The sequence below is a fragment of the Amycolatopsis regifaucium genome (genome assembly GCF_001613935.1).
GTDB classification, from domain to species: Bacteria; Actinomycetota; Actinomycetes; order Mycobacteriales; family Pseudonocardiaceae; genus Amycolatopsis; species Amycolatopsis regifaucium.
On record NZ_LQCI01000052.1, the window covers coordinates 1 to 57671 of the forward strand.

Here is a 57671-nt window from a genome sequence, read left to right on the forward strand (position 1 = left end):
ATCTTGGTCCATCCGTGGCTTACACGGTTGTCATGACACGGCCGTCATGGCCCCGACGAAGTCCAGGCACGCTGTCCCGATCCCGGACTTGAGTTCTTCGAGTCCGATGGTGACGTGTACCAGGGTCCGATACCCGAAGGTGCCGGGTTGGTCCGGGCACGCGATCGCCAGATCCAGCACCTCCGCGAACGCGTCACCCTGCCGTTCGGCCCTGCTGCGCGGATCCGCCTGACCGAACTCATCGACCGGGCGTGGCTTCGCGTAGGCGTCGAGCACCGCGGCGGTCCGGGCACCCAGCTCATCATCGAGGAGACCGGTCAGTTTCCAGAACCCGTCCTTGCGACGCTCCAGGGTGACTTCCCTCGACGGTGGGGCCGGTTCAGGATCCTTCGGCTCNNATACTCCCGATCCTCCGGCGACACCTCCGCCGGGATCTTCCCCAGAAACTCCAGAATCCGATCGATCCGATGATCCCCGATCGCCCCCTCAGCAGCCGCCGCGGCGGCCGCGGGAGCCACCGGAGGAACCTCCGTGCCATCCAACGCGCGAGTCGGGTTCAACGCGATCGCGCGCCGCACGACCGGACCCGCCTCACGAGACGACAACCCCGCCACATCAGCAAACCACGCCGCCGTCGAACCATAACCGTACAAGTCCTTGACACCACGAGACTCGACCTCCGCCAAAAACTGCCCCAACCCAGCGGACGCCATCCGCATCACCCGCAGAAACTGCCGCACGCCATAAGCAAGCTCCAGCTTGCCAGCACGCCACAACTCCTGCGGCAACTCAGGAAGAAACGTCTCAGACACCCCTCGATAATACCAAAAACTGGTCGAACCTGTGTTCGTAATTAAGCGACAATGAACCGGCCACCTTGACCACTAAAGGGTGATAACACGCGGTCAGCCGACCACTTTCCGAGACCGCATTTAGTTGACTAAATGCGGGCATTGCGCGGCGACCGGTGCACTCAAAAGCACCGCGCGAGACCCACCGCAATTAGTCGACTAAATGCGAAAGGCGCCTTTTGTCGCCCTCAGCCAGGGATGACCAACCAGTCGAGGGCACAGCCGACACGTGACCGGCACCACCTGGACTTTTCGTCCAATGCTTATACAGTCAGTCTGGTGAGCAACGAGCATCCGTATCCCCCGGCCTTCCGCAGCGGCGACCTGGTTTCCGTGTCCGGACGGCTCGGCGTGACCGAGACGGGCGAGCTGGCGCCGGGCGGTTTCGCCGCCGAATGCCCGCAGGCCTTCGCCAACCTCGACGCGGCGCTGCGCTCGGTGGGCGCGAGGCGGGCCGACGTGGTGAAGGTCGTCGTCTACCTGACCGACATCGCCGACCGGGACGGCCTCAACCGCGTCTACGAAGACTTCTTCGCCGAACCCCGGCCCGCGCGCACCTGTGTCGGCGTGGCCTCGTTGCCCTACGGCGGCGTCGTCGAAGTCGAGGCGCTCGCCCGGGTACGCAATGTCTGAACAGGACGCGATCCTCGACGCGCTCGCCCCGGTCGCCGACGGCATCGCGGCGACGCTCGGCTCGTTCTGCGAGGTCGTCGTGCACGACTTCCGCCGTCCGGAGAAGTCGGTGGTGGCGATCGCGGGATCGGTCACCGATCGCAGTGTCGGCGGGTCGATGAGCGAGATCGGCATGGGCTTGCTCGCGCGCGGTGACGAGGCCGAGGACCAGCTGAACTACGTCACCCGCACCGCGTCCGGCAAGCTCGTGAAGTCCTCGACGATGCTGCTGCGCGACAGCGGTGGCTCGGTGTTCGGCGCGCTGTGCGTCAATCTCGACGTCACCGCGCTCGGCCAGCTGCGGACCCTCGTCGGCGAACTCGCCGACGTCGGCACCACCGCCGAGACGCCGACCACCACCTTCGGCGACGACGTCGACGCGGTGGTGGACGCGATCGTCGACGAACACCAGCTGCGGCTGAACAAACCGTGGGCCGCGCTCAGCCGGGAAGAGCGGCTCGACCTGTTCCGCAGTCTGCACGCGCGCGGCGTCTTCGCCGTTCGGCGGGCGGTGCCGCAGGTCGCGGCCCGGATCGGGATCTCCCGCGCCTCCGCTTACAACTACCTGTCCGAAATCCGTGATCAAGGAGCATCATGACCGCCCCCGTGACCATCGACGACATCCGCGACGCCGCCGCCCGCCTGGCCGGTGTGGCACACCGGACCCCGGTCGTGCGCTCCCGCACCCTCGACGACCTGGTCGGCGCCGAGGTCCTCATCAAATGCGAGAACCTCCAGCGCGTCGGCGCCTTCAAGTTCCGTGGCGCGTACAACGCCGCGTCCCGGCTTTCGCCGGAGCAGCTGGCCAAGGGCATCGCCGCCTACTCCTCGGGCAATCACGCCCAGGCCGTCGCGCTCGCGGCGCGGGAACTGGGGAGCAGCGCGGTCATCCTGATCCCCGAGGACACGCCGCAGTCCAAAAAGGACGCCACCGCGGGTTATGGCGCCGAGATCGTCACCTACGACCGGTACACCGGCGACCGCGTCGCGATCGGTGAGGCCCTGGCCGCCGAGCGAGGCCTCGCGCTCATCCCGCCGTATGAACACCCGCACGTGATCGCGGGGCAGGGCACCGCGGCACTGGAACTGCTGGAGGACACCGGTTCCCTCGACACGCTGATCGTCCCGGTCGGCGGCGGTGGTCTCATCGCGGGCAGCTCGACCGCCGCGAAAGCGGTGCAGCCCGGGATCCGCGTCGTCGGCGTGGAGCCCGCCGCGGGCGACGACACCAAGCGCTCACTGGAGGCGGGCGAACGCGTCTCGATCCCGGTCCCCCGGACGATCGCCGACGGACAGGCCGCTTCCGTGCCCGGCGAACTGACCTTCTCGATCAACCGGAAGCTCGTCGACGACATCGCGCTGGTCACCGACGATGCCGTCCGGGACGCGATGCGGTTCGCGTTCGAACGCCTCAAGCTCGTCATCGAGCCGAGCGGGGCGACCGGTCTGGCCGCGCTGCTCAGCGGTGCGGTCCCCGCCTCCGGCCGGGTCGGCGTGATCATCAGCGGCGGAAACGTGAGCCCGGAACGCTTCGCGGAACTCATCACCACCCGCGTTTAGTCCTCTGAATGCGGAACGCTCGGCGCCCACACCCCGCGTTTGGTCCTCTAAATGCCGAGTGCGCCGGCCAGTACCGGCCACGAGTTCCGCAAAGCTCGCTGCCAGTAGGGCCAGCTGTGCGTGCCGGGACCGTAGTAGTCGACGGTCACCGGGATTCCCTTGAGCTTCAACCGATCCGTGAAGCTCACCGAGGTACCCAGTGCCGAAGGTTCGAAGATGTCGGACTGACCGGGCGGATCGAGTGGACCGGTCTGGCCGTTGCCACAGGAGATGTAGAGCGCGGTACCGCGAAGGTCGTCGATGTGGTCGTAAGGGTTGTTCGCCGACCACAGCGGCCGCATCCCCCAGCTGTCCCCCCAGAGTTCGAGGTAGTTGAAGACCCCCGCGCGGGCCAGGATCCCTTGGATGAACAGCGGTGTCCCCTGGTAGAGCGTGTTGGGAACACCGCTGTAGGACGCCGCCGCGCCGAACATCCCCTTGTGCTTGTACGCGTAGGCGAGCGCGCCGTACCCGCCGATCGACAGCCCGGCGATCGCCCGGCGGGTCCCGGCGCGGTATCCGCGTTCGACGATCTGCCGCACCTCCAGGGTGTGGAAGGTGTCCCAGTCCGGAGTGCTCTTGAGCCCGAAGTTCCACCACTTCGTGTACATCCCGGCCGGTCCACCGGTCGGCATCACGATGAGCGCGTCCTTGTCCGCGGTGAACGCCTTGACGTCGGTGAACTGGTCCCACGAGCGGTAGTCGACCGGTTCACAGCAGCCGTGCAGCAGGTACAACGTCGGCCAGGTCCGCGCCGGTTGCGCGGCCCAGCCGGCCGGGACCAGCAGGCGGACCATGCCGGTGGTGCCGAGGGCAGGCGAGTTGATCTTGAGGTCGACCGTGCGCGCGTCCAGCCAGGTCTCCTCGACGACCTTCGCGCCGTTGTCGGCGGTGGCCGGTGTGGGAGCGGCGCTCGCCGGGATCGACGTCCCGAGCAAGGCGACCAATGACAACACCAGCAGACCCCACCACCGCGTTCGGTTCATCACTTCTCCTTGGTCACAACGGGATGTTTCCGTGCTTCTTGGCCGGGAGGGTCTGTCGTTTGGTCCGCAGCGCGTGCAACGCCCTCGCCACCTGAAGGCGGGTCTGAGACGGCGCGATGACCTGGTCGACGTAACCGCGTTCCGCGGCGAGATAAGGGTTCGAATGCCGTTCGCGGTACGCCTCGGTGAGCCGTTCCCGTTCGGCGGATCGCTGCTCCGGCGGCATCGCGGCCAGTTCACGCCGGTGCAGGACCCGCACCGCGCCCTCGGCGCCCATCACCGCGATCTCCGCGGTGGGCCACGCCAGGTTGACGTCCGCGCCGAGATGCTTCGACCCCATCACCGCGTAGCCGCCGCCGTAAGCCTTGCGGAGCACGACGGTCACCTTCGGCACGGTCGCCTCGGCGTAGGCGTAGATCAGTTTCGCGCCGCGCCGGATGATCCCGTTCCGCTCCTGCTCCGCACCGGGAAGGTAACCGGGGACATCGGCGAGAGTGAGCAACGGAATACTGAAGGCGTCGCAGAAGCGCACGAACCGCGCGGCCTTCTCCGAGGCGTCGATGTCGATCACGCCCGCCTGATGCCGCGGCTGGTTGGCCACGACCCCGACCGTGCGGCCCCGTACCCGGCCGAACGCGCAGAGCATGTTGGGCGCGAAGCCGCTGTGCACCTCGGTGAACTCGCCGTCGTCGACGAGGCGGACGATCACCTCGGTCATGTCGTAGGCCTGGTTCAGCGAATCGGGCACCAGCCGGTCGAGTTCGAGATCGGCGGCCGTCAACTCGGGCTCCGTCTCGTCGGCGTACTCCGGGCCGGGGTCGAGGTTGTTGGACGGCAGGTAGCCGAGCAGGGTCTGCACCCAGTCGATCGCGTCCTGTTCGTCGACGGCCCGGTAGTGGGCGTTCCCGGAGACCTCGCTGTTCACCATGGCGCCGCCCAGTTCCTGCGCGGTGACGCGTTCGCCGCTGACGGCGTTGACGACGTCCGGCCCGGTGACGAACATATGCGCGGTCTCGTCGACCATCACGGTGAAATCGGTGATCGCCGGCGAGTAGACCGCGCCTCCCGCACACGGCCCCATGATGAGCGAGAGCTGCGGGATGACCCCGGACGCCAGGGCGTTACGCCTGCCGAGTTCGGCGTAGTACGCCAGCGAGACGACACCTTCCTGGATCCGCGCGCCGCCGGAGTCGTTGATCCCGACGATGGGGCAGCCCAGTGTCATCGCCAGGTCCATCACCTTGAGGACCTTCTCGCCGAAGACCTCACCCATGCTGCCGCCGAAGACGGTGAAGTCCTGCGAAAACACGCAGATCCGCCTGCCGTCGACGGTGCCGTGCCCAGTCACCACACCGTCGCCGTAGGGCCGGTTGGCGTCCATCCCGAATTCGGTGCACCGGTGCCGGGCGAACTGGTCGAGTTCGACGAAGGAACCGGGGTCCAGCAACAGATCGACGCGTTCGCGCGCGGTCAGCTTGCCCTTGGCGTGCTGCCGGTCGACGGCCCGCTTCTCCGCGATCCGGACGGCTTCGTCCTGACGGGCGGCCAGATCGGCGATCCGGAACGCCGTCGTCGGAGTCAGGGGGACGTCGGTCATGGCCGCGCCGCCCTCGGTGCCGCGAGCCGGTTCGCGAGCGCCGCGGCGACCACCTCGACGTGCGGCGGGTCGATCATCGACAGGTGATCGCCCGGGATCCGGACGACCTCGAGGTCGGCGCAGAAGGCGTCCCAGCCGAGGGTGTCGTCGGTGCGCAGGTAGCGCGGGTCGAGGGTGGTGGTCAGCGGATGCGGATCCTGCGCGCGCAGGAGCAGCACCGGTCCGGCATACGGCTCCGGGGAGTACCGTTCGGCCACCCGGGCGTCCACATAGGACTCGTACTGATGCCGCAGCACCCCTTGTCCCATGCCAGGCACCTGTGCGGCCAGTTTGCCGATCACCAGCCGGATCTGGTCCTCCTCGCCGAGCTGGACGAGTTCCGCACGCGGGAAGTCCAGCGGGACGCCGTAGGTCCGTTCGACGTGCTCGGCGAACCGGTCGAACCGGTCCAGCAGGATTTCGTGCGCCGGTTTCCCCGGGGCGGGCAACGGCAGGATGCTGTCGATCATGAACACGAGGTCGACCCGCTCCCCCGCCGCGGTCAGCCGCCGGGCCGTCTCGTAGGCGAGGCAGCCGCCGAACGACCAGCCACCCAGCCGGTACGGTCCCCGTGGCTGGATTTCCCGGATCAGCTCGGAATAACAGCCGGCCTTTCCCTCGACGGTGTTCTCGTCGTCGATCCGTTCGAGCCCGTAAACGGCCCTGTCTCCCGGCAGAAGTCGCACGAGTCCTTCGTAGACACTTGTGGGACCGCCCGCCGGGTGGAACAGGAACACCGGCTCCCCGCGACCCTCGCGCAGCGGCCGGACCGGGCAGTCCCCGCGGCCCTCGATTCCGGCGCGCAGCAGATCGGCCATCGCGGCGATCGTCGGAGTGGCGAAGAGCCGGTCGACGTCGGGGACCGCGCCGAGCTGACCGGCGATCGCCGAGCGCATCCGTTCCGCGCCTTCCGCGTTTCCGCCGGCGGCGAAGAAGTCGTCGTGGACTCCGGGTTCCGCGTCACCCAGCTCCGCTTGCCAGTGCCGGGCGACCCAGCGTTCGGCGGGATCGCGTGGCCCGACCTTGACGGCCGGTGCGGCGGACCGCGGACCGCTCGTGCCGAAGCCGGCCTGTTCGGCGAGGTGGTCGGCGAGTTCGCCGAGGCTCGCGCCGCGCAACAGCAGCGGAATCGGCAGTGGCAGACCGAAATCGCGTTCCACGACTCCTCGGGCGCGCATGGCGGTGAGCGAGTCCAGTCCGAGCCGGGTGAGCGAAGCGTGCCTGTCGATTTCGTCCGCCGCGAGGCCGAGCATCCCGGCGACGAGCCCGGCCAGGTAGTCGGCCAGCATCTCGCGCGCGGCTTCCGGCAGGACCGCGCGCAGTGCGTCCAATCCATCCCAAGTGGACGGTGCTACCCCGGGTTCGTCCCGCGGTACCAGCATTCCGAAGAACGGTCGTTCGACCAGCCGGGGGAACAGGGCCAGTACGGTTCCGGCGTCGACACGGGCGATCCCGGTCGCGACGCGGTCACGCGTCAGCACGGCGTCCAACGCCGTCAGCGCCTCCTCCGTGCCGAGCGGTTCGAGCACCGGGTTGCGGCTGCCGACGGCCGCGCCCGCCTCGCCCCAGGCTCCCCAGCCGATGGTCGCCGACGGCAGGCCACCGGCCCGGCGCCACGCGACGAGCGCGTCCACCCAGGCGTTCGCGGTGGCGTAGGCGGCCTGACCGGGTGAGCCGAACAACGCGGCCGCCGACGAGTAGGCCAGCCACCAGTCGAGGTCGTGTCCGGCGGTCGCCTCGTGCAACCGCCACGATCCCAGCGCCTTCGCCCGCCAGACCGCCTCGACCGCTTCGGTGCCGACAGCACTGGCAGCGCCGTCGGCCAGCACGCCGGCCGCGTGCAGCACCCCGCGCAACGGCACACCGCCTTCCGTGGCCGCCGCGACCAGTGCCTCGGCCGTCCCCGGCTCGGCGATGTCACCTGTCACCACGAGAACTTCGACGCCGAGGTCGCGCAGTGCCGTCAGCGCGGGTTCGGTGTCCGGGCCCGCGCCGTGACGGCCGGAGAGGACGAGCCTGGTCGCGCCGCGTCCGGCGAGCCAGTCCGCCGCGACCAGACCGAGGCCCCCGAGTCCGCCCGTGATCACGTACGCGCCTTCGCGCACAACGGTTTCGCGGACGGGTTCACCGAGCGTCGGACGACCCAGCACGCGGGTGTACCGGATGCCTTCGCGCCACGAGACCTCGTCGTCCGGCGCGTCCGCCCGGATCTCCGCCACCAGCCTGCCGACCCACAGCAGGGCGGGATCCGGTTCGGCGTCGAAGTCGACCTGGCTCGCGCGCAGTCCGGGATGTTCGAAGGCGAGGACCCGGATCAGCCCACGCAGGCAGGACTGGCCGGGGTCGCCGCGCTCGCCGGGTTCGACGGCCGACGCGCCCGCGCTGACCAGCCACAACCGTGGGGACGAGGCGGTTTCGGCCAGTTCGGCGACGACGGCGGAGAGGGTGGCGATCGTCTGCCCGGCCCGCATCGGGTCGGGGTCGCCCGTCGTGGCGACACACGCGAGTACGCCTGTCACCTCGCGGGATCGCAGCACTGCCGCCAGCGCGGCCCGGTCGCCGAGCTGGACCATCGCCAGCTCGTCCCCGGTCTCGGTGAGCCGGTCGCGTAACGCCGTCAGCCACGGGGCGCCTTGGTGTCCGGCGTCGTGCAACACGACCCAGTTGCGTTCCACCGCCTCGGTCGCGGGCAGCTCAGCCTGCCGCCAGACGGTTTCGAACAGCAGGTCCGTCATCGGGACCGGCAGGGCCGAACGCTGGAACCGGCGGCAGTAGACCTCGCGGAACTCGACCAGGACGACGTCGTCGGCGTCGACCAGCTGGACGCCGCCGACCAGGCCGTCACCGGCCGGATCGAGCGAATCGAGCAGGGCGTCGACCCGGACACCGCGGCGGGGATCGCCTGCCAGGACGACCTCGCCCACGGTCAGCGGCAGGAAGACGCCGTCGGCTTCCCGCAGCGCGTCCCCGCCCGCCGCGGCCAGCGCGTGCAGGCAGGCGTCGGCGATCACCGGGTGCAGGACGTACGCCGGATGGTCGGCGGGCTGGGTGATCGACGCCGAGGCACGGCCGGGCACGGCCAGGACTCCGTGCAGCGCACGGAAAGCCGGGCCGTAGCTCTGCCCCACCTTGGCCAGCGCCTGGTAGAGGTCGATCGGCCGGGCCTCCCCGCCGACAGCGCCGAACGGCACCACCGTGGTATCCCCGTCGCGGACTCGCGCGGTGGCGTGCCGGATCCAACCGCCGTGCGCCGCCCGGGCGTAGATGTCCACTTCGGACGGCCCGGAACCGGTGCCGAGGCTGGTCGTGACCTCGGTGTGCGCGGCGAGCGGGAGCACCCGGTGCAGTTCGAGATCGCCGACGCGCAGTTGCCTGCCGGGGCGAAGAACGGCCTTGGCCGCCGCGAGCGCCAGTTCCAGGAAACCGGCGGCGGGGAACAGCGCGACACCCATCGCCGCGTGGTCGGCCAGCCACGGCAGTACCGCGGTCCCGACGTCTCCGCGCCACAGATGGCCACCGCCGGTCGGCTGTTCGATGTGGACACCCAGCAACGGATGCGCGCCACCGGATCCGGGCACCGCGGCCGGGCGCCGCGGCCAGAACCGCTCGTGCCGCCAGCGCGGGCCGGGCAAGGCGACCGGCACCGGACGGGGACCGCGCGCGTCGAGCACGCCGGGCAGGCCGAGGGTGTGGAGCCGGGCGAGCGTGGTGAGGAACGCCGTCCGCTCGTCGATCTTGCGGCTCGCCGACGGCAGCGCGAGCGCGCCGGTACTCTGCTCGATCGCGGCCAGCGCCACCGGATGCGGAGAGATCTCGATGAACACGCCGTGTCCGTCGGCGGTCGCCGCCGCCAGCGCCTGGCTGAACCGTACCGGACGGCGCAGGTTCGCCGCCCAGTACTCGACGTCGAACGCCGGTGTCCACCGTGGATCGGTGAGAACACTGCTGTAGCAGGTGATTTCAGCCGGCTTCGGGGTGAGACCGCCGAGGTCGGCACGGAACCGGCCGAGCACGGAGTCGACGGCTTCCGAATGACCGGCTCCCCCGACGGGCAGCCTTCTGGCCAGCCTCCCGAGGCGCTCGACATGCGAGACCAGCGCCTCGACCTGGTCCGCGGCCCCGCTGACGGTGCACTGTACCGGCGACGCGTACACCGCGACGGTGATGCCGGGGAACTCCGCTTCCAGGTCGGCCAGTTCGGCCGGCGACAGTTCGACCACGGCCATCGCGCCGTCTCCCGTCGCGTCGACCTCGGCGAGCAGCCGCGCCCGCGTGGCCATCACGCGCAGCCCGTCCGCGACGTCCAGCGCCCCCGCGACGACGGCGGCCGCGACCTCGCCCATCGAATGCCCCAGCACCGCCGCCGGGACGACACCGTGCGCGCGCCAGAGTCCGGCCAGTGCGAGCTGCATACCGAACAACGCGAGCTGCGTCGCGCCGAGATCCGGCAGGTCGTGCTCGCCGGAAAGTACCTCACGCAGGGAGAACCCGGCTCCGGCCACGAACGCCGGATCGAGTGCCTCGACCTCCGCGCGGAACGCGGGTTCGGTGCGCAGCAGGTGGCGGCCCATCCCGGGCCACTGGGAGCCGTAGCCGGAGAAGACGAACACGACACGGGGCACGCGCCCGGCCTCACCGGTGACGACGCCGCCGCCCTCGCGTCCGGCCGCCATTTCCCGCAGGGAGGCAGCGATCCGGTCGCGCTTCTCGGCGATCACCGCGCCCCGGACCGGAAGGTGATCCCGGCCCCGCGCCAGGGTCGCGGCGACGGCGTCCGGTGGCACGGCGCGCTGGGCGGGGTCGTCGAGCCAGTCCGCCAGGTCGGCGGCCCGCGCCCGGAGTACTTCAGTCGATCTGGCCGACAGTGCGAACACCTGCGGGCCTTCGGTTTCCTTCCCCCGAGCGGGGAACGACGCCGCGGGCCACTCTTCGAGTACGACGTGGGCGTTGGTCCCGCCGAAGCCGAACGCGGAGATCCCGGCCCGCGCGACGCCGGAGTAGCGCGGCCAGTCCGTCGCGGTGCCGACCACACGCAGGCCGAGACCGGGGAAGTCGATGTGGGGGCTGGGCTCGTGGTGATGCGGGGTCGGCGGGAGCCGCCGATGGACCATCGCGAGGACGACCTTGATCAGCCCGGCGATTCCCGCCGCGCCTTCGAGATGGCCCAGGTTTCCCTTCACCGAACCGATCAGCAGCGGGCGGGCGGGTTCGCGGCCGGCGCCGAGCACCGCGCCGAGCGCGCCCGCCTCGATCGGATCCCCCAGCGCGGTGCCGGTCCCGTGTGCTTCCACGTAGTCCACGGAGGACGGTTCGACGCCCGCCGCCGCGTACGCGGCACGCAGCAGGGCGGCCTGCGCGTCCGGGTTGGGGGCCACGAGGCCGTTGGACCGGCCGTCGGAGTTCACCGCGCTGCCGCGAATCACGGCCAGTACCCGGTCCCCCGCGCGGCGCGCGGCCTTGAGCGGTTTGAGCACGACCACGCCGCACCCCTCGCCGCGGGCGATGCCGTCGGCTGCGGCGTCGAACGGTTTGCAGTGACCATCGGCAGCGAGCACCCCGGCGCGGTGGAAGGTCGCGGTGACGGCGGGTGAAAGCAGCAGGTTCACCCCGGCGGCCAGCGCCGTCCCGCATTCGCCGTGACGCAGGCTCTGCACCGCTTGGTGCACCGCCACCAGCGAAGACGAGCAGGCGGTGTCGAGGGTGAGGCTGGGGCCGCGCAGGTCGAACAGGTACGAGAGCCGGTTGGCGGCGATACTGGTCGCCGCCCCGGTGGCGGACCACACGTCGACGGCGGCGGGGTCGGACATGGTCAGGTGCCCGTACTCGCCCGCCGAAAGCCCGACGAACACGCCGGTCCGGCTTCCCCGCAGGGTGGACGGCGGGATCCCGGCGTCTTCCAGCGCGGCCCAAGCGACTTCGAGCAGCATCCGCTGCTGGGGGTCCATCGTTTCGGCCTCGTCCGGCGTGATGCCGAAGAACCCGGCGTCGAAACCGGCGACGTCGCCGAGGAACCCGCCGCGGCCGGGCAGCCAGCCGAGGTCGGCGCCGAACGCCTCCCAGCGATCCTCCGGGACATCGCGGATACCGTCGCTTCCGGCGTCCAACAGGCGCCAGTACCGGTCCGCGGACTCGGCCCCGCCCGGCAGACGGCAACCGACCCCGACGATCGCGATCGGTTCCCCTTCACGGCCTTCCACGGCCGCGACGTCCTCATGCTCCACTGTGGACAAATGAGCGGCGAGGGCGTTGATCGTCGGGCACTGCCACACCAGGGTCGGCGCCAGCGGACGGCCGAGGTACCGGCCAAGATCCGCGGCCAGCGCCGTCGACTCCCGCGACGAAAGCCCGCTTTCGTACAGCGGGCGGTCCGGATCGACCTGGTCCGCGGGAAGCCCGGTCCGTTCCGCCACCCGCGCGATCAGCCAGTCCCGGATCCCCGCGGTCATCCGAGCCGCCGTGCGGTCAGCGCACGATCCACATAGGACTTCCGGCACAGGACCCTGCTGATCTTGCCGCTGGAGGTACGCGGAACCGCGCCCGGTTCGAGCACGACGACGTCGTACGGCCGCAGACCGTGCGCGGCCGAGACCGCTCTCCGGATCTCCGCGGTCACCACGGCGACGTCGGCCTCGACCCCTTTGGCCCGTTCCAGCACCACGACCGCCGCCTCGCCGTCTTCGTGCTCGATCGCGAAGGCCGCGGCGGAATGCGGCCGGACCGCGGGATGCGTCTCCACCGTCTGCTCGATGTCCTGCGGGTAGTGGTTGCGGCCGTCGACGACGACGAGGTCCTTCACCCTGCCGGTCACGAACAGCTCGCCGTCGTAGCGCACGCCGAGGTCCCCGGTCGTCAGCCAGCCGGTGCCGGTGTCCGGATCGACCGGCGGCAGGCCGAACACGGCGGCCGAGGCGCCGGGCCGCCCCCAGTAGCCCACGCCGACGTTCGGGCCCTTCACCTGGATTTCGCCGACCTCGCCCGCCTCCGCCGAAGCCCCCGTCACGGGGTCGACGATGCGGATCCGCTGACCGGCGGGAAGTCCGCAAGAGACGAGCGTGGTGGATGCCGCGCCGGGTCCGGCGGGCAGCGCGAACCCGGCGGCGAGCCGATCGCGGTCGAAGGTGACCTGCCGCGGCGCCTTGCCCGCATCGGTGACGGAGACGAGCACGGTGGCTTCGGCCAGGCCGTAGGACGAGCGGTGCACCTCGGGCCGCAGCCCGCAGTCCACGAAGGCGTCGTGGAATTTCGCGATGGTCGAAGGCAGGACGGGCTCGCTTCCGTTGATCAGCGAGACGACCCGGCTCAGTTCGAGGTAGCTCTTCTCCGCTTCGGTCACCCGGGAAGCGGCGTAGGCGTAGGCGAAGTTGGGTGCCGCGCTGATCGCGCCGGGGCTGGCCGTGAGCGCGCGCAACCATCGCGACGGGCGTTCGAGGAACGCGAGCGGATCCATCAGGACCGACGCCGCGCCCGCCGCCATCGGGGCGCCGATGCCGAGGATCAGCCCCATGTCGTGGAAGAGCGGCAGCCAGCTGACAGTGGACGTCGTGCCGGTTTCGACCCCGTAGGAGTCGCAGGCCTGGCGGGCGTTGGTGAGCGCGTTGCGGTGGGTCAGCATCACTCCCGCCGGGCTCCGGGTGGAACCGGACGTGTACTGCAGGTACGCCAGTCCGTCCGGTTCCGGTCGCGGCCAGGAACGCTCACCGGCCGCGACCGGAGTAGGGGTGTCGACGGCGAGCACGGCGGGCCGTGCGATCTCCGTCGAGGTGAGGAAACCGGAGACGCCGTCGATCGCGTCGGCGGTCGTGAGCACGACCCGCGGCGCGCAGTCGGCGAGCACGGCCGCCAGCCTGCCCGCGTGCCCCGGCAGGTCCGGGGCGAACAGCGGGACGGCGACCAGCCCCGCCCGGATCGCGCCGAGGAAGGCGACGACGTAATCGGCGGACTGCCTGGCCAGGATCGCCGCCCGCTCCCCCGGCACGGCGAAGTCGGCCAGCCGCGTGGCGAGGACGCCGACCCGGTCGTCGAGCTCGCGCCAGGACAGGGTGACGGCCCTGCCGTCCGCGCCGGAACGATGGTCGAGGTAGGTCACGGCGACCTCGTCACCGAGTCGGCGGGCCCAGTACTCCAGCAGGGTCGCGAACGACTCCCCGGCGAGCGCGTCGTCCTGCCCGTGGGCGACGACGACCGTTTCCGAAATGGTTTCCATGGCCCCTCGTTTGACGACGTGAGCGGGAGCGGGTGAATTCGGAACGGCACCGTTGCCGAAAGCGGATTCCATTCCGGAGACCGTTCTTTATCTGTGCCGAACTGTATGGATCAGGCGGGAAGAGTGTCAATGAGAGGACCGCGAAACGCTGACGGCGATGCGGTCATGCTCACGGGGAAGTGAGAAACGGGTCACCACGCTTGTCACTCGGGGACGGGTTTCGGCCCGCACGCTCCTTCAGCAGCTTGAACGCGAGGACAGCGCCGACGAGTTCCAGTGCGGCCGCGGTCAGCAGGCCCGCCGTGTAGCCGCCGGCCAAGGCCGGTGCGGCACCTTCGCCGAGCCGCGCCGTGCGCACCACCGCCAATACCGTCCCGATCAGCGCGACCCCCAGCGCGCTCGACAGCTCGCGGGACGCGGTGAGCAGGCCGGAGGCGGTACCCGAGTGCCGTTCCGCCACGATCTCCAGCGCGTACGAGGTCAGCGGTGTGGTCAAAGCCGATCCGGCACCGATCAGCACCAGCGAGGGAATCCTCGGCAGGACCTCCGGGACATGGTTGACCGCGGCGAGCGCCAGCAGCCCGGCGGCGACCGTGGCCAACCCCGTCGCCACCGTCCGATGTGGACCGAAGCGCGGCACCGCCCACGGCACCAGCGGCGTCGCGGCGACGACCGCGACCGCCACCACGACCAGCGGCAGCCCGGCGAGCACCGGCCCGAGACCCAGAAACTCCTGATGCAGCAACGGCGTGAAGAAGAAAATCCCGGAGACCCCCAGTCCCCACAGCATTTGCACGCCGAGCGCGCCGGTGAAGACCCGCTGCCTGGTCAGCTCCGGGGGAACCAGCCGCTCACGCGCGCGTTTTTCCCGCAGCACGAACCAGCTCGCGAAGGCGGTTCCCGCGGCACCGAGCGCCACGGGCGCCAGCACGTCACCCTCGCCCAGTCGCACCACGGCGGCGGTGATCAGGACCATGCCGGTGGTCATCACCAGCATCGATCCCGCGGCGGGCCGCCTCGCCGCGGGATCGCGGCCGGCCGTGGCGACCTTGCGGCGCAACGCCAGCATCGCCGCCACGAAGGGAAGATTGACGAAGAAGATCCAGCCCCAGCCCAGGTACTCGCTCAGGACGCCGCCGAGTGGCGGACCGAGTGCCAGCGCGACCGCGAGGCAGGCCGTCCACACCGTCGCGCCGACCGCGCGGCCTCGCGCGTCGAGATTGGTGCGGAGCAGACTCAGCAGGGTCGGGACCAGGAACGCCGCGGCCGCGCCCTGCAGCACCCGCGCGGCGATGACGAGCCACGCCGTCATGGCCACTCCGCCCACGGCCGCTCCGGCGCCGAACGCGAGCAGCCCGGCCCGTAGGGTCGCGGCCTGCCCCCAGCGGTCCACCAGCGTGCCCGCCACCGGCAGCAGCCCGGCGAACGGGAGCATGTAGCCGATGCTCACCCATTGCAGGGTGGGCAGGTCGAGGCCGAGGTCACGCGCGATCGAGGGCGCGCCCGCCGCGACGATCGTGTTGTCGAGAGTGGTGACGAACGCCCCGAGCGCGATCATGACCAGCGTCGGAATCATCGGTCACCTCGTACCTGGTAATGACGGTCAGAATCCTCATTACCCCTCACGAGTCAGGAAAAGGCGAATACCTCGCGCGAAACCCGCTTTGGAATGACAAGCTTCCCGCGACTGACTCGGGTTGTCGTGCGTGTTTTGAGTCGTTGGGGCAAACCCTGGCGTGAAGTACATGATGGCCCCCTTCCTTGCGCTAGACGCAAGGAAGGGGGCCATCATGTACTGGGCCCGCTCATTCGACGGAACACGGGATCAGTTGCTGACGGGCATCCCCTGCTCGTCAGCCGCCGCGGTGACGGCGCCTCCGAGGAGTTCGCGCACGATCTCGTTCGCCTTGCGCACCTCGTCGGTGATCATCTTGATCTTGACCTTGCCGTCGTGCCCCAGATGACCCCCGACCTCGACCGTCTTGTCCTCACCCGGCAGTGGCAGCCCCTGGCAGCCGGTGAACTTGTCTTTTGGCGTCAAGCCGGTCTGGAAGTAGGCCACGATCGGGTCGTCGACGCAGTCGGTGTTGTACGGGAAGATCCCGTGGCTTCCCTCGTTGTCGACGCTGACCATCTTGGCTCCCGGCAGGTTGTTCGCGGTGGCGAGCCCACCCTCGTACGGCGTGGCCGCGTCCAGCTCGGTCTGCACGATCAGCAGCTTCGGGAAGGTCTTCTGGTCCGGCGCGGGCTTGGCGTTGGCGGTCGGCCAGAACGCGCACAGCGGCGCGCCCGAGAGAGCCATGATCGGTGCGATGAACGGCGCCTTGACGGTCAGGTCGGCCAGCCAGCGGTTCCAGTAGTGGAGATTCTGGTTCCACTGCCCGTCCTGGCAGCGGATCGCCTCGAACGCGGCGCTCCAGGTCTCGACCTCGGCGCCGCCCTGGTAAGCGGCCTTGCGTTCGACCGAATCCTTCTTCGCGATGGCCTTCAGCGCGTTGCTCTTCGCCTTGGTCAGGAACGCCTTGTTCGCGTCGGTCAGGCCGGGAGTGCTCAGCGCCTTGGCGACGACCTGGTCGAGCTTCTCCGCGACGGTCCCGGTGGGCGCCGGTCCCTTGGCGACCGTGGCCACCATCGAGGCCGCCGACGGGTATTGCGCGGTGTCGTACATCGCCGGGATGATGAACCAGGCGGCGTAGACCATGCCCGTGTATTCCCGGGTGCCCCCCGCCTCCTCCCACTTGCGGCGGATCTCGAGCGGGTCGGTGCCCGTCCGGTACTTGGCGTCGTTGCGCGCCATGTAGGGCAGCAGCGCTTCCTGGAACTGGCGGTCACGGCTGCGCGGCTGCAGGTCCCACGTCTTCTCCAGGGTCGAGCGGCTCGCGTCGGTCGAGGAGTCCAGCAGGAACCGGTGCGCCTTGCTCGGGAACATGGTGGCGTACCAGGTGCCGAGCCACGTGCCGTAGGAGTAACCGATGTAGCTGGTCTTCTTCTCGCCGAGGATGACCCGGATGAAGTCCATGTCGTACGCGGTCTGCTCGGTGGTGATGAACTTCGTCAGCGGGTTCTTCAGGCACCCGTCGACCTTGGCCCGGTTGATCACGTTCTGGTCGGTGCTGTCCGGGACGGGGTAGCTGCAGGTCAGCGGCGTGCTCATGCCGACGCCACGGGGGTCGAAGCCGACGAAGTCGTACTGCCCGGCCAGCACCGGGCTGCGCTTCGCCATCGCGGGGCCCCACGGAAGCCCTGCGCCGCCGGGCCCGCCCGGGTTGACCAGCGCGATGCCCTGCCTGCCGGTACCGGGGTAGGCGGTCGCGGTCTTGGAGACGCGGATGCCGATGGTGTTGCCGTCCCGCGGGTTGTGCCAGTCACGCGGCACCTGGATGGTCGCGCAGGCCAGGCCCTTGACCTTCTTCAGTTCGGCTTCCGCCGCCGGCGCGACCGAGGGGAACGAGCACTCGCCCCAGGCCACGGCCTGCTTGGTCAGCGCACCGGCGAGCGCCGCGGTGTCCGGCTCCGCGTTGTCCGCAGGTGCCGCACCCGTCGCCGGGGGCAGCATCAGGCCCGACGCCAGGAAAGCACCGGCGACCACGGCCAAGGTGCCTTTCCGCGTTTTTCCCGCACTACTGATCACCATGATCCCTTTCGACAGGAGCCGCCGACGTCCGTACGAGAAGTGAAGGCGGGTGATCAGTTTACCCACTCGGCTCGGAGTTGGCGGGTATCCGACATGCCGGAAATTTCGACACCATGGACGCGGTTACGGGTGCAGACCGGGGCCGTGGTCGGGATCCGGCGACGACGCGATCGGTGTCGGGCTGAGCGACGCTTCGTCCTCGCCCTCCTCCAGGAGGGTCGCCGCGGCGCCGACCACCTTCAGGTCCGGCTCGCCGACGACGTCCTCGTCCTTGTCCGCGTAGTCCACCCGAGCGAGCACACTGCGCATCGCCTCGACCCGTGCCCGTTTCTTGTCGTTGCTCTTGACCACCGTCCACGGCGCGATCTCCGTGTCGGTGGCGCGGAACATCTTCACCTTCGCCTCGGTGTAGGCGTCCCAGCGGTCGAGTGACTTGACGTCGTTGGCGCTCAGCTTCCACTGGCGCACCGGATCGACCTGCCGGATCAGGAACCGGGTCCGCTGCTCGGATTTCGACACGGAGAACCACAGTTTGACGAGGACGATCCCGTCGTCGACGAGCATCCGCTCGAACAGCGGGGCCTGTCGCATGAAGCGTTCGTATTGTTCGTCGGTGCAGTACCCCATCACCGGTTCGACACCCGCGCGGTTGTACCAGGACCGGTCGAACAGCACGATCTCGCCCTCGGTGGGGAGGTGGTTGACGTAGCGCTGGAAATACCACTCGCCCCGTTCGCGTTCGGTGGGCTTGCCCAGCGCCACCGCCCTCGCGCCGCGCGGGTCGAGATGTTCGGTGAACCGCTTGATGGTGCCGCCCTTGCCCGCCGCGTCGCGGCCTTCGAACAGGATCACCACGCGGCCACCGGTGTCCTTGATCCAGTACTGCAGTTTCAGCAGTTCGATCTGCAGCGACCGCTTCACCACTTCGTACTCCTCGCGCGGCATGCGCGTCGAGTACGGATAGTTCTCCCGCCAGGTGTCGATGGGGGAACCGTCCGGACGAAGCAGAACCGGGTCGTCGGCGTCTTCGTAGTCGACGACGAGACGCTGGTCCTGCAATTCGGGGAAGTGCGCGGCGAGATCAGGCGATGGGTCGAGCACGGGCAGGGGGTACCCGTGATCATCCTTCCGCAAACCCTGGGGAGAGCCCTTCAGCCGGCGCGCAGATGATCGCGCAGCGCCCGCGCCACGCGGGCCATCAGCACTTCGGCCTCCGGCTGGTTCGCCGCGGGGACCCGGGATTCGGTGAACGCGGCGATCGCGAACACGCCGCCGTCGGCGTGTTCGACGACGCCGACCTCGTGCCGCAGGTTGAGCAGTGTCCCTGTTTTCGACGACCACTTCGTGGCATCGGAGACGAAGTCGGGACTCAGCCGCTGGCGCAACAAGTTGAGTCCCATCAGCTCGCGCACCCTCGCCGCCACGGACTCGTCTACTTTGGACGGTGTCCACAACGCCTCCAGCAGGCGGCTGAAAGCTCGCGCCGAACCGGAGCTGGCGCGGGTGATGTCGAGCTGGGGTACGGGATGTCCTTGTCCGGTGGTGCCCGCGTTGATCGCGAGCGCGTGCGCGAGGTGGACGTCCTCGGGGCCGAAGCGTTCCGCGGGCGTGTCGCTCAGATCCGCCGCCGGATGCCGTGCGGAAATCCCGGGCACCCCCCATTCCCGGGTCATCCTGGTGACTTCGGCAGGCGAGGTCAGCGAGAAGAGCGCGTCGGCCGCGGTCTCGTCGCTGATGGCCATGGTGAGGTAGAGGAGGTCTTCGATCGCCACCCTGGCCGGATGCCGGAACCGGGTCAGCCCGGTCGGGCCCGGGGCGGTGGCCCGGCCGGGCTGGACCTCGATCGGCGCCGCGCCGTCGAGTTCGCCTCGGCGGATCCGCTCCAGGGTCGCCGCGGCCAGTGGGATCTTCACCAATGAGGCGCACGGGAACTCGAGGTCGGGATCGATGCCGATCTCGTATCCGGTCCGCAGGTCCCGTACCAGGAAAGAACCGCGCAGCCCGCCGTCGGCCAGTTCCGCGCGCAGCCGCGCGAGCAGCGATTCGGTGTTCATGTGGTCTCCTCCGCGCCGAGACACCGGGCGATGTCCGGCCACAAGCGTGCCCGGAGCCGCTGCGCGTCCTCGCCCAGCCCCGCCGTGATCTCGTAGCCGCGCACGAGCCGGATCTCGCCGATGGGCCGCCAGGCCAAGCCGAGTTCGGTGGCCTGCGCCGTCGAACACAGCAGCAGATCGGCCGAACCGAACACGGCCGCCGCGGCCGCGGTGAGCGAATCGGCGACGGTGACCTGCGTCGGCCGCAAGCCCACCGAGTCGCGGACCCGGAACAGGCGGTCGCGAAGATGGGGGACGTCGTCCTCGGGCTGGATCCAGACCCGCCGGGGCACCCGGCCGGACCGGCCCACCCGCAACGTTTCCAGGTGCAGCGACCCCGCTCGCGACGCGTCCGTACCGGCCAGGCCCAGCGTGACCTTCCAGGTGCCTTCTTCCCCGGGGACGGTCGTGAGAGCCGCGCGGACCTCTTGAGTGCGCACGAGTTCGGCTCGTTTCCGTGGCGGGGCCTGCCGGAACTCCAGGAAGACGTCCAGTGCTCGTGCCGCCGCGTCGAGTTCGGCGAGTTCGCGGGTGGTGCAGATCTCCGGCATCGCGAGCCACGTCGGCCGCAGCCTGGCGCGCTGCGCGTCGTGCTCCATGGCGTCGGCCAGGGTCACCAGGCGTTTCGCCGAAGGCAGCATGTCCCGGCCGAACGGGGTGAGTCGCGCGCGGCGGGTGCTGCGGTCGAACAGCCGCTCGCCGAAGTGCCGTTCCAGGGCGGCGATCCGACGGCTCGCCACCGGTTGGGGAATGCGGGCGAGCGCGGCTCCCGCGGTGAAGCTCCCGGCCTCACTCACGCTCACGAACGCCCGGCAGCCGCCGATCAGGTCCACGACCACATACTATGCCGGATTCGCATGAAACTGCTCGTTTGTGTCTTGGACAGCATGACCGGCGCTCACCAGACTGCGGACATCGAACGATCTCGAAAGGAATCACCGTGTCCGTTTCTTCTCGCCACTGGACCGGCCGGGCGGCCCTCCTGGCGCTTTCGGTCGTGTCCCTCGCCGCGTGTTCCACACCCGCCCCCGCGCAGGCACCGGCCACCCCGTCCGCCGCCATCGCGTTCGCGACGGACGGCCGTGCCGACTTCGAGCAGCTCGAACGCACCTTCGGCGCCCGGCTCGGGGTGTACGCGGTGGACACCGCGACCGGCCGCGAGGTCGCCTTCCGCGCCGACGAGAGGTTCGCCTACGCCTCGACGCACAAGGTGTTCACCGCCGGCGGTGTCCTGCAGCGGACACCGATCGCCGAATTGGACCAGACCGTGACCTACAGCCGGCAGGACGTGGTCACCGGGTCGCCGGTCACGGAGAAACACGCCGGTACCGGCATGTCGCTCCGCGCGGTCATGGACGCCACCCTTCGCTACAGCGACAACACCGGCGGCAACCTGCTCTTCCGCGAACTCGGTGGTCCCGCGGGCCTCACCTCGGTGCTGCGCGGGATCGGCGACACCACGACCCACGTCGACCGGATCGAAACCGAACTCAACGACACCGCTCCGGGCGACATCCGGGACACCAGCACGCCTCGCGCCCTCGCCGTGAGCTTGCGGGCCTTCGCCCTCGGCGACGTGCTCCCCGAGGACAAGCGAAAGATCCTTGTCGACATCATGCGCGGCAACACCACGGGTGACGCGAACATTCGCGCGGGGGTCCCCGGCTGGCCCGTCGCCGACAAGACCGGGACGGCGAGCTACGGCACGCGCAACGACATCGCCGTCGTCTGGCCGCCGAACCGGGCGCCGATCGTCCTCGCCGTACTGACCGATAGGTCCACAAAGGACGCCAAGATCGACAACGCGCTGCTCGCGCGAGCCACCGCGGCCACCGTCAAGCTGCTCCCCTGACTCACCGCACGCTGGAGAGGCCGGGCGGACGGGAGACATCCCGTCCGCCCGGCCGATTCATCCGCCTCAGCGACGGCAGGGGTTGCCGGCCGGGTGCGCGGCGGTGCCGTGCACGTCGGCCTGGGACTCCGCGAGCACGATCGTCGCGAGCGCGGTGTCCAGCGCGACCGCCTGCTGCTTCACGACGCCGTTCGACACGCTCTGGCCGTTGAGCTTCAGCGAGCCGATGACCAGCGGGATGGTCAGCGGCGCCGAACCCACCGTGACCGCCGAACCGTTGATCTTCAGCGACGCGACATGCGAACTGCCTGCCAGTACCGGGGCGAGACCGCCCGGCGTCGGCTGACAGGTCGCCGTGGCCTGCGACTGGATCACGCCGAGTTCGATGGTCAGCCCGACCGTGCTGATCACCGTCTTGTCGATCCTGGCCGTGGCCAGCGCGCGATCACCCGCGGCCGGGGCCGCCGACTGGTCGTCCGGCGTGAGGTCGGTCGACGCGGACAGCACCTGGGTGTCCACTTTGATCAGCCCGGCGTTGAGCGTCGCGGCGGCCACGGTGCTCGCGTCGTCGGCGCACGGCAGATTCGCCGGGTTGGCCCGTGCCGCGGTCACCCCGAGAACGTTCGCCGCGGTACCCGTGCAGGAGAAGACGCCGTCACGGTCGTCGTCGAGGATCGTGCCGACACCGACCGGATCGACGAGCCCGGCGCCCGAGGGGGCCGAGAGGTTCACCGTGAAGGTCTCGTTCGGTTCGTCGACGGTGTCCGGGTTGACCAGGACGGTCACCGGTTTGGCCGTCTCACCGGGCGCGAACGTCACGGTGCCGCTCGCGGGCGCGTAGTCGGCGGGCGCGGTCGCGGTGCCGTTGGCGGTCGCGTACTGGACGGTCACCGGGTTCGGGGCCGGACCACCGAGCAGCGACACCGTGAAGGTCGCCGGGACCGGCGCGCCGCCGGAACCTTCGCCGACCGTCACGTCGTCGACGCTCAAGCCGAGCACGCGCACGGTCGTGGTCTCGAGATACCCCAGAGAGACACCGTCGACCTGATAATCGACCACACAGTGGTAGGTGCCGGGAGCCGCCCCGGCCGACGCCGTGATCGTCTCGGTGAACTGGGCGACGCCGCCACTGGCCACCTTGACGCTGCCCGGGTCGTTGGTGACGGTGAGCTGCGGGTCGCAGCTGGTCACCTTCGGGGTCACCGTGACCTCGATGGCCCTGATGCCGTCCAGAATGGCTTGGGAGACCTGGCCGGCGGGGACGTTGTTCAGCAACACGCCACCGGTGGCCGAGGTGATGGCGCTGGCCTGGCCGGTGGCGTCGAGAGCCCCGACGTTCACGGCGACGACGCGGATTTTCGCCGCCTGCAGCGCCGCGATCGTCTGCGCCAGGGTGTGCCCGCCGCTCGGATCGTGCGACGGCGCGTCACCGAACCACGCGACGATGCGGGTGCCGTCCGGTCGGAAGGACACGGCTCCGGTGGCCAGCTGATAGAGGGCGTTCAGGTTCGCTTCCGGCGTATCCCCGCCGCCTGAGGCCACCCACTGGTTGATTCCCGCCTGGACCGCGGTGGTGTCGCCGGTGATGCCCTGGTTGACCTTGAACGGCACCGAGTCGGTGAAGTCCTTGTACTCGGCGACGCCGAACTGCGCGGTGGGCTGCGCGGCGAGCACGTCACCGGTGATGGCATTGGCGTTGGACCGCACGTTGCCGATCGGCCCGCCCATACTGCCGGTCGTGTCCGCGAGCAGGACGAGATCGGGGTTCGGCGGCACCGTGGAGGTCGTCACGTTCTTGAGCACGGTCGTGCTCTGCCCAGCGGCGAGGGTGAGGTCGACCGTGGCCGGGTCGACACCCGGCGGCGCCGCGGCGGCGACCGCGGTGGACACGAGCATCGCCGTGACAGCGGTCAGGACGACGAGCAGTGGTCTTCGCGACATGGATTTCCCTTTCGAGACCCGGCCACAGCCGGAATTCCGTGGGTTGCCTGAGGAAGACGGAAAATTCCGTCTTTCGTTAACGCGAGCGCCGGACATCACCCGGAGCGCCCTGCGGGGATGCTCTCAACGGGTTGTTACCGCGAATCCGGGCTACTCGGACCATGTCCGCGTTAGGCCGTTCAACCGCAGGACCTTCGACACCTCTCACTCTTCAGCGTGAGAAGTGTCGAAGGTTCCGGCGTTCTCCGTGATCACCTCGGCCGGTGAAACCCGGCTGGCGCCGATGTTCGTCAGTGAATCCTCACCGAATGGCGCAGTGTCGGCCGATGCCGCGACGAGACATCAGGCCTGTCGGGATACCCGCTCAGCACGGCCGAGTCCTTCGGTACGCCGGAGATCCGGGTCACCGCGATGGCGAGTGTGAACGCCGCCCTCCTTGGGTATCCCGGTGGGGAACCGCTAAGGAGACGCGTGTGGGAACAACAAACGCCTACGAATTCCTCGGCGGCGGCACCCCTCCGCTGGGGAAGATCAGAGCATGGCTACGAGATCAGCTCGCCGGCCTCGGACTCACCACCGTGTCGGACACCGAGCTGCTGACCACGGAACTGGTCACCAACGCGCACGAACACGCGGACGGCGCCGCCGAACTGAGGGTGTCCGTCCCCGCCGGCCGCGACGTGGTCCGCGTCGAAGTCGACGACCATCGCCCCCAGCTGAAACCGCGCCGCGTGGCGAAGAAGGATCCGACGAGCGCGCATGGACGAGGACTTGCGCTGGTCGAGGCGATCAGCGCCAACTGGGGTGTGGACACCGGCGCCGGGGTCAAAACGGTGTGGGTGGAGATCCCGGTCCCCTGACGACCAAAAGTTACTTGGCTTCGACCCGCCCGAGCGGGTCGACTCCACTGGTCAATTCCTCGCACGCCCGTCGCCAAGCCGGATCTCCCGGAGAGAACTCGCTGCGCAGATAGGCCGAGGTGAGCCGGGTCACCGCGGCGACTCGCTCCGGGTTCTCGTCCGTGGTCTCGGCGACGTCGAACCCGGAGATCCCGCCGAGCCCGTGCTCCGCGCCGAACAGGGTGAGCAGAGTCTTGCGCCCCGGCGAAAGAAAGTACGGATCGGCGTGCCACTCCGGACCGCGGACCGTCAGGTGGGTGGAGGCGTCCTTGTCACCGGCGACCACGAGCGCGGGGGTCGTCATCGCGGAGAAGTCCGTACTGAGGAAGAAGGAATAATTCTCCGCCACGAACTCGGTGACGGCATCGCCACCCCGGCCGGGCGCGGCGAGCAGTACTCCGGCGGAAATACGAGGCTCGGCGAGGTTCACTTCCGTGCAGGTATGGGGATCGGTGTACCGCGCGCCCAGCAGCAGGCTCGCGGTGTGCCCGCCCATCGAGTGCCCGGCCACGGCGACCTTGCCCCGGTCCAGGCGTCCACGGAGCTGCGGGACGGCGGCTTCGACCTCGTCGAGCCGGTCGAGGATACGGATCATGTCCTCGGCGCGGGACCGGTAGTACATCGGTGCTTCGGGGTCGTCGGAGCCCAGGTTCAGCGTCCTGGAACTCAGATGCGTCGGCTGGAGGACGGCGAACCCTTGCGCCGCCCAGAAATTCACGAGTGGGGCGTAGCCGTTCAGTGAGGAGAGGTGGTTCGAGTACCCCTGGCCGTGTGACAACAGGACGATCGGCAGCTCGTCTCCGGTCATCGGCGCGGACACCCGGACCTGCAGGTCCACGGCGCGGTCCGGGGTGGGCAGCACAACCGGGCTGACCGAGAGGACCGGGGCCGGCGCGAGGGTCGAAATGCTCATGAGATGTCTTTCCCTTGGATCGGCGAACTAAGCGGAGCACTGTTCCACAAACATACGGAGCAGTGTTCCGCTTTGTCAAACGCCGAGGGAAACGGTCTGGGGCCGCGGTGTGTCCGCCACCCGGCCCCAGACCGCGTCCGGTTACCTCGTGCCGCGACGGCTTGTCGACACCACCGCGGGTACCGGTCCCCCGTCGATCACGAACTGCGAACCCGGCTCGCGGACGATGTCACCCGTGAACGAGTTCGTGATCGTCACATTCGTCAGCGTCGCGCTGCCTCGGGCGCCGCTCATCGCGAGGACGCCGGCTCCGTTGTTCGACTTGTCGATCTTGACGCCTCCGACGGCCGCGGTCACGACACCGCCGCCGGTCTTGAACTGGACACCGTCGTAGGTCGAGTCATGGATCTCGGTGTCCCGCAGCGTGACTCCGGGAATGTCCTTGCCCTGCGCGAAGAACGTGATCGCACCGAACTTCTGCTGCTCGCCCCAGAACACTCCGCCGCAGCGGTACAGGGCGTTGTTCGCGATGAGCGTCTGCCCGGAGAACGGCAGCGGATCGTGGTCGGTCGCCAGCATGATGCCCGGGTAGTTCATCGTGTCGTGGACGACGTTGTTCTCGATCTTGTTGCCGTATCCACCGTAGATCGCGATCCCGTTGGCACGCCAGGGAAGCTGGATCGTGTTGTTGGTGAACGCGTTGTCGTGCGCGATGTCCTGTGCCGGATCCTTCACGTACTGGTTCGCCCACACCGCCAGCGAGTCGTCACCGGTGGTGCGGAACGACGAGTTGAACACCTTCGAGTTCCGCGTGCCGTTGGTGAAGTTGATGCCGTCGGCATAGGTGTCGCGGATCCGCATGCCGCTGAATTCCAGACCGTCACCCGGCCCCCACAGCGCCGGGATGTTGCCATAGTCCCGGCCGACCCACACCGCCACGTTCGCGTGCTCGATCCACACGTTCGAGATCTTCGTACCGGTGCCGAACCGGCCGTTGAGACCGACGCCGCCTTCGGCGCCGCCGTCCCCGCCCCGGATGCGGCCGGAACCGAAGATGGCGATGTCGGAGATCTGGGTGTTCTTGTCGATGTCGAACCCGAAGTTGCCTTCGTGCGGATGGTTGATACCGCCCGCGTTCTGCGGCTCGATCTGCGAGTACAGCTGCGAATGCCACATACCGGCACCACGGATCGTCACGTTGGAGATGCCGATCTGGTTGTACTGGCCGCCGCCGTTGGGCACGTTCGGATCGTCGGTCAGGATCTTCTTCTCCTGCCGCCACTGGCCCGCCGGGATCCAGACGCAGCCGATGACGCCGTTCTGATCGTCGGTGACCGCGCGCTGGATCGCCGCCGAGTCGTCGTTGCCGTCGTTCGGCACCGCGCCGTACTCCGTGATCGACACGCAGTTCGCGGGCTTCTCCGAGGCCGGGGCGACCTGCTCCAGATCGACGAAGTCGACGATGTAGAACGCGGCGTTGTCCCCGTTGTCGCGCTGCAGCTTGAACTTCGTCCCCGGTGGATACGACTGGGACAGCAGTGCGTGCGACTCGTCGAACAACCGTCGCGCGTCGGCCTGCGGCGTATTCGTCAGCCCCTCGGGGTCATCGGTGCTGCCGTAGAGCCAGCTGTGCTTCGAGGACAACGTCAACTTTTGCGCGAAGGTGCCGTTGACATACAGGCTGAGTGTCGCGTCCTGTCCCCCGCCGCCCGGGGCGTCGGGGATGGAGTTGCGGACCACGATCGAGTTGGCCTGGTTCGCCGACGTGAACTCCACGTACTGGCCCTGGCTCGCCAGGCGCACGGACTTGCGGCCGGAGGACTCGGTCGCGAAGTTCGTGTGCCCGAACGTCCGCAGCCGGTCGGCCTCCAGCAATTCTCCCTGGTACCGCGCGGATTCCGCTTCGTACTCGACGTAGGGCACCGCCGCGCCGCGGCCGACCACGATCCCCCGCGAGAGCCCGTTGTTGGCCTCGTTGGTCTCCGTGACCGTGCCGGTCGCGTCGGCCGTCGCGGTCAGGGTCGCACCGCCGTTGGCCGCGGTCCACGTGCCCGAGATCGCGACGTTCGCCGTGGCTCCCGGCGCGATCGCGCCGGTGGCACCGGTCAGCGTGGTTTCTCCGGCGACCAGCCGGGTCACCGAGGAGCCCGCTTCACTCGTGCCGCGGTTGTGTACCGCCACGGTGAACGAGACCGCCGCGCCCGCCGCCGGGTTCGGCGGGTTCGACGTGATGCCGGTGACTTCGAGGTCCGGACCGGGCGACTGCGCGATCACCAGCGGAGCCGGCGAGGTGAAGGTGTTGTTGGTGTCGTTCTGCTCGGCCACCTTGTCGGCGGGATCGACGGTGGCGGCCACGGTGTAGGTCCCCTGCGGCCGCGTTCCCGCGTGCACGGTCACCGTGGTGGACCCACCGGGGGCGAGTGCCCCGACCGCCGCGTCACCGACGACGGCGCCGCTGAGGCTGACGTTCACGGTCGTCGCGCCCGCGTTCGCGGTGCCGTTGTTCTTCACCATCGCCGAAACCGCCAGCCTGCTGGTCTCCGTCGGGTTCTCCGGCGTCCAGGTCGTCCCGGTGACGACGAGGTCCGGGTTCGGCGCCGGGGTGCCGATCACCTGGAACTCCGCGACCTGTCCGCCGGGCGCGCCGGAGTTGGCGAAGAACCGCAGGCGTACGTCCGACGCGCGGCCGCTGACCGGGATGGTGATCGTGTTCTGGTTCGTCGCCGGGTCGAAGCGGCGCTCCGCCCGCGCCGACAGGATGGTGAACGCGGTGGCGCCCTGTGCACGGCCCAGGATCTCGAAGTCCTGCGTCCGCGCTGCCCAGATCAGGTCCGGGTTGAGTTTCACCACGACCGAATCGACGTCCGCGTCGATTCCGAGCTTCACCGTCAACGAGTTCGGATAGCCCGCGGCGGATTCCCAGTACGTGGCGGTGTTGTTGTCGTTGGCATTGGCGGCGACGAACGAGTGGACCGTCGACGTGGCCTCGATCGGCTTGCCCGCGGCCAGATTCGCGCCCGCGGTGGTTCCGGAGCGCACGACGTGGTTGCTGTCTACGGATTCGTTGCCCGCCGCGTCCTTGGCCCGCACGAAATATTCGACTCGCGTCCCCGTGGGCCTGGCCTCGGTGAACACGGTGCCGGTGAGTGTGCCGACCGGGGTGCCGTCTCGGTAGACGGTGTAGCCGATGACGCCGACATTGTCGGCCGAGGCGGTCCAGGTCAGCCGGATCTGGCCGACGGCGGGTTCGGTGAGCGCGAGGTTCGCCGGCGCGCTGGGTGCCTGCGTGTCACCGGTGTCCGGTCCGTACAACTCGAACTCCGAGAGCTGCGCGGCGGGCCAGCGCGTGTTCGCGGTGACCTGCAGCCGCACATACCGGGCCGACACGGTCATCGGGATGGTGACGGTGTTGGCGCCGAGGGTGAACGCGTAGCCGGCGGCACTCCTGAGGTCGGTGAACGCCGTGCCGTCGGTACTCCCGCGCACGGTCAGCGTCTGTGTCCGGGATTCCCAGGCCGACGGGAGCTTCAGCACGATCCGCGAGAGCGATTTGACGGCTCCGAGGTCGGCCTGAATCCACTGCGGGAACACGTTGTTGGCGGATTCCCAGTAGCTGTCTTGATTTCCGTCGACCGCGTTCGCGACGGGATAGCCGGGCAGCGCGCTGCTCGCCGACACCGTCCGGGTCAGCGGCACCTCCGCGAACGCGGCCGGTCCGGGTGGGGCGGCTGGATCCGGCGGTGGGCCGCTCGCCGCCGAAGCGAGGGAGAGTCCGGCGACGGAAAGCCCCGTGACCAGGAAACCGGTGATGAGCCGGGACAGGCGCATACGTGTCATGGCGTCTTCTCTTCTTTGAGACAGCGGGGAGGGAGCCAGAGCCGTACGAGCATGCAACAACCCGGAGACCAAACGCAAGAAGCTGACATGTTTCAGAAATTTTGCGACTGTCTACTCACCTGAGGGCCTGCCTCTCCCGACGCGCGGACGTCCGCTACTTGCCGCCCGCGCGAGGAACCGTCAGAGTGATCACAGCAACCATCTCCGCTTAATCGACTCAGGTCACAAATGTGCACTAGAAATTTTTCATACCTGAGCCACCCCAGGCAGATGGTGGTTTCCTATTCCGAATTACGGGAGTACAGGCGTACACTCAAGCGCAAGCAAGGCGCGTGGAGGTCGACCCTGATGGACGTGACGAAAGCCCTGAAGTCCGCACTCACCGGGTCGGCGGCCGAGTCGAGGTACGCGGTCCGCGAGTTACGGCGCGAAACCGAGGACCTGGTAGCCCGCCGGGCGGGCAGGACGGCGAACAGGCTGACCGAACTGGGCGGACAGCTCGCCGATCTGGTCCTGGTCTCCGGGAGCAGGCTCGCGGGTTTCGCGGATCGGCACAGCAAGCCCGTGGGCGAGGGTGTGCGCCGCGAAGCGGGCCGCATCGGCGATTCGGTGGAGCGCTTGTCCGCGACCCTGTCGGACCGCGCCATCCTCATCGCCGAGGAACTGATCGACCCCACGCCGACGACCCGGGCGCGAGTCGCGAAGCGGCTGCCCGGGAAAAGCCGCCGTCGATGACGGCTTAGGGACGATCAAGTCCTGACACAGACGTGCCATCGGCATATTCGTGCCGACAGGCCGAGTGCCTTGCCGTCCGGCGCGGCCTTCTCCCGTCTTTAGTCGCTATCTGCGGCCGCATCCGCTTGCCTAGCATGGGAAAACCGGCAGCGGATCCGGCCGGGCGCCCCTGGCTGTCCGCGCGGACAGACCCGCCGCGTTCCCCATCTTTTCTCCATTGTCCCCAGTGGAAGGCACCCATGCGCATCCGAGGACTCATCACCGCTTTGCTGTGCGCGGCCGGACTCACGGCGGCGGTGCCCGCCGCCGGTGCGGTCCCGATCATCGATGGCGAATACGCCCAGTCCGGATCGTGGGCGGCCATGATCGAGCAGAACGGCGAGCAGTGGTGCTCCGGCTCGATCATCGGCGCCCGTTGGGTACTCACCGCCGAACACTGCGTCGACGAACCCGGCGCCGGCTATTCGGTGCGCGTGGGTGACGTCGACAACCAGGCCGGAACCTACGCCGCGGTGACCGACGTCTACACGCCGTCCGGGGGCGCCGACATCGCGCTCCTTCGCCTCGACCGTTCGGTCAGCACGACCTACGCCTCACTCGGCACCTCGGTGTCCGCCGGCGACACCGAATACGTTTATGGCTGGGGTTACAACGAAGACGGTGTGCTGCAACGCTATCTCAAGGTCGCCCGGATGACGGTGACGAGTGTCGGGAGTGGACTGATCAAGGCGCGCAGGGGCGACGGGCTGACCAACGGCGGCGACTCGGGCGGACCGGTGTTCGTCGACGGCAAGCAGGTCGGCGTGCACATCGCCGGCAACAAAGTGGACAGTTCGACACACACCGGTATCGCGGCGAACCGCACCTGGATCCGCGACACCTCGGGCGTTTAGGTTCGGTGAACGAGTCGAGAGCGACGCCCCCGGACGGGCTCGGCGCGCAGCTCATCAAGCTGGGCCTCGGCGAGACCGCCGCCCGGGTCTACGGCCGGATGCTCGAAAGCGCGCCGGTGACCGTCCGGGAATTGGCGGCGGGACACGGCGACGCGGAGACCGTTCGTCAGGCACTGGAAGAGCTGGCGAACGCCGGGCTGGCGGTGTCGTCCGGAGTGGACGGAACCGAGTTCCTCCCCGCGAATCCCGGGGAGGCGCTCGCCGCGCTGACCACGCGACGGCAGGCCGAACTGCACGACGCCCGCCTCGCGGTCCAGACCGCGTACCGCGCCTTCAAGCGGGCGCATTCCGGGATGCCACACGTTCAGGACCTGCTCGAAGTGGTCACCGGCGACGCCATCGTCCCGCGGCTCCAACACCTGGCGACCATGGTGCGGCACCAGGTGCGCCGCCTCGACTCCCCGCCCTACTTCACCGGCGGCCACCGGAATCTCCTGGAGGAGGAACAACTGCGGCGCGGGATCAGCTACCGCTGTGTCTACAGTGGAGCATCCTTGGGCGACCCCGGCTACCTCGCCGAAAACATCTTGCCGTGCCTGCGGGCCGGCGAGCAGGCCCGGCTGCTGCCCGAGCTCCCGGTGAAATTGACGCTGTTCGACGACCGGGCGGCCACCATCGCGCTCACCATCCGAGAGGCCGACCGGAACCAGTCCATCGTCATCGTGCGCCCATGCAGCCTTTTCTCCGCGCTGGAAGGACTGTTCGAAACCTCCTGGGCCGCGGCACTCCCGCTCGATCAGCGGGGACAGGCGGCCGAGCAGCCGATCCGGCCGATCGAACGAGAATTGTTGCTCCTGCTCGCCGCCGGGCGCAAGGACGACGAGATCGCCGCCGAACTCGGCGTCAGCAGGCGCACCCTGTTCCGCTACCTCGAGACCCTGATGGACCGCGCCGGGGTCTCCAGCCGCTTCCAACTCGGGGTCTTCGCCGCACACAACGGCTGGCTCTGACACCCGGCAACGCATTCAGTCCTCTGAATGCGGTAGTTCGCGATCCACACGAACGCATTCAGAGGACTAAATGCGGCCCTCGCCCCGGGTCACTTTCACTCGGATGGGGTCACCCAGGGAGCCGGCCTCCGCTGCGGCGAACTCCCGGAAGGTGGAAGGTGATCTTGAAAGGAGGGCGGCACCATGGGAAATCACCGGCACCACAACGGCACCGCGTCACTCCGGATCGCCGCCGCGAGCCTGCGGGTGTGCGCGGTCGTCATCGCGGTCGCGGCCTGCGCCTGGCTCGCGTTGTGGCTCGCGTTCACCCTGTGAGACCGGACGATTTCGGCTCACGGTCCGGGCGGGGCCGCTCCCGGCTGAGGATCCGGCGGGCTTCCCGGTTCCGGCAGCGGACGGTCCGGTCCCGGCTCCGGGAGTCGCTCGGGCACACCCGGGTCGGGTAGCCGCTCGGGCTTCCCGGGGTCCGGCACCGGCTCGGGAATACCGGGCTCGGGCACTCCCGGATCCGGCGGCATCGGGTTCGGCGGCGCCGGAGGCGCGGTCATTCGATCACTCGTCATCGCACTACCTCCTGCTGACGCTGCTACCCGTTCGGTCACCAGGTGAAACGAACGCGTGACGGCCCCGCTAGGCCGTCTGGGTGGCGATCCAGTCCGCGATGACGTCGGCGCGGGAAGTCGTCTCGACCCCGGCGTGGGGACAGGCCGGGCCGGTGGCTTCGATCGAGACCAAGGTGCCGCCCTTGCCTTCCGGGACGAAATAGGGCGCGCCCGAGTCGTACGTGCAAGCGCTCGTCGTGATCGCCGGGGCCGCGCCGCGGACGCCGATGGTCGTCGGCGCCACTGTCGCCACCTGCACGGTGCCGTGCTGCATTCGCGTCGCCGGGGCGGGAGCCGTATTGCTCAGGCTGCCCCAACCGGCCAGGGTCAGCTGCTGACCGACCTTCGGGAGCATGCGGCTCACCTTCATCGGCGCCACCGTGCTCACCGGGGTGTCGAGCCGGAGGAGTGCGACGTCGTTTTCCTTCGCCTGGAGCACTTCGGTCGCCTTGCGGGCCACCCCCGACTCGATCGCCTCGTCGACAAGGCCCAGCGTCACCGTCGTCGGATACGGCATCTGGCCCGCCACCCGCTTGCGCTGCGCGTCGTGGAAGCAGTGCCCGGTGGTGACGACCCAGCCGGGTGCGACCAGCGCACCGGTGCAGTAACTGCTGTAGGTCGAGCCGTCCGGGCGGGGGATCTTCGTCATCGCGATCTTCGCGACGAACCCGAACTGCCCTGGTGGGACGTCGGAGCCGTGGGCGACGTCCGGCGCGGCGAGCGCGGCCGGAGCGGCGGTGATGGTCAGGACAGCAGCGGCCAGCAGGGCGCGCAGACGCAATTTCTTACCCTTCGTCGATGAGGTGATCCGAGGCTAGAACCGCCCGCCCGACAAGGGGAATTCCCCGACCAGGTGTCACCCGATGGCACACCGGACGGCGGCGGGTTCCCCGCGGCGCGTGAGCCAGTGGCGATAGGTGTGGCTGCTGTCGGTATCGGACCGGTAAGCCGCCTTGGCCGCGGCGAGCAAGGCGTCGCTGTTCCCGCCGAACGCGCCTTCGGTGTGCCAGGCGATCAGGTACCGCATCCACAATGGATCCCCCGTGAGTGCCCGGATCGCGATGCCGGGTGAGGCGGGAAACGTGACCTGGCACGGGGAAATCGCCCGGCCCGCCGCGATCAGGCGCTGCAGCGGCCGCAGCTCCGTGCTCCGGTGCGCCACCTGCGGCCGGAATCCCGCCCGCGCACAGGCTTCCTCGAAACATTCCGGCCAGCCGGCGCCGTCGGACGGCCCGAGCACCCAGCGTTCGGCGGCGAGGTCGGCCAACTCGACCTCAGTGCCTTGGGCGGCCGGATGATCCGCGGCGATCGCCACGAACACCGGTTGCGCCGCCAACGGCCGCAGCGCCACCCTCGGTGCGGCGGGCAGGACGTGCCCGGGATAGTCGGCGACGACGGCGGCGTCGAGCTGGCCGCCCGCCACGAGGTCCAGCAGCCGCAACGGCGAGAACTCCGTGGTCACCGAAACCGCTGGTGCCCGGCCGGAATCACCGAGCCGGTCCGCCAGCTCGACGACCATCGACCCGCCGATCCCACCCAGCGCGACCGGACGCTTTTGCTCCTCCGCCAGCCAGCGTGCCGCGTCGCGGTGCATGGTGTCCGCGGCGGCGAGAACGGTCCGCGCGTGTGCGAGCACGCGTTCGCCGAACGCCGTCGGGACGACTCCGCCTCTGCCCCGGACGAACAACGTTCCGCCGAACGCGCGCTCGATCCGTTGCACCGCCGCGGTCAGCGCGGGCTGGGTGCTGCCGATGCCGATCGCCGCGCGCGTGATGCTGCCCGCGTCGGCGACGGCGCACACCACTCGGAGGTGACGTAACTCGACATCCATCACGCGGACCTTATGGCCACTTGGGATGTGCCGGAAGCCGTCGAAAGTCGGGATCGTTTTTCGTACTCCTCTCCCCTTTCTCTCCCCTCCCCGCAAGGAGTACGCATGCGACGCGCATGTCTCACGTTCGCGCTGACCACCGTCCTCGTCTCCGGTCTCGTTCCCGCGACGGCGTCGGCGGCCCCGGCACCCCGGTTCACCACATCGATGGAAGCCTTCGAACCCGGCGGGACCATCAGGCGGGTGGAAGTCAGCCGCCCGGTTTCGGACAGAACCGCGTTACCGCAGCGGGTCGCGAGCGCCGCCGCGGTGACCCCGATCGAGATCAACGGCCCCAGCGAGACCACCTTCGACCTGGTCTTCGTCGGTGACGGCTACACCTCCGGCCAGCTTTCCACCTACTCGCAGCACGTCCGCTCCAGTATCGCGGCGTTGTTCGCCATCGAGCCGTACAAGACCTACCGCAAGCAGTTCAACCTCTGGCAGGTCGACGTCGTCTCCGCCCAATCCGGTGTCACGAACGACCCGACCCAAGGGGTGCGGCGCACCACCGCGCTGGGCATGTACTTCTGGTGCGGCGGAATCGAACGGCTGTTGTGCGTCAACGAGACCAAGGCGAACCAGTACGCCGCGGCCGCGCCGGACGTCGATCAGGTCATCGCGCTGGCGAACACCACCAAGTACGGCGGCGCCGGCGGCGGGGTCGCGACGTCTTCGGGCGCCAACGCCCAGGCCAGCCAGATCGTCGCCCACGAACTCGGGCATTCCATCGGCGGGCTCGCCGACGAATACGACTACGGCACTTGCGAAACCCGCGAACCCCGCGAGCCCAACGCGAGCGCGCTCACCGCCACGCAGATGAGGGACCGCCGCGCCAAGTGGTACGCCTGGCTCGGCAAGCCTTCTCCCGACGGCGGCACGGTCGGTGCCTTCGAAGGATCCCGCTACTGCAAGACCGGGATGTACCGCCCCAGCGTGAACTCGCTCATGCGCACGCTCGGGCAGCCCTTCAACCCGCCGAGCACGGAGGCGATGATCGCCGGCTTCCACCGTGAAACCGCCCAGCGGATCCACCAGCACCCGTAGGGGTCACCGGGCCGGGCCGCCGGCGTGGTCGGCGAGCCCGGTCGCCATGTCCCGCATGAAGCGACGCAGATACCACTGGAAGAACCACGCCATGCCCCGGCGGGCGCGATACGTCCCGTGCCAGCGGATCTGCGTCCCGCCGCCGGAGGTTTCGCGCAGTTCGACGGCCGCCCGGTAGTCGGCCATCGCCGGGTTCTCGACGCCCTCGTAGGCGAACCGGCGTTCGGGTTCGAGCGCGGTGATCCGCTCCTTGGTGACCGTCTTGCCGGTCCGGAAGGCGCGGGTCGCGCCGACGCCGTCGCGTCCGTCGGCGGAAAGTCCTTGCGACGCGGTGGTTTCCAGGGCGTCGACCCGCGACCAGACCGGCCAGCTCCGGGCGTTCAGCAACAGCGCCCACACCGCCGCCGGTGACGCCGGCGATTCGGCGGTGACGTCGTACGACTGCATTCGGGAACTACTCACATGGTCACCTTAGGAACGGCCGTACCCGGTCACCATGCGTGGGATTGCGGAGGACCGATCAGGAATTGCGATAGTCCGAAGGGCGCACACCGGTGTGCCGGAGGAACGCGGCCGACAACGCGCCGGGAGTGGCGAATCCGCATCTCCGTGCGATCCGGGCGACCGAGAGATCGGTGTCGCGCAACAGCCGTTGCGCCTCCTCCAGCCGGAGCCGGGCCAGGAACCGATGCGGTGTCTCGCCGGTCTTCTCCTTGAAGACACGGATGAAGTGGTAGACGCTCAGGTGCACTCCCCCGGCGATGTCGGCCAGGCTCAGTGGGTCGGCCAGCCGTTCGCGCATCATCGCCACGGCGGCGCGTACGCGGGCGTCTTCCCGGCCCGCCCTCGGCGGAGACGGCTTCAGCGCGTGGCGGGTGAGCAGGTGCACGGTGAGGAAGGCGGCCGCGGATTCGGCGTACAGGTCGTCTTCCTCGCTCGCGTTCCCGAGTGCCCGGACCAGCTCGCCGAGCAGCGGATCTCCTTCGGTCAGGGAGGCAGCCATCGCCTCGTGGTCGACCGCGCGGCCGCCCAGCCGCGTCGCGATCGACTCCACCGTGGTGCCCGGAATGTGCACCTGCAGGCTGCGCATCGACTCGTCGCCGCGGTACCGGTGCAGTACCCGCTTGCCGGGAACGGCCAGGGTGAGGCGTCCCGGCCGCCAGTCGGAGCGGTTCCAGCGGCCCTCACCGCGGGTCTCCATCACCGCCCGTCCCGAAGCCGGCAGGACCAGGTGCAGATCCGCGGTGGCGGGCATTTCCATGTCCTCGGCGACGGGGACATGGTCGAACCGCTGGACGAGCAGGGATTGCCAGCCGGAATCCTCCCAGCTGCAGTAGGTCCGCCGGACGTAGCGGGCCATGTCGAAACCGACATACGGCTGCAGATCGAAACGCTCGGAGCGGAACACCACGACTTCGAGGCTAGCGCGCTTCGAACCGCGAAGGTCAACTCCGCGCGAGCAGTTCCTTCACCCGCGGGATGACCTGCTCGCCGTAGAGCCGGATCGACTCGAGCCGCTGCTCGTGCGGAAGCGCGCCGGCGCCGTATTTGAGCTGGAAGCGCGACAGCCCGAGGGTCCGCACCGCCCACGCGATCTTCTGGGCGACGGTTTCGACGGAACCGACGAACAGTGCGCCACGCGGCCCGGCCATGGCGTCGTAGTCGGCGCGGGACATCGGGCCCCAGCCCCGTTCGGCGCCGATCCTGGCGAAGGCAGCCTGGTGCTGCGGGAAGTGCTGGGCCACCGCGAGTTCGTCGGTCGCGGCGACGTGCCCCGGGCTGTGCATGGAAATCGGCAGCTCTCCGTGCCCGGCTTCCGTCAAGGCACGCCGGTACAGGTCGGCCAGCGGGGTGAACCGCTCCGGCGATCCGCCGATCACCGCCATCACCAGCGGCAGGCCGTACGCGGCCGCACGGACCACCGACTGCGGGGTCCCGCCGACGCCCACCCAGGCGGGCACGCTGCCGGACTCGGTGAGCGGGAAGGCCTGCGCGCCGTCCAGCGCGGGACGGACGGTTCCGCTCCAGTCGACCGGCTTTTCCTTCTGCAGATGGGTGAACAGGTCGAGCTTTTCGGCGAACAGCACTTCGTAGTCGTCCAGCGAGTAGCCGAACAGCGGGAACGACTCGGTGAAGGAGCCGCGGCCGAGCGTGACCTCGGCGCGGCCACGGGAAACCGCGTCGAGTGTCGCGAACCGCTCGTACACCCGTACCGGGTCGTCCGAACTGAGGACCGTGACCGCGGTGCCCAGCCGGATCCGTTCGGTGCGGCCGGCGATCGCCGCGAGGACGACGTCCGGTGAGGACACCGCCATCTCCGTGCGGTGGTGCTCCCCGACGCCGAAGTAGTCCACGCCGGCCTGGTCGGCGAGCACACCTTCGGCGACGACCTGCCGGATGGCCTCGGCCTGGCTCACCGGCTGGCCGTCCGCACCGTTCTCCACGTCACCGAAAGTGTCCAGGCCGAAGGTCGGCTCCTGCCGTGTGCCCAGGATTTCGTACCCCATGTCCAACTCCTCAGAAGTAGTTGAACGCTCAAACGTCGCCTTCGTCGATCGTATTCCGCCGCCGAAGGCCGCTAACCACCGGCGATGTCACGCGCCAGCTGCCGAGCTTCGGGGAGGGTGTACTTGCCGCTGATCTGGGCTTGCCCGCCGATGATGGCGGACTGGATCATCGGCGCGGTCAGGACGCGGCTCCGCAGTACCACCGCGACCTGCTTGCCGACGTTTCCCGTGGTCCAGTCCGCCCACGCCCGCCCGCCCGCGGCGGTGAAGGTGAGGTCGATGATCGAGCCACCCTGCTGCGGATCGACATGGGCACGCGCCCGGCTGACCTCGGCTCCGGTGAGGAACGCCGGGCCGAGCACATATTTCGCGCCTTGGACGCGGTCGCAGCTGACCAGCGGGAGCGCCGGATCGTCCCGGCCGTCCAACGGGTCCTGCCCCGGCGAGCAGTCGAGCGCCGCGGCGGCGGCCTGCTGCTCGGCGGGATCCGTGCTCTGCCGGTTCGTCGCCGAGCCTGTCGCCGGTCCCGGTGGAAGCTCGGCCAGGACCGGCCGAAACCGCAGCCGGGAGCCGTCTTTGACCACGAAGCCGTCACCCTCGGGCTCGGGTTGACCCGAAACCTCGGCCTGACATCCGGTCACACCCAGCAGAACGAGGGCGGTCGCCACGACAAGTGTTCGCACAGACGTCATTCTGCCTTGCGCGGCAGCGAAATGTGCTCAAAGACGAGAGTGCCGCCCTCGGCGGTACAGGCGATCTCCGCCTCCGGGACGAACTCCGTGATGACGACCTCGACGTCGTACTTACCCGAGGGGCAAGCCGCCGGTTATTGACGGGTAAGGCCAACGTGGCGTGCGGGCATCGCTCGCCGGTCCGTTGGTCGCCGGGAAGTGTGGCGCCGAGGATCGCGGAGGTCGTCCCGGCCTTCGCGCGGGCCGTTCGGTGACCGCCGGTCAGCCCACCGCCACGGTGATGGCGGCCGTGTGGACCCGCCCGCCGTGGGAGAACTCCAGGAACAGCCGGTATTCCCCGCGTTCCGAGAACATCGAGTGGAAGGCCAGCTCACCGTTGACCAGCCGCGCGCCAAGGGGCTGCACCGGATGCAGATGCGTGGCCGACAGCAGCATCGTGTGGAACCCGGTCAGATGGCCGTTGGCACCCAGATGCGGGTCGACGGCCGTGACCAGTGCGCCGCCGGGATCGCGGACGGCGAACCGGAGCACCTGCGCCCGCATCAGCGGGACGCGGTCCGTTCCCTCCACCCGCGCGACCCGGTAACCGGTGGCCGTCACGGTCTCCCCGGCGGGAGCGGGCACCGGCACGAAGGTGGTGTCACCGGGCACGGTGAACGGCACGCCGAGCACCACCGGATGCCGGGGATCCTTGGTGTCGAGCGGGACGAACTCGGCGAACATCCGGTAGGCGCCGCCGTCGGTCAGCGCGAGAGCGGTGCGCCAGGTCTCCCCGTCGAGCGTCGGATGCACGTGCTGGAAGACGTTCATGTCGTCGCGCACGGCGAAGAAGTGCATCTGTTTGGTCTGGTTGTCCAGGAAACGGGTGACCGGCTTCCCGTCGGGGCCGAGGATCCGGAACGCGACCGGCACCGCCGGGCCCCGGACGGCGGGCGTGGTCACCCGCTCGAACCGGTATCCGCTCTCCGCCTCGGACAGACCGTCGCTGTGCGCGGCGGGCACCAGATCCGCCGTCACCACCGGCCGGTGTGCCGAGTGGCCGGGGCCGGGCGTCGGGCGGAGCGCCACGAACGCCGCGGCCACCCCGATCATCATGGCCAGGGCGAGGAACACCCAATCCGTGAGCCGGGGTCTGCGCACCTGTCACCGCCCGGCGGTGGCGAGGTTCGGCTTCACCACGACCAGGCCCTGTTCGATCCCGTTGACGATGACGATGCCGCTGGAGAAGTACGGGTAGGTGCTCCACGCGCCGTTGAAGTTCGCCGCGTTGCCCGCCGGGTAGATGTCGAAGTAGCCGACCTCGGACAGCTGTGCCGACGCGACACCGCTGACGTCCAGGATGCGCAGGCCCGCCTGGTAGTTCGCCTGGTACGAGTAGCGGCCCTTGATGTACTGGTTGTGGTCGATCGCGGTGGCGGGTGAACTGTAGACGCCGGTGTGCACGGGCGCGGAAAGCTTGGCCAGGTCCCAGACATAGGTCTTGGTGCGCTTGTCGGTGCCGCGCGACTCGTCGAGTTCGTCGTCCAGCAGGAAGTAGCGCTGGTCGTCGGTCAGCCAGCCCTGGTGCGAGTACTGCGCGCCGGAATAGCCCTTGCGCGAAAGCTGGACCGGCCGGGCCTTGTCGGTGACATCGACGATGGTCAGCGTGTCCTCGTTGGCGTTGAAGCAGATTTCCTTGCCGCGGTAGGCCGCGTCCGGTCCCCGGTAGACCACGCATTGGGTGTCGTGGGTGTAGCCGTCCTGCGACACGCAGCCGGCCTTGGCGGGAGCCTTCGGGTTCTGGATGTTGACGACATGCGGGCCGCCGCCGCAGGTGTTGGAGCCGATCGCGTAGGCGAAACCGGTCTCCTCGTTGATCGCGATGTTGTGCGCGGGCCCGAACTCCTTGTACAGCGCGTCGGCGGTGAACGTCTGCGGCGTGGTGACCGTGCGCAGGCGGGTCAGGTCGAACACCTGCATCCCGTGCCCGGAGATGAAGTCGGCCACGATGAACGCGTGGTTCTTGTACACCTTCATGTCCCGCCACGAACTGCTGCCGCCGTTGGAGGGCAGGTTGCCGAGGAACTTCGGGGAAGTCGGCGTGCTCAGGTCGACGAACGCGGTTCCGTTGGTCCGCCCGACGATGGCGTATTCCTTGCCGGACGACGGATCGGTCCAGCCCCAGATGTCGTTGCCGTTGCCGCCGCCGAGGCCGGACAAGGGAAGCACGCTGAGCAGGTCCACGTTCTTGCACGGGTAGATGTCGGCCTTGCCGTTGACACACGGCACCCCCGCCGCGGTGCCGGTGACGGCGTGCCGCTCGGCCGGGACGTGGTCGGCCATGAAGGTCTTGGCCGCCGCCTGCCCTTCGGCCGTCTCGGGGTCGTGCGCGGACGCCGCCGTCATCGACAGCACCAACGCGGAGGCCGTCACCAGGGCCAGGCCTATCGTGCGCACGATCTTCATCTGGCGCGCTCCTCACCGGAGAGTCCGTTTCTGCCCGGTCTCCGACGATAGGAGCGTCGACGATCCGCGTATCCCTCCGAACGTCTGGCGCCGTTAACCGTTTACCGCGGCTCCCGGAACGCGTTCCTTATCTCGGACACCAGGAGATCCGGCTGTTCCAGGCCGGGGAAATGCCCGCCGCGGTCGAGTTCGTTCCACCGGTGAAGCGCGCGATAACGACGCCGCGCCCAGCGCTCGGCGGTGGGCCAGGGATCGGCCGGGAACACCGAGACCGCGGTGGGCACGGTCACCGGCAGGGCGTTCTCTTCTTCCGCGCTGCGCGGCACCCAGCGCATCGCCTCCCAGTACCAGCGGGCGCTGGAGGCACCGGTCCCGGTCAGCCAGTACAAGGCGATGGTGTCGATCTGCTTCGCGAGGCTCACCCCGCCGCCGCTCTCCGGCCGGTTGTCGGCGTAGGCGTCGAACTTCTCGCCGAGCCACGCCGCCAGGCCGGCGGGCGAGTCGAGGAGCGCGTAGCCGAGGGTCTGCGGGCGGGTGGCCATGATCCTGCCGAAGCCGTAGCCGTCGGACAGATGCAGATCGCGCCGGTCCAGCATGCGACGTTCGGCAGGCGTCGGCGTCGCCCGGTCTTCGGGCAGTGGCGACGCCGACGGCATCATCAGGTGCAGACCCGTGACGCGTTCGGGCACCTGGCGCGCCAGCTCGGTACTGACGACGGCACCCCAATCCCCGCCGTGGGCTCCGAAACGCTCATAACCGAGGACGGTCATCAGGTCCGCCCAAGCCCGGGCGGTCCGACCCGGATGCCAGCCCTGCTCGCGAGGTCGTTCAGTGAAACCGAATCCCGGCAACGCCGGCACGACCACGTGGAAGGCGTCGCGAGCGGAACCGCCGTGCGCCACCGGATCGGTGAGCGGCCGGAGCACGCTTTCGAACTCGAAGATCGAGCCGGGCCAGCCATGGGTCAGCACCAGCGGGAGCGCATCGGGCTCAGGCGAGCGGGCATGCCAGAACGCGATGTCCAAACCGTCGAGCCGGGCCCGGTGGTGCGGAATCGCGTTCCACTGGATTTCCCTTGCCCGCCAGTCGTGTTGGCGCCACGTGTGGAGCAACTCCGTCAGCCGCTGAAGCCCGATCCCTTGGGTGGCGTCCGGCACCGTCTCGGCTTCGGGAAGGCGGACCCGGTCCAGGCGGGCGAGCAGATCCTCCAGTTCACGATCCGGAACGGACAGGGTGAAAGGTTCGACGTCGCCGCGCCCGATGCTGTCGATCATGATGACGAAGTTAGCTTCCCGCGGCCACCGCGCCCATCTCCGAGATTGGCGTCCCGCGGTCGGAAATTGCCGTTGCGGGCTACTGCTCACCCAGCCGGACAGGGCGCTCGATCGTCAGGTCCGAACGCGACAGTCCCGCGAACCGGCCGGGACGGAACGAGTCGAGCAGATCCCGCGTTTCCCCGGAGACGATCTCCTCCGCGGCGAGACGGCCGAGGATCGGCGCCAGCGTGATGCCGCTGTGCGTGACGAGGCAATAGATCCGGGAACCGGGCGACGGCGGGCCCGCGATCGTGTGCCCGTCCGCGGGCATCGACCGGATGGCGACCCGGAAGCCGATCTCCGGTCTGCCCGGGGCGTCCGTCATCGCGGAGAACCGCTCCGCGATGACCGCCGCGGTCTCCGGGTCCACCGGCGCCGACGGATCGACGCGGGCGTTCAAGTCGAGTGCCTGCACCACGGTGTGCCCGTTCCCCGCGGGCCGGAGGTTGAGGGACGGCGTGTGCAGCACGCATTTCAGGTCGAGCCGCGGTGAAGTCACGTAACCCAGCAAGCCGACGATCGGTGAACCTCGGCGGACGTCGGTCATCATGGGGATGTCGATTCCGGCTTTCGCCGCGAGGGCGTCGGTCCAGCGTCCGGCCGCGAGCACGACGCGATCGGCCTCGATGATCTCCCCGCCGGACAGGGTGACCGACGCTTTCCCTTGGCTCTCGCCGAAATCCACCACCTCGCCGAGGGAGACCTCGGCACCGTGGCGTTCCGCGTCGTCCAGCAGGCTCCGCATCAGCAGTTCCGGAAGGACGTAGCCTTCGCTGGGGAAATGCGCGATCGCCGTCGTCGCTTCGGGGAGCACGACGTCACCGGCGATCTCCTCTGCCTCCGCTCGCTCCACCCAGCGAGCCGGGTAATCCAGCGACCGCAACAGTTCGACGTTGCCGGTCAGCCAGGGTTCGGTCCGGGGATCCGCGCAGTGCAGGCTGCCGCTGCGGAAGTAGGAGCGCGGCCCGGGCAGCCGGTCCGCCAGGACGGCGTGTTCCGCCATTCCCGCGACGTTGAGCCGCTGGTAGGCCGGATCGTGTTTCCGGTTCGCGTTCGTCCACGCGAACGTGGTGGCGCTCGTTCCCCTCCCCTGGCCCGAGCGGTCCAGCAGGAGGACGTCTTCCCCCGCGAGGGCGAGCGATCGCGCGACACTGGCGCCCAGCACTCCGGCGCCGACAATGATGATCTTCATGCGCTTCCTTTCCGAGGTTTCCCGGTCACCGGGCGGAAAAAGGGACTTCCACGAAGAACTGTGCCGAGCCGGGACGGACGATCGTCTCGACGATCTCCACCACCGTGCCGTCCTCGGTACGCGATTCCCGGCGCCGTTTCAGCGCGGGCGTCCCCGGTTCGCTGTCGAGCAGACGGGCGGTGGTCTCGTCCAGGCACACCGGGTCGAGGTAGACCCGGACGCTGTCGATCGGCACTCCCCGCGCCCGGAAGTACCGCATGCTCACGAAATGTTCGAGATTCTCCTGCAGCACGCCGGGCGCGGCGGAGAAGAGGATGACGTGCCGCTCGATCGACCGCGGCCGGTCACGGACGTCGAACTTGCGGCGGACCAGTTCGATGACCGCGGTGTCGGCCGGGGTGTCCGGCAGTGGGACGACCGCGTCACCGGACGGGATCGTGTGCGCGGACAGGATTTCGTGGCGCCCCGGCGCACCTTTCGCCGCGGCCTCGGGGGCGGCGAAAGCGAGCAGGTTGATCTGCGGCGTGACGTCCGCGACGAAGGTCCCATGCCGCCGATGACGCACGGCCAGCCCCGCGGCCGCGAGGTCGTTGAGCACCCGTTGCGCTGTGGCTCGGCTGACGCCGTACTGCCCGCACAACTCGTTCTCGGTCGGCAACCGCGATCCGGGCACCAGCTCCCCGGCATGGATCTTCGCTTCGATCTCACGCCGGATCCGGCGGTGCAGCAGCTCGGTCATGAATTGACCGTACAAATGCCGATTTGACCGGTCAATCCGGCTTTCGGCGCAGTTCAGCACCTGACGATGTGGCATTCAGAGGACGAAATGCGTGGTCGGCCTAGCGTCGCGCGAGTTCCTCCGCGGTCGGCAACGGCCACTCGTAGCGTTCCTTGGCGATGCGAAGGTGCACCCACGTCTCCGCGGTCACGACGTCGGGCCTGCCGCTGATCTCCTCCAGCGTCCGGTCGAGGTCGCGGGCGGACTGCGCCGCGACGGTGGCGACGACGTCGAACCGGCCGATGGTCCTGGCGAGGAATTCGGTGTCGTCGCGCGCGGCGAGCGCCGCTGTCACGGCGTCTCCGGCGCCCCGGACGTTGAGACCGATTCCGCAGACCAGGCCGGCGTCCGGACGAGCCCGGCTGAGCACCGGCGCGATCCGGATGACGTCGTGCTCCACGAGGTAACGCACCCGGGTGCGGGTGGCCGACGGCGAAAGGCCGACATGCTCGGCGGTGCGCGCGAAGCTCTCCCGCCCGTCGGCCTGCAACCGCAGCATGATCGCGAGATCGCGGTCATCGAGCCGCAACCAGGACGGCAGCGGACGGCCCGGCATGAACAAGCCCTTGACCACGTCGACGTAGAGCAGGGTGTTGACCTGTTCCACCTCCGGCAGGCCGCGGATCTCCGCCACGGTGCGGTAAAGCGCCGGGGAATCGGGCAGCCGTAGCTCGGCGACGGTCTGGTACTCCCCGCTCACGGCGGACACGAACGCGGCGGCGGGCAGCGCCGCGATGGCGTCCGTCGTCGCCTGCGACCGGCCCGAGGTGCGGATCGCGAGATGCGCGTACGCGGTGAGGCCGAGGAATTCGGGATGCACCGCCGCCACCACGTTGAGCGAACCGTCGGCCTTCAGTTGCTCCAGCCGGGCCGACACGGCGGAGCGGGAGACCCCGACGCGGTTGGCCAGATCGGCCACGCTCATCCGGCCGTCCGCGCGCAAAGCCGCGACCAACGCGTCGTCCACGGCGCTTCTCCTCTGCTGAATTTCCGACACCGCCGCGGACCATATCACTTGCGGAATAGGGCTTCAGGCAGCAGAGATAGCGCGATCTGCCTCTTGTCGCTGGCATATCGATCGTGAACACCGTCTGTGCACGAATGATCTGATTGCGCTCGGCGCTCCTCCTCGCTTACCTTCGCCCCACTTCACCGCCGAACCCAGGAGTCCGCGCGATGCGCCTGTTGCCCTTTGACCGTTCAGTCCTCGACGCGACCGCGACGATCCTGTGTCCCGAAGCGATGGTGACCGTCGACGACGCCACCGAAGGCGCCGAGGCGGTGCTCGTCTTCGGCGAGGAGATCGCCGCGGTCGGCTCGGTGGACGAGTGCCACGCCCGCGCGGCGGGTCTCGGCCATCCATCGCCGGCGGTGCGGCGATTGCCGGGCACGCTCCTGCCCGGCTTCGTCGATCCGCACGCGCATCCCCTGATGTACGGGCAGATGATGACCTGGGTGGACTGCGGCCCCGAGCGGGCCACGACCATCCCCGGCATCGTCGCGCTGCTGCACGAGGCGGCCCAACGCACTCCGGCCGGCAGGCCCGTCCGCGGTTACGGCTACGAACACCGCAACCTCGCCGAGAAACGCCATCCCCGCAAGGAAGAACTCGACGCGGTCGCCGTCGACCGCGAGGTCTACCTCATGAACGCCAGCGGGCACGGCGGCGTGGTGAACAGCTTTACGTTGCGGCGCAACGGCATCACCCGCGACACCCCGGACCCCGACGGCGGCGTGTTCTTCCGGGACGAGCACGGTGAACTCACCGGGGAGCTGTCGGACGCGGCGTGCAACATCCTCACCGGTGTCACCGGCGTGAAGGTGGGACGGCACGGCCCGAACTTCCACCTCGAGGACGAGCCGGACGAACATGCGCGGCAACTGGCCGCCGCCCAGGAGAAGTTCCTCGCGGCGGGCGTGACCGCGATCGGCGACGCCCAGGTCACTCGACGCGAGTTCGACATGTACCTGCGGCTGGACGAAGCGGGACAGCTCAAGACCCGGGTCCACATGTACCTGCTGTCCCACCTGCTCGACCAGGCCCTGGAAATGGGGCTGCACGGCGCTTTCGGCACTCCGCGCCTGTCCTTCGCGGGCATCAAGTTCTACGCCGACGGCACGCTCGGCGGGTGGACCGCCTACTTCCCCGACGGTTACGTCGGCGACCCCTGCCGGACCGGGCAGCTGTATCACCAGCCCAAGGACTACGCCGCGCTGATCGGCAAGGCGCACGAGGCCGGGCTCCAGACCGCGACCCACGCCCAGTCCCCCGCCGCGATCGGCATGGTGCTCGACGCCATCGAAGACGCGCAGCGGCGCGATCCCCGTCCCGACGCCCGGCATCGTATCGAGCACTGCGGGCTGCCGACCCCGGAGCAGATCGAGCGCATGGCGGTACTCGGCGTCCACCCGGTCAACCAGCCCCAGCACTACTACAACTGGGGCGAAGGCGTCACCGACGCTGTCGGCACTCCCGGCGAGCGCTTCAATCCCCTCGGCGAGTTCCAGGCGGCCGGTGTGCCGGTCACGCTGAGCTCGGACGCTCCGGTCGCGGAGCCGAATCCGCTCGAAGCCATCCAGACGGCGGTGACCAGGACGACCCGGCGTGGCCACCGGCTCGGCGGTGACGACCTGCTGATCGACGTCCGGTCGGCGATCGCGGCCCATACGATCGCCGGCGCCCGCGTGCTCGGCCGTGACCGTGACCTCGGCTCGATCACCCCCGGCAAACGCGCGGACTTCGTGCTTCTCGGCGAGAATCCCCTCACCTGCGAACCCGGCCGGATCGCGGGCATCGGCGTGCTGGAAACCTGGATCGACGGCGAGGTGGCCCGATGACCGTCCAGACCGACACCCAGTCGCTCCGCCGGGCCCGCCGGGCCGGGCTCGCGGCCTTCGTCGGCACCACGATCGAGTGGTACGACTTCTACATCTACGCCACGGCCGCGAGCCTGGTGTTCGGCACCGTGTTCTTCCCCGCGACCGGTGACCGGCTGACCGGGGTGGCGGCGGCCTTCGCGACCTACGCCGTCGGGTTCTTCGCCCGGCCGCTCGGCGGCATCGTGTTCGGGCACGTCGGTGACCGGATCGGCCGCAAGACCGCGCTCGTGGTGACCCTGACGATGATGGGGGCGGCGACCTTCCTGGTCGGCTGCCTGCCCGGATACGCCCAGATCGGCACGTGGGCGCCCATCCTGCTCGTGGTGCTCCGGTTCGTCCAAGGGCTCGCCGTGGGTGGCGAGTGGGGCGGCGCCGTGCTCATGGCGGTCGAACACGCGCCACCGGGCAAGAAGACCTTCTACGGCGCGTTCGCCCAGGCCGGAAACCCCGCCGGCGCGCTGCTGGCCACCGGCCTGTTCAGCCTCCTGAGCCTCGGCGGCACCGAATGGCTCACCACTTGGGGCTGGCGGATCCCGTTCTTCGCGTCCGTCCTGCTCATCGGCGTCGGTCTCATCGTGCGGCTGAAGGTCGAAGAGTCACCGGTCTTCGAGGAAGCCGTCGAGGAGACCGGCGCGCCGATCCTCTACGCGGTGCGGACGAACTGGAAACCGATTCTGCTGGGCATCTGCGTGCTGCCCGTCGCGGTCGGCGGCTATTACCTCGTCACCACCTTCGCGACGGCGTACGCGACAGATCCCGCCGTCGGCGTCTCCGAATCGCTGGTGCTCAACGCGCTCACCATCGCCGCCTTCGTGGAACTGGTCGTCAGCTTCGGCGCGGCGTGGCTCGGCGACCGCTTCGGGCGGGTACGCGTGGTCGTCATCGGTCTCGTCGGCGTCGCCGTCCTCGCGGCACCGCAGTTCCTGGTGCTCTCGACGAAGAACGCCGCCCTGATCATCGCGGCGTTCGTGGCGATGCGCCTCGCCATGACGGCCACCTACAGCCCGATCGCGGCGATCCTGTCGCAGATGTTCCGGCCGCGGGCGCGGTACACCAGCATCTCGCTGTCCTACCAGCTGGCGGGCGCGCTCTTCGGCGGGCTCTCGCCGTTGGTGTCGACGTTGCTGTTCCAGGCGACCGGTAGCGTCTGGCCGGCGATCGGCCTGCTGATCGGCATGTGCGTGCTCAGCATCGCCTGTGTGCTGGCCGCGCCCCAGCACACCGACGAGGTCTAGCGGATGCGCAGACGCCGCATGAGTTTCAGCCCCGACAGCATCCCCTCGACGTACTTCTCGTAGGTCTGGCCGCCGCGGGGACCCATGACCTGTTTCTTGAGCACCGCCACGTTCTTGACGTCGGTGTACTTGAGCAGGCCCTGATCCCCGTGGCGTGCGCCGACGCCCGAGTTCTTGACGCCACCGGACGGTGTTCCCTTCGACGCGTACGCCGTGGCCAGGATGTCGTTGATGTTGACGTTGCCGGACTCGACGCGTGCGGCCACCGCGCGTGCGGCAATGACGTCACCGCCCCACACCGACGCGTTGAGGCCGTACTCGGTGTCGTTGGCCAACGCGACGGCCTCGTCGACCGTGCGGTACTTGTGCAGTGCGACAACGGGTCCGAAGGTTTCGGTGACACCGCAGAGCATGTCCTTCGTGACGCCTTCGAGGATCGTCGGTTCGAAGAACGCCGGACCGAGATCGGGGCGCGGCTTTCCTCCACAGAGGACGGTCGCACCCTTCGCGACGGCGTCGTCGACGTGTGCCTTGACCCGGTTCATGTGGTCGACCGAGACGAGCGAGCCCATGTCGGGCCCGAAGTCGTAGGCGGCGCGGACGTCGAGTGCCCTGGCCTTGGCCACATACGCGTTCTTGAACTCGTCGTAGCGGGACTCCGGCAGGTAGATCCGTTCGATGTGCATGCAGATCTGCCCGGTGTTGCCGAAAGCGCCGAAGACCGCGCCCTGCACGGCTTCGGCCAGATCCGCGTCTTCGAGCACGATCATCGGGTTCTTGCCGCCGAGTTCGAGGCAGCAGCCGATGAGGTTCCGGCCCGCGCGTTCGCCGATCACCCGGCCGGTGGCCGTGGAGCCGGTGAACATCACGTAATTCGCCTGATCGATGAGGGTGGGGCCGACATCCGGGCCCTCGCCGCACACCACCTGGAACAGGCCCTTCGGCAGCCCGGCCTCCTCCAGCATCTCGACGCCGTAAAGCGGTGAGAGCGCCGTCTTGTTGTCCGGCTTCAGCACGACCGCGTTGCCTGCCATCAGCGCGGGAATGGCGTCGGAAATGCCGGTGGCGAACGGGAAGTTCCACGGCGCGATGATCCCGACGACCCCTTTGGGCTGCCGGATCTCGGTCGAGGTCGTCAGGAACGGGACCGGTCCGCCGCGTTTGGCCGGGGCCAGCAGTTTGGCGGCCCGCGTCAGATAATGGCTCATCACCATCGCCGGGTCGCAGGTCTCCTCGATCGCCATCCGGCGGTTCTTGCCGCTCTCGGCCTGGATGAGGTCGGTGACGATCCGCGCGCGCCCGACGAAGAGCGCGTGCGCCCGCTTGAACACCTCCAGCCGCCGCTTGAGCGGGGTCGCGGCCCACTTCTCCTGCGCGGCCCGCGCGGTGGCGAACGCCTGCTCGATGTCGGCCGGCGTCGACTGGGGCAGCTCGACGAGCGCCTCGCCGGTGTAAACCTCGGTGAGCTTCCAGGTCGCCCCGGACGAGTCCGGCACTCGGGCGGCAAGGCGCCGCAGGAACGCGTCGGTCACCGACGCCGGACGGGTGAGCGCGAGCGGAGTGACGGTCATGGCCCTCTTTTCCGTCGGTTGTCCGGTCAGTTGTCGGAGAGGACGAGCTGCGCGCCCCTCTCGCCGATCATGATGGCGGGCGCGTTGGTGTTGCCGCCGGTGATCGACGGCATGATCGAGGCGTCGCAGACCCGCAGGCCTTCGACACCGCGAACCTTGAGGTCCGGACTGACGACGGCGAGGTCGTCGACGCCCATCCGGCAGGTGCCGACGCCGTGGTAGACCGACGTCGCGCGGTTCAGGATCGCGTCGCGCAGCTCCTGGCCCTGCAACGCCTTGCCCGGGTGGAGCTCCTCCTTGATCGAGCCTCCGAACGCCTTCGACGCGAAGATCTCGCGGACCATCTCCGAACCCTCGCCGAGCACTTCGAGATCGGCCGGGTCGGACAGGTACTGGGGGTCGATGAGCGGCGCCGCCGTGGGATCGGCCGAGGCGAGCCGCAGCGTGCCACGGCTCCTCGGGTAGATCAGCGTGGTCAGCACGGTGAGCGCGGGCCGCTTGTCGACGTCGTGCCGGATCGGCGCGTCCTGGTTGGGCGTCACGTACGCCCACGGCAGGAGATGCAGCTGAAGGTCGGGCACGTCGGCGGCCTGGGAGGTCCTGAGGAAGGCGACCGCTTCGAAGACCGAGTTCGCCAGGAACGTCGTGCCGGGCCGCATCAGTTCGCTGACCAGGCCGCGCGCGAAGTACGGCGGGGTGCCCCGGTTCTTGCTCGACGACGCGCGGAAGGTCAGCGCGTGGAACATGTGGTCGTGCAGGTTGTCGCCGACCGGCAGATCCGCGACGACATCGATGCCGTGCTCCCTGAGGTGCTCGGCGTGGCCGATGCCGGACAACATCAGCAGCTGCGCGGATCCCACGAAGCCGGCCGAGAGGATGACCTCCTTGCCCGCGCGCAGCGTTCGCTGTCGCCCGTTCGCGTCGACGACCTCGACGCCGACGGCACGGCCGTTCTCGATGAGCACCTTCTTCGCCAGCACGCCGGACTGGACTTCCAGGGTCGCGGGCGCGAGACGGTGGATGTAGCCGCGCGAGGCGCTGTAACGCAGGCCGTCGGCGGCGTTCTGCTGCATCCGGCTGACGCCCTCTTGGGAGGCGGCGTTGTAGTCGTCGAGGATCTCGCAGCCGATCGCTTCGGCGGTCGCCTGGAGGAACTGCAGCGTCCCCTCCTGCGGGACCTTGTTGCGGGTGACCCGGATCGGCCCGCCCGCGCCGCGGAACGCGTTCTCGCCGTCCTCGAAATCCTCCATCCGCTTGTACGCGGCGTTGACGCTGTCGGCGTCCCAGCCCTTGTTGCCTTCCGCGGCCCAGGAATCGAAGTTGGCGCGGTTGCCGCGGACGTAGACCATGCCGTTGATGGAGCTGGAGCCGCCGACGACCTTGCCCCGCGGCACCGGCATCCGGCGATCGAGAACGTGTTTCTGCGGGACCGAGTAGTAGCCCCAGTCGAAGGGTTTCTTGAGCTGGGGTACCGCGTGCATGGGGCCGACCAGCCCCGGCTTCTTGACGAGCAGCCTCTCGTCGCTCTTACCCGCCTCGAGCACGATCACGCTGGCCCCGGACTCCGCGAGCCTGCCCGCGATCGCGGCCCCCGAGCTGCCCGATCCGACGACCACGTAATCGGCCTCGTCGCCGCGCGGCGCCCTGTTCGCCATTCCCGCTCCTCGGTCCGCCCACCGTGCAGAACTGTAACCTGTTCTAGTTCTGTCACCGTATAGCGAGACCGGCCGGTTCCGCAACGGGCGGTCACTCCCCGGCCGGTCTTCGAGACCTCAGCGCAGCGGTTCGAGCGCCTTCGCCAGCGGCTCCAGCACGGCGGGGGTGTGCGGCGGCGGCAGGTAGATGATCGCCAGGTCGAGGCCCGCTTCGCCGAGGGCTTCGGCGTCCGCGGCGACCTTGGCGTAGTCACCGTCCGCGCCGAGGCGGACGTGCGAGGACAGCGTGATCTCGTTCGGGTCCCGGCCGATGTCCGCGCAGTGCCGGTGCAGCACCTCACGCTTGTGCGCGAACTCCTCCGGCGTGCCGCCGACGAAGTTCCAGTGCTGGGCGTACTTCGCGGCCGTGCGCAACGTCCGCTTCTCACCGCTGCCGCCGATGCAGATCGGCGGATGCGGCTTCTGCACAGCCTTCGGCTCACAGCGGGCGTCGGTCAGCTGGTAGTGCTCCCCCCGGAACGTGGTGGTCTCCTGGGTCAGCAGGCCGACGAGCACCTCGCAGGCCTCCTCGAACCGATCGCTGCGTTCCTTGATGGTGCCCAGTTCCATGCCGTACGCGCCGGATTCCTCCTCGTTCCAGCCCGCGCCGACGCCGATCTCCAGCCGACCGCCGGAAACGATGTCCAGTGTCGCGGCCATGTTCGCGAGCAGCGCGGGGTGCCGGTAGTGGATGCCGCTCACCAGCGTGCCCAGGCGGAGCCGTTTCGTGGCCTGCGCGAGCGCGGTCAGGGTCACCCACCCTTCCAGGCACGGACCGGTCGAATCCGAGAAAATGGGATAGAAGTGATCGAAGGTCCAGCCGGATTCGAAGAGTTCGATCTCGTCGGCGGCCTGCCAGACGGCGAGCATGTCGGCCCAAACGGTGTCCTGCGGTGAAGTCTTGATGGCGAATCGCATGATCTTGATCGTAAACCTGGAGTTCCTCCAGTCGCGCGGCCGAAATTCAGCGGGCGATACCGAGCGCAGGTGGTCGCCGGCGTCCACTCCGGACTCGACGGGCAGGCTCGCGTATGGCGGGACCTCGCCCATCCACGCCTCGAAATCGTCGAAGGTCACCCGCGGCCCGCCCGCACCGAAGCGCTTTCTTCTTCGCGGCGCGCACAAGTCCGCCGATGATCAGTCCGCGAAGACGTCGGGGTTGCCGGTGTACCATCGATCACCGGCCGAACTCCGGTCCACTCCCCGAGTGGACCAGGCCGCGAGACCGAGCGGCGAATGCATCGAATCCCCGACTGGGACGTCGACGCGTTCCGTCCGCAACGACACCCACTTCTGCTGCGCTCGGTCCTTGTTTTCCCAGCCCTGTTCACGATCTTGCTGGAGCTGATGGTTATCCGCGCCTCGGCGGACGCGCCGGTCACCTCGAAGGCGCGCGCTATCTGGTGCTGGTGCCGGAAAACTGGTGCTGTGGAGTCACGGGATGTACTCCCTGGCCTATCCGGAGCCGGAGCGGATCGCGCTGACCGCGTCCCAGTACCGGGCCGTGCGCGGCTGGTCGATCGAAGAGGCGCTGACCGACCAGGTCCGGTTGGCCCGCCGCGTCGCACCATCGCGGCGGGTGAATCGGTGGGGGCGATCACCGCCCCTCCTCGACGCGCGGCTGGAACTGGTGCGGATCACCGATCCCGCGGCCAACGCGGCCGAATTCGCCGGCGTGGTGCAGGCCTCCACCGCGAACCCGCAAGGCCGGCGCATGAGACCGCTACTACCGCGTCGGCACGTTCGGCGTCGACAGGGTCGCGTTGGAGCGGCGTTCGGGCGGCAACCCGAGCTGGAACGCGGGGATCGACTACCGGCGGATCCTGGCATACGCCGAGCGGGTCACGCTGACCGGCGACCGGGAGAACCTTCGCGGGCTGTTCGTGAACCGGGCCGGTCACTGCGTGTTCACCGCGTCCGAAGAGATCACCGCGCTACGCACGCTGGAGCGGCGGCTGGACCACGGACAGTGGCCGTCAAGCGCCCCTGACGCGCTGAACGATCTTCGACGCCGTCGGGGAAGCCCGGGTGACGACCACCCCGGCGTTCGCGCGGCCCACGCCTCCCCCGTATCCGCGGGTCCTGCCGTTCTAGCCGGTGAGGATCGTCAACCCGTAGGCCGACAGGACGCGGTTGACCGGGACGAAGTAGGTGGTGCCGCCGCTGGAGCAGTTCCCGCTTCCGCCGACCAGCACTCCCTGCGCCTGCGTCCCGCTGACGAACGGCCCGCCGCTGTCGCCGGGTTCCGCGCAGACGGACGTGCGGGTCAGCCCGGTCAGCGTGCCCTCGGGGAAGGTGATCGAGACGTTCTTCGCCAAAATCGTGCCGCACCGCCAGCCGGTGGTCGCTCCGTACTTGCACACCGACGCGCCGACCGGGGCCTCGACCGAACCGGTGATCGTCACCCGGCTGTCGGTCGGTGGGATCGACCCGACCAGCCGCCAGTCGGTCGTATTGGTCACCCGGATGACGATCGCGCCGTTCGGGGGAACCTGCGCGCCCGGAACGACCCCGACCACACGTCCGCCGCTGCGGATGGTGTCGCCGGGCTTGCCGCAGGCGGAACTCGCGATCAGGTAGCCGACCTTCCCCGAGACCGCCGCGAATCCGGCCGTGCACCGCGACGCGGCGCCGCTCTGCAACACGCTCCCGCCACCCAGCGGAGCGGGAACGCTCGCTTGCGCGGTCGGCGGGGCGAGGGAGAAGAGCGCGACCAGGCCGAGCAGGAAGCGGGATCGGGGCAGTCTCATGGGACCCTCCGATGGGCCGGGGATGCCCTGATCGTAACCAGCGAGCAGCCCCGGCCCATCCGCCGAATCGCGCATTCTCAGCGCCAGCCGAGCTCCGGCGCCACATGCGTGAGAATGCTTTCCAGGACGTGCGCGTTGTACTCGACACCGAGCTGGTTCGGGATGGTCAGCAGCAGGGTGTCCGCGGCCTCGATCGCCTCGTCCTCCTTGAGCGCCCGCACCAGCTCGTCCGGCTCGGCGGCATAAGACCGTCCGAAGATCGCCCTCGTGTTCTCGTCGATCATGCCGACCTGATCACGCGAGTCGCGGTCACGACCGAAGTAGGCGCGGTCCAGGTCGTTGGTCAGGGCGAAAATGCTGCGGCTGACCGACACCCGCGGCTCACGTTCGTGACCGGCCTTCCTCCATGCCTCGCGGTAGGCCTCGATCTGCTTGCGCTGCTGGACGTGCAGCGGTTCGCCCGTCTCGTCGTCCTTGAGCGTGGAACTCTGCAGATTCATGCCCTGCTCCGCCGCCCAGACAGCGGTCGCGTTCGAACCGGAACCCCACCAGATCCGCTCGCGCAACCCCTCGGAGTGCGGCTCAAGGCGCAACAGCCCCGGCGGATTGGGGAACATCGGCCGCGGGTTCGGCTGCGCGAAGCCCTCCCCCTCGAGCAGCTTGAGGAAGACCTCGGTGCGCTGCCGGGCCATGTCCGCGGCGGTCTGCCCCTCCGCGGGGCCGTAACCGAAGTAGCGCCAGCCGTCGATCACCTGCTCCGGAGATCCCCGGCTGATCCCGAGCTGAAGTCGGCGGTTGGAGATGAGGTCGGCGGCGCCGGCGTCCTCGACCATGTACATCGGGTTCTCGTAACGCATGTCGATCACGCCGGTACCGATCTCGATCTTCGACGTCCGAGCACCGATCGCCGCGAGCAGCGGAAACGGACTCCCCGCCTGCCGCGCGAAGTGATGCACGCGGAAGTACGCGCCGTCCACGCCCAGCTCCTCGGCCGCGGCCGCCAGGTCGATCGACTGATGCAGGAAGTCGGCGGCCGACCGGGTCTCGGAGTGCGCGCTCGCCGACCAGTGGCCGAAGGACAGGAAACCAATCTTCTTCACGCACGTGTAAGCGTCCGATGACCGGGTTTGATTCCCTACCCACCCGCACCAGTTACTTAAAGCTACCCATGGTCACACTGTGCACTTCAGGCTCTCGACCTGGGGACTTACCGACGCCGCCCGTCCACCCGAGGCACAGAAGTTGTCAGAGGGTAACCGATCATTCTCTCAATGTAGGTTTGCGTGACGAGACGGACCCCCCTGATTAATGCTCTCGAGGCGACGTATACTCTTCTCACATCAGCAAGTCCGAGTGGCGGAATGGCAGACGCGCTAGCTTGAGGTGCTAGTGTCCTTAACGGACGTGGGGGTTCAAGTCCCCCCTCGGACACCCGCATTATTCACACGCAAAGAGGTCGTCGCGTAGACGGCCTCTTTTTCGTTGTCATACCGCAGGTCAAGCCTCAAATCCCGGTACAGCCGTGCCAGCTTGCCCGGCTGACTGTCAGCGAGGGCAGCCCCGATGGCACCCAGCGAGTCGATCATCGCGTAGACCTCGGCGTCGGTCATGCCCGCTGGCTCGTTCGCGGCTGCTAACGCCCCTTGCGCGGCCGCTCGGTCCGCCTGAGCCTCGTTGATGCTCTCGACCATCGCCATCGGGTCGACGCCAGCAGCAATGGCGTCCTGGAAGCGCCTGAGCTTGGCTTCTGCCTCCTCCAGTTGTTTGCTTGCAACTCGATCGCCCTCGGCTCGCATCGTTGGCTGAGCGCCCACGAGCTGGCTGACGGTCTACCCGATGTTCTGCTGGTCGAACAACTCACCGACCCAGCCGTTCACCGCGTCACGCAGCGACTCCTCCCGGAGATAGATCGTGGGTGGATGCGCGAGCAAGGCCGGTGCCCCTGGTGCCAGAGTCCGGGCCGGGCATCGGTAGTACATGCCGTACTTGCGCGGACTGCCTTCCATCTTCCGTTCGCACGCGCCACACCGAATGAGACCGCGGAACAAGTACACGTGCTTCACCGGGCGACCCACGCGTTCGGCCTTGCGCGCTGTCCGGAGACCGCCGGCCGCCTTGGCTCGCCGGATCACCTGCGCCTGCGTGAAGTCCTCGACGGACACGATCTTCGGGTGAGCGGGCTTACGCGACCGAACCACCCGATCCGGCTTGGCTCGCCGGAACCGCACGACGTTGCCGGCAGCAACGTCATCAGGGTCGAACAGCATCTCCTGCCGAGCCGACCGAAGGCGTGATCGGCGAGGCGAGTCAGCCAGTTCCGCTCGTCGCCCTGGACTGTCGCCATTCTGGTCTGGGAGTACCGCGTAGGTCAGGCAGGCCACCGACTCCCCGCCGAACCTGGCGAGGACGCCGACTCCGGCGTCGTGCAACGCGACGACGACCGGAACTGATTCCTCGCGGGCATGGTCTATGTCAACCGCACGGACCGGGCACTGTTGATACACCGTCGAACGGCACCTATTTGGACGCTCAACCTTGGGCATCCCGTCGCGTGGGCCGTTCTCGGCGCGCTCGCCGTCGTCGTGCTTCTCATGAGCTCCGGAGTCATCGTCGTCCCCCAACGGAAAAGCCTCTTATAAAGAGCGTCGAACCGGGCCCGGTCCCGATCCCAGTTACGGTCGCGGACGTGATTCACGATCCGATGTGTCAGGGAGCAGACCAGTCCGAGCGCACTTGAGAACAACAGCCATGACAGGACACCGCCGGACACCGCCACGGCAGCGGCGTCGGCGGGCTTTCCCGGTGTGGTGGCAAGTCGTCCGTCCTCGTGCAGCCAGATCGGACGGATCGTCCCGCAGGTAGGTCGGCACGAGGAACCGTACGACCTGGGACGCGGGCAGCACAGACTGCGGGCAACCACCGCTGTCGGTCACGACGATGCCTGGAATTCGATGTGGTGTGCGCGTACGGCACCCTCGTGCTCGTTAGAGAATCTCCCGTTTCTGTGCGTGTGGCGACTTGTTCTTGTTCAGCAGCTCGAAGGTCTTCCGTTTGCAGGTCGGATCGGAGCTGTAACATGGTTCAGCGCTGATTCAGGTCTTCCAAAAGGTCTCGTGCGGCGAGGTCGCCCCAAGCCAGTCCGCGTTCGAGAACGGCGCGAGCTTCGTCGACGCGCCCTTGGCCGAGGAGGAACTCACCCAAGCCGGAGCTCCAACCTTCCTCGTCGTGGTTGAATCCTTCCCAGAATTCTTCTTCGGCGGCTTTGAGATCCTCACGATAACGCCAGAGAAACCGCGCATATCGCTGATGAATTCGTGGTGCATCCAGTTCGATAGCCT

At 68.9% G+C, this 57671-nt stretch carries 46 protein-coding genes, 1 tRNA gene and 1 pseudogene (1 of these 48 running past the window's edge); 13 read left to right on the top strand and 35 right to left on the bottom strand.

Translation table 11 applies throughout. The features are described 5' to 3' along the window. Positions 1-39: 39 nt before the first annotated feature. Positions 40-812, bottom strand: a pseudogene (locus tag AVL48_RS35680) (DUF222 domain-containing protein); the annotation flags it as partial. Between the two features lie 318 nt (positions 813-1130). On the opposite strand from AVL48_RS35680, the gene AVL48_RS35685 reads away from it, so the two are divergent. From AVL48_RS35685 to AVL48_RS35695, 3 genes are read left to right on the top strand one after another with little or no spacing between them, the layout of a single operon-like run. Beyond that, positions 1131-1484 carry a RidA family protein gene (locus AVL48_RS35685; protein WP_061981099.1) on the top strand — a complete coding sequence of 118 codons (354 nt, stop codon included), beginning with the start codon at positions 1131-1133 and terminating at the stop codon, positions 1482-1484. Next, positions 1477-2121 (top strand): helix-turn-helix transcriptional regulator, encoded by a 645-nt coding sequence (locus AVL48_RS35690; protein WP_061981098.1) that lies wholly within the window; start codon positions 1477-1479, stop codon positions 2119-2121. Before AVL48_RS35685 ends, AVL48_RS35690 begins: the two co-directional genes overlap by 8 nt. Further along, positions 2118-3083, top strand: coding sequence for a pyridoxal-phosphate dependent enzyme (locus AVL48_RS35695; RefSeq protein WP_061981097.1), 966 nt, complete (start codon positions 2118-2120; stop codon positions 3081-3083). The genes AVL48_RS35690 and AVL48_RS35695 overlap by 4 nt, the downstream gene beginning before the upstream one ends. Before the next feature lie 47 nt (positions 3084-3130). On the opposite strand, the gene AVL48_RS35700 is transcribed toward AVL48_RS35695, so the two are convergent. From AVL48_RS35700 to AVL48_RS35740, 9 genes are all read right to left on the bottom strand, one after another. Further along, positions 3131-4108 carry an alpha/beta hydrolase gene (locus tag AVL48_RS35700; protein ID WP_061981096.1) on the bottom strand — a complete coding sequence of 326 codons (978 nt, stop codon included), beginning with the start codon at positions 4106-4108 and terminating at the stop codon, positions 3131-3133. A gap of 13 nt (positions 4109-4121) precedes the next feature. Beyond that, entirely contained in the window at positions 4122-5705 is a 1584-nt protein-coding gene (locus AVL48_RS35705) for an acyl-CoA carboxylase subunit beta (protein ID WP_061981095.1), read from the bottom strand. Beyond that, positions 5702-12190, bottom strand: a complete 6489-nt coding sequence (locus AVL48_RS35710; RefSeq protein ID WP_061981094.1) for a type I polyketide synthase — start codon at positions 12188-12190, stop codon at positions 5702-5704. Before AVL48_RS35710 ends, AVL48_RS35705 begins: the two co-directional genes overlap by 4 nt. Then, positions 12187-13947 carry a fatty acyl-AMP ligase gene (locus AVL48_RS35715; protein ID WP_061981093.1) on the bottom strand — a complete coding sequence of 587 codons (1761 nt, stop codon included), beginning with the start codon at positions 13945-13947 and terminating at the stop codon, positions 12187-12189. Before AVL48_RS35715 ends, AVL48_RS35710 begins: the two co-directional genes overlap by 4 nt. A gap of 169 nt (positions 13948-14116) precedes the next feature. Then, the gene (locus tag AVL48_RS35720) at positions 14117-15523 is read right to left on the bottom strand and encodes an MFS transporter (RefSeq protein WP_061981092.1); all 1407 of its coding nucleotides are present in this window, start codon (positions 15521-15523) and stop codon (positions 14117-14119) included. Positions 15524-15772: 249 nt separating this feature from the next. After that, positions 15773-17581, bottom strand: coding sequence for an alpha/beta hydrolase (locus AVL48_RS35725; protein ID WP_244162443.1), 1809 nt, complete (start codon positions 17579-17581; stop codon positions 15773-15775). Positions 17582-17704: 123 nt separating this feature from the next. After that, positions 17705-18682 (bottom strand): polyphosphate kinase 2, encoded by a 978-nt coding sequence (gene ppk2, locus AVL48_RS35730; RefSeq protein WP_061981091.1) that lies wholly within the window; start codon positions 18680-18682, stop codon positions 17705-17707. Positions 18683-18732: 50 nt separating this feature from the next. Continuing rightward, positions 18733-19635, bottom strand: a complete 903-nt coding sequence (locus AVL48_RS35735; protein WP_061981090.1) for a serine hydrolase — start codon at positions 19633-19635, stop codon at positions 18733-18735. After that, entirely contained in the window at positions 19632-20513 is an 882-nt protein-coding gene (locus AVL48_RS35740) for a LysR family transcriptional regulator (protein ID WP_061981089.1), read from the bottom strand. Before AVL48_RS35740 ends, AVL48_RS35735 begins: the two co-directional genes overlap by 4 nt. 101 nt (positions 20514-20614) lie before the next feature. Between AVL48_RS35740 and bla the strand changes: the two genes are divergently transcribed. Then, positions 20615-21526 carry a class A beta-lactamase gene (bla, locus tag AVL48_RS35745; protein ID WP_061981088.1) on the top strand — a complete coding sequence of 304 codons (912 nt, stop codon included), beginning with the start codon at positions 20615-20617 and terminating at the stop codon, positions 21524-21526. A gap of 66 nt (positions 21527-21592) precedes the next feature. Here bla and AVL48_RS35750 read toward each other — a convergent pair whose 3' ends face one another. Further along, positions 21593-23467, bottom strand: coding sequence for a Calx-beta domain-containing protein (locus tag AVL48_RS35750; RefSeq protein ID WP_061981087.1), 1875 nt, complete (start codon positions 23465-23467; stop codon positions 21593-21595). A gap of 473 nt (positions 23468-23940) precedes the next feature. Here AVL48_RS35750 and AVL48_RS35755 point away from each other — a divergent pair, with 473 nt between their 5' ends. Beyond that, positions 23941-24327: an ATP-binding protein gene (locus AVL48_RS35755; RefSeq protein WP_061981086.1), complete on the top strand. Its 387-nt coding sequence runs from the start codon at positions 23941-23943 to the stop codon at positions 24325-24327. A 10-nt stretch (positions 24328-24337) separates the two neighbouring features. Here AVL48_RS35755 and AVL48_RS35760 read toward each other — a convergent pair whose 3' ends face one another. After that, complete coding sequence (locus AVL48_RS35760) at positions 24338-25279, bottom strand: alpha/beta hydrolase family protein (RefSeq protein WP_061981085.1); 942 nt, start codon at positions 25277-25279, stop codon at positions 24338-24340. A 141-nt stretch (positions 25280-25420) separates the two neighbouring features. Further along, positions 25421-29116, bottom strand: a complete 3696-nt coding sequence (locus AVL48_RS35765; RefSeq protein ID WP_061981084.1) for a CARDB domain-containing protein — start codon at positions 29114-29116, stop codon at positions 25421-25423. A gap of 348 nt (positions 29117-29464) precedes the next feature. Here AVL48_RS35765 and AVL48_RS35770 point away from each other — a divergent pair, with 348 nt between their 5' ends. The 4 genes from AVL48_RS35770 (at position 29465) to AVL48_RS40665 (ending at position 32069) form a co-directional block, all read left to right on the top strand. Next, positions 29465-29851, top strand: a complete 387-nt coding sequence (locus AVL48_RS35770) for a hypothetical protein (protein WP_061981083.1) — start codon at positions 29465-29467, stop codon at positions 29849-29851. A gap of 239 nt (positions 29852-30090) precedes the next feature. After that, positions 30091-30744, top strand: coding sequence for a S1 family peptidase (locus tag AVL48_RS35775; protein ID WP_061981082.1), 654 nt, complete (start codon positions 30091-30093; stop codon positions 30742-30744). Positions 30745-30749: 5 nt separating this feature from the next. After that, on the top strand, positions 30750-31754 hold the full coding sequence (locus AVL48_RS35780; protein ID WP_061981081.1) for a helix-turn-helix domain-containing protein: 1005 nt from the start codon (positions 30750-30752) through the stop codon (positions 31752-31754). Positions 31755-31937: 183 nt separating this feature from the next. Continuing rightward, complete coding sequence (locus AVL48_RS40665; RefSeq protein ID WP_279626630.1) at positions 31938-32069, top strand: hypothetical protein; 132 nt, start codon at positions 31938-31940, stop codon at positions 32067-32069. Positions 32070-32086: 17 nt separating this feature from the next. On the opposite strand, the gene AVL48_RS39375 is transcribed toward AVL48_RS40665, so the two are convergent. The 3 genes from AVL48_RS39375 to AVL48_RS35790 all read right to left on the bottom strand — a co-directional run bounded on the left by AVL48_RS39375 (position 32087) and on the right by AVL48_RS35790 (position 34187). Next, positions 32087-32317 carry a hypothetical protein gene (locus tag AVL48_RS39375; protein ID WP_143104701.1) on the bottom strand — a complete coding sequence of 77 codons (231 nt, stop codon included), beginning with the start codon at positions 32315-32317 and terminating at the stop codon, positions 32087-32089. A gap of 67 nt (positions 32318-32384) precedes the next feature. After that, positions 32385-33137 (bottom strand): S1 family peptidase, encoded by a 753-nt coding sequence (locus tag AVL48_RS35785; RefSeq protein ID WP_061981080.1) that lies wholly within the window; start codon positions 33135-33137, stop codon positions 32385-32387. Between the two features lie 75 nt (positions 33138-33212). Beyond that, positions 33213-34187, bottom strand: a complete 975-nt coding sequence (locus AVL48_RS35790; protein WP_061981079.1) for a LysR family transcriptional regulator — start codon at positions 34185-34187, stop codon at positions 33213-33215. Between the two features lie 105 nt (positions 34188-34292). Here AVL48_RS35790 and AVL48_RS35795 point away from each other — a divergent pair, with 105 nt between their 5' ends. Next, a complete protein-coding gene (locus AVL48_RS35795; RefSeq protein WP_061981078.1) occupies positions 34293-35273 on the top strand; it encodes a M64 family metallopeptidase in 981 nt (326 codons plus the stop codon). A gap of 3 nt (positions 35274-35276) precedes the next feature. On the opposite strand, the gene AVL48_RS35800 is transcribed toward AVL48_RS35795, so the two are convergent. The 10 genes from AVL48_RS35800 to AVL48_RS35845 form a co-directional block, all read right to left on the bottom strand. Further along, positions 35277-35720: an SRPBCC family protein gene (locus AVL48_RS35800; protein ID WP_061981077.1), complete on the bottom strand. Its 444-nt coding sequence runs from the start codon at positions 35718-35720 to the stop codon at positions 35277-35279. 73 nt (positions 35721-35793) lie between these two features. Beyond that, the gene (locus AVL48_RS35805) at positions 35794-36684 is read right to left on the bottom strand and encodes an AraC family transcriptional regulator (RefSeq protein WP_061981076.1); all 891 of its coding nucleotides are present in this window, start codon (positions 36682-36684) and stop codon (positions 35794-35796) included. 34 nt (positions 36685-36718) lie between these two features. Then, complete coding sequence (locus tag AVL48_RS35810) at positions 36719-37780, bottom strand: LLM class flavin-dependent oxidoreductase (RefSeq protein WP_061981075.1); 1062 nt, start codon at positions 37778-37780, stop codon at positions 36719-36721. Positions 37781-37851: 71 nt separating this feature from the next. Beyond that, entirely contained in the window at positions 37852-38463 is a 612-nt protein-coding gene (locus AVL48_RS35815) for a SecDF P1 head subdomain-containing protein (protein WP_061981074.1), read from the bottom strand. Positions 38464-38733: 270 nt separating this feature from the next. Next, positions 38734-39612, bottom strand: a complete 879-nt coding sequence (locus AVL48_RS35820; protein WP_061981073.1) for a hypothetical protein — start codon at positions 39610-39612, stop codon at positions 38734-38736. Between the two features lie 3 nt (positions 39613-39615). Next, on the bottom strand, positions 39616-40917 hold the full coding sequence (locus AVL48_RS35825) for a choice-of-anchor B family protein (protein WP_061981072.1): 1302 nt from the start codon (positions 40915-40917) through the stop codon (positions 39616-39618). 101 nt (positions 40918-41018) lie between these two features. Beyond that, a complete protein-coding gene (locus AVL48_RS35830) occupies positions 41019-42191 on the bottom strand; it encodes an epoxide hydrolase family protein (protein ID WP_061981071.1) in 1173 nt (390 codons plus the stop codon). 79 nt (positions 42192-42270) lie between these two features. Further along, positions 42271-43425: an NAD(P)/FAD-dependent oxidoreductase gene (locus tag AVL48_RS35835; RefSeq protein WP_061981070.1), complete on the bottom strand. Its 1155-nt coding sequence runs from the start codon at positions 43423-43425 to the stop codon at positions 42271-42273. 25 nt (positions 43426-43450) lie between these two features. Beyond that, positions 43451-44164: a GntR family transcriptional regulator gene (locus AVL48_RS35840; RefSeq protein WP_061981154.1), complete on the bottom strand. Its 714-nt coding sequence runs from the start codon at positions 44162-44164 to the stop codon at positions 43451-43453. 100 nt (positions 44165-44264) lie between these two features. Next, the gene (locus AVL48_RS35845; RefSeq protein ID WP_061981069.1) at positions 44265-45170 is read right to left on the bottom strand and encodes an Lrp/AsnC family transcriptional regulator; all 906 of its coding nucleotides are present in this window, start codon (positions 45168-45170) and stop codon (positions 44265-44267) included. Between the two features lie 209 nt (positions 45171-45379). Here AVL48_RS35845 and AVL48_RS35850 point away from each other — a divergent pair, with 209 nt between their 5' ends. Together AVL48_RS35850 and AVL48_RS35855 are read left to right on the top strand one after the other, a co-directional pair. Then, on the top strand, positions 45380-47041 hold the full coding sequence (locus AVL48_RS35850) for an amidohydrolase (protein ID WP_061981068.1): 1662 nt from the start codon (positions 45380-45382) through the stop codon (positions 47039-47041). After that, on the top strand, positions 47038-48318 hold the full coding sequence (locus AVL48_RS35855; protein ID WP_061981067.1) for an MFS transporter: 1281 nt from the start codon (positions 47038-47040) through the stop codon (positions 48316-48318). Before AVL48_RS35850 ends, AVL48_RS35855 begins: the two co-directional genes overlap by 4 nt. Here AVL48_RS35855 and AVL48_RS35860 read toward each other — a convergent pair. The 6 genes from AVL48_RS35860 to AVL48_RS35885 all read right to left on the bottom strand — a co-directional run bounded on the left by AVL48_RS35860 (position 48315) and on the right by AVL48_RS35885 (position 55433). Continuing rightward, complete coding sequence (locus AVL48_RS35860) at positions 48315-49889, bottom strand: succinic semialdehyde dehydrogenase (RefSeq protein WP_061981066.1); 1575 nt, start codon at positions 49887-49889, stop codon at positions 48315-48317. The two genes, AVL48_RS35855 and AVL48_RS35860, sit on opposite strands and share 4 nt — an antisense overlap. Positions 49890-49915: 26 nt before the next feature. Continuing rightward, complete coding sequence (locus tag AVL48_RS35865; protein WP_061981065.1) at positions 49916-51544, bottom strand: GMC family oxidoreductase; 1629 nt, start codon at positions 51542-51544, stop codon at positions 49916-49918. A 117-nt stretch (positions 51545-51661) separates the two neighbouring features. After that, positions 51662-52501, bottom strand: coding sequence for an LLM class F420-dependent oxidoreductase (locus tag AVL48_RS35870; protein ID WP_061981153.1), 840 nt, complete (start codon positions 52499-52501; stop codon positions 51662-51664). A gap of 537 nt (positions 52502-53038) precedes the next feature. Then, complete coding sequence (locus tag AVL48_RS35875; RefSeq protein WP_061981064.1) at positions 53039-53299, bottom strand: hypothetical protein; 261 nt, start codon at positions 53297-53299, stop codon at positions 53039-53041. Between the two features lie 374 nt (positions 53300-53673). Next, on the bottom strand, positions 53674-54333 hold the full coding sequence (locus AVL48_RS35880) for a S1 family peptidase (protein ID WP_061981063.1): 660 nt from the start codon (positions 54331-54333) through the stop codon (positions 53674-53676). Between the two features lie 77 nt (positions 54334-54410). After that, entirely contained in the window at positions 54411-55433 is a 1023-nt protein-coding gene (locus AVL48_RS35885; RefSeq protein ID WP_061981062.1) for an LLM class flavin-dependent oxidoreductase, read from the bottom strand. A 247-nt stretch (positions 55434-55680) separates the two neighbouring features. Here AVL48_RS35885 and AVL48_RS35890 point away from each other — a divergent pair. Continuing rightward, a tRNA-Leu gene (locus tag AVL48_RS35890) sits at positions 55681-55764 on the top strand. Here AVL48_RS35890 and AVL48_RS40395 read toward each other — a convergent pair. The 3 genes from AVL48_RS40395 to AVL48_RS35900 form a co-directional block, all read right to left on the bottom strand. Next, positions 55746-56129, bottom strand: a complete 384-nt coding sequence (locus AVL48_RS40395) for a hypothetical protein (RefSeq protein WP_074038181.1) — start codon at positions 56127-56129, stop codon at positions 55746-55748. The two genes, AVL48_RS35890 and AVL48_RS40395, sit on opposite strands and share 19 nt — an antisense overlap. A gap of 33 nt (positions 56130-56162) precedes the next feature. Continuing rightward, the gene (locus tag AVL48_RS40400; protein WP_063054182.1) at positions 56163-56495 is read right to left on the bottom strand and encodes a recombinase zinc ribbon domain-containing protein; all 333 of its coding nucleotides are present in this window, start codon (positions 56493-56495) and stop codon (positions 56163-56165) included. A 919-nt stretch (positions 56496-57414) separates the two neighbouring features. Next, on the bottom strand, positions 57415-57671 hold the 3' end of the coding sequence (locus AVL48_RS35900) for a tetratricopeptide repeat protein (RefSeq protein WP_061981060.1). Its footprint extends 565 nt past the window's final position; 257 of the gene's 822 nt are visible here — the last part of the coding sequence; its start codon lies off the right edge, out of view; it ends in the stop codon at positions 57415-57417.

Excerpts from the sequence above, each read along its gene's own strand:
- AVL48_RS35690 (WP_061981098.1), top strand. The coding sequence starts at position 1,477 with ATGTCTGAACAGGACGCGATCCTCGACGCGCTCGCCCCGGTCGCCGAC.
- AVL48_RS35695 (WP_061981097.1), top strand. The coding sequence starts at position 2,118 with ATGACCGCCCCCGTGACCATCGACGACATCCGCGACGCCGCCGCCCGC.
- AVL48_RS35700 (WP_061981096.1), bottom strand. The coding sequence starts at position 4,108 with ATGAACCGAACGCGGTGGTGGGGTCTGCTGGTGTTGTCATTGGTCGCC.
- AVL48_RS35705 (WP_061981095.1), bottom strand. The coding sequence starts at position 5,705 with ATGACCGACGTCCCCCTGACTCCGACGACGGCGTTCCGGATCGCCGAT.
- AVL48_RS35710 (WP_061981094.1), bottom strand. The coding sequence starts at position 12,190 with ATGACCGCGGGGATCCGGGACTGGCTGATCGCGCGGGTGGCGGAACGG.
- AVL48_RS35715 (WP_061981093.1), bottom strand. The coding sequence starts at position 13,947 with ATGGAAACCATTTCGGAAACGGTCGTCGTCGCCCACGGGCAGGACGAC.
- AVL48_RS35720 (WP_061981092.1), bottom strand. The coding sequence starts at position 15,523 with ATGATTCCGACGCTGGTCATGATCGCGCTCGGGGCGTTCGTCACCACT.
- AVL48_RS35725 (WP_244162443.1), bottom strand. The coding sequence starts at position 17,581 with ATGGTGATCAGTAGTGCGGGAAAAACGCGGAAAGGCACCTTGGCCGTG.
- AVL48_RS35735 (WP_061981090.1), bottom strand. The coding sequence starts at position 19,635 with ATGAACACCGAATCGCTGCTCGCGCGGCTGCGCGCGGAACTGGCCGAC.
- AVL48_RS35750 (WP_061981087.1), bottom strand. The coding sequence starts at position 23,467 with ATGTCGCGAAGACCACTGCTCGTCGTCCTGACCGCTGTCACGGCGATG.
- AVL48_RS35760 (WP_061981085.1), bottom strand. The coding sequence starts at position 25,279 with ATGAGCATTTCGACCCTCGCGCCGGCCCCGGTCCTCTCGGTCAGCCCG.
- AVL48_RS35765 (WP_061981084.1), bottom strand. The coding sequence starts at position 29,116 with ATGACACGTATGCGCCTGTCCCGGCTCATCACCGGTTTCCTGGTCACG.
- AVL48_RS35770 (WP_061981083.1), top strand. The coding sequence starts at position 29,465 with ATGGACGTGACGAAAGCCCTGAAGTCCGCACTCACCGGGTCGGCGGCC.
- AVL48_RS35775 (WP_061981082.1), top strand. The coding sequence starts at position 30,091 with ATGCGCATCCGAGGACTCATCACCGCTTTGCTGTGCGCGGCCGGACTC.
- AVL48_RS40665 (WP_279626630.1), top strand. The coding sequence starts at position 31,938 with ATGGGAAATCACCGGCACCACAACGGCACCGCGTCACTCCGGATCGCC.
- AVL48_RS39375 (WP_143104701.1), bottom strand. The coding sequence starts at position 32,317 with ATGACGAGTGATCGAATGACCGCGCCTCCGGCGCCGCCGAACCCGATG.
- AVL48_RS35790 (WP_061981079.1), bottom strand. The coding sequence starts at position 34,187 with ATGGATGTCGAGTTACGTCACCTCCGAGTGGTGTGCGCCGTCGCCGAC.
- AVL48_RS35795 (WP_061981078.1), top strand. The coding sequence starts at position 34,293 with ATGCGACGCGCATGTCTCACGTTCGCGCTGACCACCGTCCTCGTCTCC.
- AVL48_RS35800 (WP_061981077.1), bottom strand. The coding sequence starts at position 35,720 with ATGCAGTCGTACGACGTCACCGCCGAATCGCCGGCGTCACCGGCGGCG.
- AVL48_RS35810 (WP_061981075.1), bottom strand. The coding sequence starts at position 37,780 with ATGGGGTACGAAATCCTGGGCACACGGCAGGAGCCGACCTTCGGCCTG.
- AVL48_RS35825 (WP_061981072.1), bottom strand. The coding sequence starts at position 40,917 with ATGAAGATCGTGCGCACGATAGGCCTGGCCCTGGTGACGGCCTCCGCG.
- AVL48_RS35830 (WP_061981071.1), bottom strand. The coding sequence starts at position 42,191 with ATGATCGACAGCATCGGGCGCGGCGACGTCGAACCTTTCACCCTGTCC.
- AVL48_RS35835 (WP_061981070.1), bottom strand. The coding sequence starts at position 43,425 with ATGAAGATCATCATTGTCGGCGCCGGAGTGCTGGGCGCCAGTGTCGCG.
- AVL48_RS35840 (WP_061981154.1), bottom strand. The coding sequence starts at position 44,164 with ATGACCGAGCTGCTGCACCGCCGGATCCGGCGTGAGATCGAAGCGAAG.
- AVL48_RS35850 (WP_061981068.1), top strand. The coding sequence starts at position 45,380 with ATGCGCCTGTTGCCCTTTGACCGTTCAGTCCTCGACGCGACCGCGACG.
- AVL48_RS35855 (WP_061981067.1), top strand. The coding sequence starts at position 47,038 with ATGACCGTCCAGACCGACACCCAGTCGCTCCGCCGGGCCCGCCGGGCC.
- AVL48_RS35860 (WP_061981066.1), bottom strand. The coding sequence starts at position 49,889 with ATGACCGTCACTCCGCTCGCGCTCACCCGTCCGGCGTCGGTGACCGAC.
- AVL48_RS35865 (WP_061981065.1), bottom strand. The coding sequence starts at position 51,544 with ATGGCGAACAGGGCGCCGCGCGGCGACGAGGCCGATTACGTGGTCGTC.
- AVL48_RS35870 (WP_061981153.1), bottom strand. The coding sequence starts at position 52,501 with ATGCGATTCGCCATCAAGACTTCACCGCAGGACACCGTTTGGGCCGAC.
- AVL48_RS35875 (WP_061981064.1), bottom strand. The coding sequence starts at position 53,299 with ATGCGCCGGCCTTGCGGGTTCGCGGTGGAGGCCTGCACCACGCCGGCG.
- AVL48_RS35880 (WP_061981063.1), bottom strand. The coding sequence starts at position 54,333 with ATGAGACTGCCCCGATCCCGCTTCCTGCTCGGCCTGGTCGCGCTCTTC.
- AVL48_RS40395 (WP_074038181.1), bottom strand. The coding sequence starts at position 56,129 with ATGCGAGCCGAGGGCGATCGAGTTGCAAGCAAACAACTGGAGGAGGCA.